The 55,192-nt window shown below is 68.2% G+C and carries 47 protein-coding genes and 1 pseudogene (1 of these 48 only partly in view); 31 read left to right on the forward strand and 17 right to left on the reverse strand.

Going from position 1 to position 55,192, the window contains the following annotated elements:
- From BFF94_RS29615 to BFF94_RS29635, 5 genes are all read right to left on the reverse strand, one after another.
- Positions 1-772, reverse strand: the 5' portion of a protein-coding gene (locus BFF94_RS29615) for a hydrolase (RefSeq protein WP_219140135.1). It extends 266 nt beyond the left edge of the window; the window shows 772 of its 1,038 coding nt (coding positions 1-772); it begins with the start codon at positions 770-772; its stop codon lies beyond the left edge, outside the window.
- A gap of 34 nt (positions 773-806) precedes the next feature.
- Positions 807-1,253 carry a nuclear transport factor 2 family protein gene (locus BFF94_RS29620; protein ID WP_128844595.1) on the reverse strand — a complete coding sequence of 149 codons (447 nt, stop codon included), beginning with the start codon at positions 1,251-1,253 and terminating at the stop codon, positions 807-809.
- Between the two features lie 115 nt (positions 1,254-1,368).
- Complete coding sequence (gene waaF / locus BFF94_RS29625; protein WP_128844593.1) at positions 1,369-2,406, reverse strand: lipopolysaccharide heptosyltransferase II; 1,038 nt, start codon at positions 2,404-2,406, stop codon at positions 1,369-1,371.
- A 144-nt stretch (positions 2,407-2,550) separates the two neighbouring features.
- Entirely contained in the window at positions 2,551-2,745 is a 195-nt protein-coding gene (locus BFF94_RS29630; protein WP_006749970.1) for a zinc-finger domain-containing protein, read from the reverse strand.
- 50 nt (positions 2,746-2,795) lie between these two features.
- Positions 2,796-3,719 carry a branched-chain amino acid transaminase gene (locus BFF94_RS29635; protein ID WP_128844591.1) on the reverse strand — a complete coding sequence of 308 codons (924 nt, stop codon included), beginning with the start codon at positions 3,717-3,719 and terminating at the stop codon, positions 2,796-2,798.
- 194 nt (positions 3,720-3,913) lie between these two features.
- Between BFF94_RS29635 and BFF94_RS29640 the strand changes: the two genes are divergently transcribed.
- The 3 genes from BFF94_RS29640 to BFF94_RS29650 all read left to right on the forward strand — a co-directional run bounded on the left by BFF94_RS29640 (position 3,914) and on the right by BFF94_RS29650 (position 6,466).
- Positions 3,914-4,669: an AzlC family ABC transporter permease gene (locus BFF94_RS29640; protein WP_128844589.1), complete on the forward strand. Its 756-nt coding sequence runs from the start codon at positions 3,914-3,916 to the stop codon at positions 4,667-4,669.
- Positions 4,666-4,989, forward strand: a complete 324-nt coding sequence (locus BFF94_RS29645) for an AzlD domain-containing protein (protein ID WP_006477942.1) — start codon at positions 4,666-4,668, stop codon at positions 4,987-4,989. Before BFF94_RS29640 ends, BFF94_RS29645 begins: the two co-directional genes overlap by 4 nt.
- Before the next feature lie 280 nt (positions 4,990-5,269).
- Positions 5,270-6,466, forward strand: a complete 1,197-nt coding sequence (locus BFF94_RS29650) for a phosphoglycerate kinase (RefSeq protein WP_128844587.1) — start codon at positions 5,270-5,272, stop codon at positions 6,464-6,466.
- 157 nt (positions 6,467-6,623) lie between these two features.
- Here BFF94_RS29650 and BFF94_RS38235 read toward each other — a convergent pair whose 3' ends face one another.
- A complete protein-coding gene (locus tag BFF94_RS38235) occupies positions 6,624-6,752 on the reverse strand; it encodes a hypothetical protein (protein WP_021164118.1) in 129 nt (42 codons plus the stop codon).
- On the opposite strand from BFF94_RS38235, the gene pyk reads away from it, so the two are divergent.
- The 6 genes from pyk to BFF94_RS29680 all read left to right on the forward strand — a co-directional run bounded on the left by pyk (position 6,739) and on the right by BFF94_RS29680 (position 13,545).
- The gene (gene pyk, locus BFF94_RS29655) at positions 6,739-8,187 is read left to right on the forward strand and encodes a pyruvate kinase (RefSeq protein ID WP_504740302.1); all 1,449 of its coding nucleotides are present in this window, start codon (positions 6,739-6,741) and stop codon (positions 8,185-8,187) included. The two genes, BFF94_RS38235 and pyk, sit on opposite strands and share 14 nt — an antisense overlap.
- Before the next feature lie 313 nt (positions 8,188-8,500).
- Entirely contained in the window at positions 8,501-9,565 is a 1,065-nt protein-coding gene (gene fba, locus BFF94_RS29660; protein WP_047898922.1) for a class II fructose-bisphosphate aldolase, read from the forward strand.
- A gap of 233 nt (positions 9,566-9,798) precedes the next feature.
- Positions 9,799-10,689: a phosphoribosylaminoimidazolesuccinocarboxamide synthase gene (locus BFF94_RS29665; protein ID WP_128847221.1), complete on the forward strand. Its 891-nt coding sequence runs from the start codon at positions 9,799-9,801 to the stop codon at positions 10,687-10,689.
- A 16-nt stretch (positions 10,690-10,705) separates the two neighbouring features.
- The gene (purE, locus tag BFF94_RS29670; RefSeq protein WP_006413303.1) at positions 10,706-11,227 is read left to right on the forward strand and encodes a 5-(carboxyamino)imidazole ribonucleotide mutase; all 522 of its coding nucleotides are present in this window, start codon (positions 10,706-10,708) and stop codon (positions 11,225-11,227) included.
- A gap of 81 nt (positions 11,228-11,308) precedes the next feature.
- Positions 11,309-12,505, forward strand: a complete 1,197-nt coding sequence (locus BFF94_RS29675) for a 5-(carboxyamino)imidazole ribonucleotide synthase (RefSeq protein WP_128849377.1) — start codon at positions 11,309-11,311, stop codon at positions 12,503-12,505.
- A gap of 11 nt (positions 12,506-12,516) precedes the next feature.
- Positions 12,517-13,545 carry an L-threonylcarbamoyladenylate synthase gene (locus tag BFF94_RS29680; protein ID WP_219140136.1) on the forward strand — a complete coding sequence of 343 codons (1,029 nt, stop codon included), beginning with the start codon at positions 12,517-12,519 and terminating at the stop codon, positions 13,543-13,545.
- 119 nt (positions 13,546-13,664) lie between these two features.
- On the opposite strand, the gene BFF94_RS29685 is transcribed toward BFF94_RS29680, so the two are convergent.
- From BFF94_RS29685 to dacB, 3 genes are all read right to left on the reverse strand, one after another.
- A complete protein-coding gene (locus BFF94_RS29685) occupies positions 13,665-14,801 on the reverse strand; it encodes an SGNH/GDSL hydrolase family protein (RefSeq protein ID WP_128846297.1) in 1,137 nt (378 codons plus the stop codon).
- A 95-nt stretch (positions 14,802-14,896) separates the two neighbouring features.
- Entirely contained in the window at positions 14,897-15,811 is a 915-nt protein-coding gene (locus BFF94_RS29690) for a sterol desaturase family protein (protein WP_128846294.1), read from the reverse strand.
- Positions 15,812-16,157: 346 nt separating this feature from the next.
- Positions 16,158-17,690, reverse strand: coding sequence for a D-alanyl-D-alanine carboxypeptidase/D-alanyl-D-alanine endopeptidase (gene dacB, locus BFF94_RS29695; protein WP_128846291.1), 1,533 nt, complete (start codon positions 17,688-17,690; stop codon positions 16,158-16,160).
- 211 nt (positions 17,691-17,901) lie between these two features.
- Between dacB and BFF94_RS29700 the strand changes: the two genes are divergently transcribed.
- The 6 genes from BFF94_RS29700 (at position 17,902) to BFF94_RS29725 (ending at position 23,268) form a co-directional block, all read left to right on the forward strand.
- Positions 17,902-18,564, forward strand: a complete 663-nt coding sequence (locus tag BFF94_RS29700) for a response regulator (RefSeq protein ID WP_128846289.1) — start codon at positions 17,902-17,904, stop codon at positions 18,562-18,564.
- 3 nt (positions 18,565-18,567) lie between these two features.
- Complete coding sequence (locus tag BFF94_RS29705; RefSeq protein ID WP_219140137.1) at positions 18,568-19,914, forward strand: ATP-binding protein; 1,347 nt, start codon at positions 18,568-18,570, stop codon at positions 19,912-19,914.
- A 101-nt stretch (positions 19,915-20,015) separates the two neighbouring features.
- Complete coding sequence (locus BFF94_RS29710) at positions 20,016-21,500, forward strand: DegQ family serine endoprotease (protein ID WP_219140138.1); 1,485 nt, start codon at positions 20,016-20,018, stop codon at positions 21,498-21,500.
- Between the two features lie 104 nt (positions 21,501-21,604).
- Complete coding sequence (locus tag BFF94_RS29715; RefSeq protein WP_128847549.1) at positions 21,605-22,042, forward strand: carboxypeptidase-like regulatory domain-containing protein; 438 nt, start codon at positions 21,605-21,607, stop codon at positions 22,040-22,042.
- A 130-nt stretch (positions 22,043-22,172) separates the two neighbouring features.
- Positions 22,173-22,532, forward strand: coding sequence for a DUF427 domain-containing protein (locus BFF94_RS29720; protein WP_128847551.1), 360 nt, complete (start codon positions 22,173-22,175; stop codon positions 22,530-22,532).
- A 28-nt stretch (positions 22,533-22,560) separates the two neighbouring features.
- On the forward strand, positions 22,561-23,268 hold the full coding sequence (locus BFF94_RS29725; protein ID WP_219140139.1) for an SRPBCC family protein: 708 nt from the start codon (positions 22,561-22,563) through the stop codon (positions 23,266-23,268).
- Positions 23,269-23,325: 57 nt separating this feature from the next.
- Here the strand turns inward: BFF94_RS29725 and BFF94_RS29730 are convergent, their stop codons facing one another.
- Positions 23,326-24,342 carry a helix-turn-helix domain-containing protein gene (locus BFF94_RS29730; RefSeq protein ID WP_219140140.1) on the reverse strand — a complete coding sequence of 339 codons (1,017 nt, stop codon included), beginning with the start codon at positions 24,340-24,342 and terminating at the stop codon, positions 23,326-23,328.
- 152 nt (positions 24,343-24,494) lie between these two features.
- Between BFF94_RS29730 and BFF94_RS29735 the strand changes: the two genes are divergently transcribed.
- Complete coding sequence (locus BFF94_RS29735) at positions 24,495-25,172, forward strand: cysteine hydrolase family protein (protein ID WP_219140141.1); 678 nt, start codon at positions 24,495-24,497, stop codon at positions 25,170-25,172.
- A 46-nt stretch (positions 25,173-25,218) separates the two neighbouring features.
- On the opposite strand, the gene BFF94_RS29740 is transcribed toward BFF94_RS29735, so the two are convergent.
- A complete protein-coding gene (locus BFF94_RS29740; protein ID WP_059233321.1) occupies positions 25,219-25,860 on the reverse strand; it encodes a TetR family transcriptional regulator in 642 nt (213 codons plus the stop codon).
- Positions 25,861-26,259: 399 nt separating this feature from the next.
- Here BFF94_RS29740 and BFF94_RS29745 point away from each other — a divergent pair, with 399 nt between their 5' ends.
- Genes BFF94_RS29745 through BFF94_RS29755 form a run of 3 tightly spaced genes read left to right on the forward strand, consistent with a single transcriptional unit; the run spans position 26,260 to position 32,276 of the window.
- Positions 26,260-27,537 (forward strand): efflux RND transporter periplasmic adaptor subunit, encoded by a 1,278-nt coding sequence (locus tag BFF94_RS29745; protein ID WP_219140142.1) that lies wholly within the window; start codon positions 26,260-26,262, stop codon positions 27,535-27,537.
- Between the two features lie 15 nt (positions 27,538-27,552).
- Complete coding sequence (locus BFF94_RS29750; protein ID WP_219140143.1) at positions 27,553-30,753, forward strand: efflux RND transporter permease subunit; 3,201 nt, start codon at positions 27,553-27,555, stop codon at positions 30,751-30,753.
- Positions 30,753-32,276, forward strand: coding sequence for an efflux transporter outer membrane subunit (locus BFF94_RS29755; RefSeq protein WP_219140144.1), 1,524 nt, complete (start codon positions 30,753-30,755; stop codon positions 32,274-32,276). Before BFF94_RS29750 ends, BFF94_RS29755 begins: the two co-directional genes overlap by 1 nt.
- 122 nt (positions 32,277-32,398) lie before the next feature.
- Here the strand turns inward: BFF94_RS29755 and BFF94_RS29760 are convergent, their stop codons facing one another.
- The 3 genes from BFF94_RS29760 to BFF94_RS29770 all read right to left on the reverse strand — a co-directional run bounded on the left by BFF94_RS29760 (position 32,399) and on the right by BFF94_RS29770 (position 39,052).
- Positions 32,399-33,106: a dienelactone hydrolase family protein gene (locus tag BFF94_RS29760; RefSeq protein WP_128850809.1), complete on the reverse strand. Its 708-nt coding sequence runs from the start codon at positions 33,104-33,106 to the stop codon at positions 32,399-32,401.
- A 290-nt stretch (positions 33,107-33,396) separates the two neighbouring features.
- Positions 33,397-33,708: a DUF4148 domain-containing protein gene (locus BFF94_RS29765; RefSeq protein WP_128850807.1), complete on the reverse strand. Its 312-nt coding sequence runs from the start codon at positions 33,706-33,708 to the stop codon at positions 33,397-33,399.
- Between the two features lie 379 nt (positions 33,709-34,087).
- A complete protein-coding gene (locus BFF94_RS29770) occupies positions 34,088-39,052 on the reverse strand; it encodes an LWXIA domain-containing protein (protein WP_246637453.1) in 4,965 nt (1,654 codons plus the stop codon).
- A 731-nt stretch (positions 39,053-39,783) separates the two neighbouring features.
- Between BFF94_RS29770 and BFF94_RS29775 the strand changes: the two genes are divergently transcribed.
- Complete coding sequence (locus tag BFF94_RS29775; protein WP_031403156.1) at positions 39,784-40,239, forward strand: Xre family toxin-antitoxin system antitoxin; 456 nt, start codon at positions 39,784-39,786, stop codon at positions 40,237-40,239.
- Positions 40,236-40,715 (forward strand): RES family NAD+ phosphorylase, encoded by a 480-nt coding sequence (locus tag BFF94_RS29780; protein WP_128850801.1) that lies wholly within the window; start codon positions 40,236-40,238, stop codon positions 40,713-40,715. The genes BFF94_RS29775 and BFF94_RS29780 overlap by 4 nt, the downstream gene beginning before the upstream one ends.
- 37 nt (positions 40,716-40,752) lie before the next feature.
- Here the strand turns inward: BFF94_RS29780 and BFF94_RS29785 are convergent, their stop codons facing one another.
- Positions 40,753-41,691 carry a site-specific integrase gene (locus BFF94_RS29785; protein WP_219140145.1) on the reverse strand — a complete coding sequence of 313 codons (939 nt, stop codon included), beginning with the start codon at positions 41,689-41,691 and terminating at the stop codon, positions 40,753-40,755.
- Between the two features lie 81 nt (positions 41,692-41,772).
- The gene (locus tag BFF94_RS29790; protein ID WP_128850798.1) at positions 41,773-42,279 is read right to left on the reverse strand and encodes a DUF2165 family protein; all 507 of its coding nucleotides are present in this window, start codon (positions 42,277-42,279) and stop codon (positions 41,773-41,775) included.
- A gap of 465 nt (positions 42,280-42,744) precedes the next feature.
- On the opposite strand from BFF94_RS29790, the gene BFF94_RS29795 reads away from it, so the two are divergent.
- The 10 genes and pseudogenes from BFF94_RS29795 (at position 42,745) to BFF94_RS29835 (ending at position 54,178) form a co-directional block, all read left to right on the forward strand.
- Positions 42,745-44,730 carry a gamma-glutamyltransferase family protein gene (locus tag BFF94_RS29795; protein ID WP_128850795.1) on the forward strand — a complete coding sequence of 662 codons (1,986 nt, stop codon included), beginning with the start codon at positions 42,745-42,747 and terminating at the stop codon, positions 44,728-44,730.
- A 69-nt stretch (positions 44,731-44,799) separates the two neighbouring features.
- The gene (locus BFF94_RS29800; RefSeq protein WP_128850792.1) at positions 44,800-45,168 is read left to right on the forward strand and encodes an immunity protein PIM1 family protein; all 369 of its coding nucleotides are present in this window, start codon (positions 44,800-44,802) and stop codon (positions 45,166-45,168) included.
- Between the two features lie 322 nt (positions 45,169-45,490).
- Positions 45,491-46,033, forward strand: coding sequence for a hypothetical protein (locus BFF94_RS29805; protein WP_219140146.1), 543 nt, complete (start codon positions 45,491-45,493; stop codon positions 46,031-46,033).
- A 376-nt stretch (positions 46,034-46,409) separates the two neighbouring features.
- Positions 46,410-47,180, forward strand: a complete 771-nt coding sequence (locus BFF94_RS29810) for a hypothetical protein (RefSeq protein ID WP_128850790.1) — start codon at positions 46,410-46,412, stop codon at positions 47,178-47,180.
- A 338-nt stretch (positions 47,181-47,518) separates the two neighbouring features.
- Positions 47,519-47,668: pseudogene (locus tag BFF94_RS38500) on the forward strand (CbrC family protein); the annotation flags it as partial.
- A gap of 43 nt (positions 47,669-47,711) precedes the next feature.
- On the forward strand, positions 47,712-48,059 hold the full coding sequence (locus BFF94_RS38035) for a CbrC family protein (RefSeq protein WP_201260492.1): 348 nt from the start codon (positions 47,712-47,714) through the stop codon (positions 48,057-48,059).
- A gap of 55 nt (positions 48,060-48,114) precedes the next feature.
- Positions 48,115-49,365: a metallophosphoesterase family protein gene (locus BFF94_RS29820; protein ID WP_128850787.1), complete on the forward strand. Its 1,251-nt coding sequence runs from the start codon at positions 48,115-48,117 to the stop codon at positions 49,363-49,365.
- A 3-nt stretch (positions 49,366-49,368) separates the two neighbouring features.
- Complete coding sequence (locus BFF94_RS29825; protein WP_219140147.1) at positions 49,369-52,839, forward strand: ATP-binding protein; 3,471 nt, start codon at positions 49,369-49,371, stop codon at positions 52,837-52,839.
- A gap of 121 nt (positions 52,840-52,960) precedes the next feature.
- Complete coding sequence (locus BFF94_RS29830) at positions 52,961-53,485, forward strand: HD domain-containing protein (protein WP_128850784.1); 525 nt, start codon at positions 52,961-52,963, stop codon at positions 53,483-53,485.
- Positions 53,486-53,491: 6 nt separating this feature from the next.
- Positions 53,492-54,178 (forward strand): DUF429 domain-containing protein, encoded by a 687-nt coding sequence (locus BFF94_RS29835; RefSeq protein ID WP_128850781.1) that lies wholly within the window; start codon positions 53,492-53,494, stop codon positions 54,176-54,178.
- Between the two features lie 189 nt (positions 54,179-54,367).
- On the opposite strand, the gene BFF94_RS29840 is transcribed toward BFF94_RS29835, so the two are convergent.
- A complete protein-coding gene (locus BFF94_RS29840) occupies positions 54,368-54,838 on the reverse strand; it encodes an ATPase (protein ID WP_128850779.1) in 471 nt (156 codons plus the stop codon).
- Positions 54,839-55,192: the final 354 nt, after the last annotated feature.

A 55,192-nucleotide genomic window follows, 5' to 3' on the forward strand; every position in this document is an offset into this window, starting at 1 on the left:
CCGCGAAACCGTGCAGCGGCGCGGTCACGATCTCGTCGAAGTCGCGCATCGTCACGGCATGCAGCATGGCGTCGCGGTCGAACAGCCCCGGGTACTGGTCGAGCTTGGCGAGCGCCTTGCACTTGAGCGTTTTCAGGAAGCTGCGCGTATAGACCATCGCGAACCCCTGCGACAGCGCGCGGCCGCCCGCGTGCACGTCGATCGGCGTCGAGATCGCGGCGGCCGCCCGCAGGATCGACGTGTCGCTGCGATGCTCGCCGAGCCAGCGCAGCAGCACGTTGCCGCCGAGCGACACGCCGGCCGCGACCAGCGGCCCGCGATGCTGCGCGGCGAGCCGGCGCAGGATCCAGTCGACCTCGGGGCTGTCGGCGAGATGGTAGAAGCGCGGCTGGCGGTTGATCTCGCCGCTGCAACTGCGAAAGTGCGGGACGACGGCGTGCCAGCCCTTCGCGCGCGCGGCGGCCATCATCGCGAGCGCGTAGTGCGAGCCGGAGCTGCCTTCGAGGCCGTGGAACAGCACGAACAGCGGTGCATCGGGCGGCGGCGCCGCGCTGTCGAGATGGGCGACCCAGTCGAGATCGATGAAGTCGTGGTCGGGTGTTTCCCATCGCTCGCGTCGGTACGCGACGGCCGGGCGCCGCGCGAACAGCGCGGGCACGATGGTTTGCGCATGGCTGTTGGGCAGCCAGCGCGGTGCGCGATAGCGCAGTGTGTCGTCGTCTGGGGCCGAGGCCCCGGTCAGCGGCGAGGTGGGCGGAGAAGCCGTACTCATGATCGCCCCGCGTATGCGTTGCTTCGTCTTTTCGTCAGTGCAGCGGGCCCTGACCGTGACGGATCTTGGCGGCGAATTGCCCGGCCGCCAGTTCGGGAATCGGGCTCGCGTGGATGTGCGCGATGCGCCACTCGCCGCGTTCGTGGATCATCACGTACGTGGCGAAAACCATGTCGGGTTCGGCCGTCAGGTCGGCCTGCTGATGCGCTTCGGCGATCGTATAGACGACCGTGCCGAGGCTGTCATACACGCGGATGTCGAGCGGTTCGATCGTCACCGGGCGCGTCGCGAGCCGGTTGGCGAGCCCGCTGCGAATCTGGTCGAGGCCGTGCATATGCTCGCCGTCCGCCCACACGCAGCTGGCGAAATCCTCGTCGATCCACAACGCCAGCAACGCGTCGAGATTGGCATCGGCGACGGCCTGGTAGTAGGCGTTCAGCGTATCGGCAGCGGCTTCGAAGAGGCGGGCAAAACGTGGCATCGGGGTTGTCTCTCGCGCGCGTCGCGCGCCGTATTCAGCACGGCGGCCCGGATGGGGCCGCCGCACACCGGTGAATCGGATTGCCCGGCGCGCCGTGCGACGCTGCCGGCCAGGGTCAGCGCTGCCCGACGAGCATGCCGCGCAAATCGCCGAATACCTGCTCGGGACCGAGTTCGCGCAGGCACTTCAGGTGGCCGAGCGGGCACTCGCGTTCGAAGCAGGGACTGCATTCGAGATGCAGCCATTGTACCTTCGCCAGGTCCGACAGCGGAGGGGTGTGGCGCGGATCGGTCGATCCGTACAGCGCGACGAGCGGCCGGCGCAGCGCGGCGGCGACGTGCATCAGCCCCGAATCGTTGGTGACGACCGCGTTCGCGCGCGCGATCAGCGCGCACGCCTCGGACAGCGACGTCTGTCCGCACAGGTTGCGCACGTTCGGCGCGTGGTCGGCGATCGCCTGCGCGGCTGCGGCGTCCTTCTGCGAGCCGAGCGCGACGATCTGCGTATACGGGAACGACTGGTGCACGATGGTCGCGAGCGACGCGAAGTGCTCGGGCGGCCAGCGCTTGGCCGGGCCGTATTCCGCGCCGGGGCAGAACACGACGAGCGGCTTGCGCGTGTCGAGATTGAAGCGCGCGGACACGCGCGCCGTCTCGTTCAGGTCGGCGTCGAGGCGCGGCGCGGGCAGCGTCCTCATCGACTCGGGCAGCTTCGCGCCCGGCGCGTACGCGAGCGCCGCGTAGTGGGTCGTCATCGGCGGCCGCTCGCCCGACTTGTCGGGGTTCGCGTGCCGCACGTTCAGCAGCCCGTAGCGGTGTTCGCCCGTGTAGCCGATCCGCAGCGGGATGTTCGCGAGCCACGGGATCACCGCGGATTTCAGCGAATTCGGCAGCACGTACGCCGCATCGTAGCCGACGTCGCGCAGGTCGCTCGCGAGCTGCCAGCGGCGCAGCAGCTGCAGCTTGCCGTGTGCGAGATCGGTCGCGTGGACATCGTGGATCTCGGGCATCCGCTCGAGCACGGGCGCGACCCACGAGGGCGCGACGGCATCGATCGCGATGCGGGGATGGAGTTTCTTCAGCAGCGCAAAGAGCGGCTGCGCCATCAATGCGTCACCGATCCAGTTCGGTGCGATAACCAGCGCTCGACGCATCAGGTGGACTTCCGATGTCGTAATGAAGCACGGCGCACGGGGGCGCCGCGTTCGGGTTGCCAGAATGGAGAATGGCGGCGCGCCGGGCCTCCGGCTGCGCCGCCTTGCGAGTCGGCGGGCCCGCGCGGGCCCGGCCGCCCGGGCTCAGTGACCCTTGACGACCTCGCCGTCGCGCAGCTTGTAGCGCGTGCCGCAGTACGGGCAGCGCGCCTCGCCGTGCGAGACGTCGATGAAGACGCGCGGGTGCGCGCTCCAGCGCGCCATGGCCGGGTTCGGGCAGTAGGCGGGAAGATCCTTGGCCGTCAGCTCGACCAGCGGCATTTCCTTGATTTCACTCATGAGACTTTCTCTTATCACTTTTTTGTGGGGCGGTCGGTGGCGCGGCGCGCTCAGACCTTCGTCAGCCAGTGCGTGTACTTCGCATTCTTGCCCGACACGATATCGAAAAACGCCGACTGGAGCTTTTCCGTGACGGGGCCGCGCGCGCCGCTGCCGATCGTGCGGTTGTCGAGCTCGCGGATCGGCGTGACTTCAGCGGCCGTGCCGGTGAAGAACGCTTCGTCGGCCGTGTAGACCTCGTCGCGCGTGATGCGCTTCTCGATGACCTCGATGCCGGCGTCCTTCGCGAGCGTGATGATCGTGTCGCGCGTGATGCCGTCGAGGCACGACGACAGGTCGGGCGTGTACAGCTTGCCGTTGTTCACGAGGAAGAAGTTCTCGCCGGAGCCTTCCGACACGTAGCCGTCGACGTCGAGCAGCAGCGCTTCGTCGTAGCCGTCGGCCGTCGCTTCCTGGTTCGCCAGGATCGAGTTCACGTACCAGCCCGACGCCTTCGCGCGCACCATCGACACGTTCACGTGGTGGCGCGTGAACGACGACGTCTTCACGCGGATGCCCTTCGCGAGGCCGTCCTCGCCGAGGTACGCGCCCCACGGCCACGCGGCGATCGCGACGTGGATCGTGTTGCCCTTCGCGGATACACCGAGCTTTTCCGAGCCGACCCAGATGATCGGGCGCAGGTAGCCCGATTCGAGCTTGTTCTCGCGCACGACTTCGAGTTGCGCGGCTTCGAGCGTTTCCCGGTCGAACGGCACGTCCATCTGGAAGATCTTCGCCGAATTCAGCAGACGTTTCGTGTGCTCGCGCAGGCGGAAGATCGCGGTGCTGCCGTCGGCCGCCTTGTACGCGCGCACGCCCTCGAAGACGCCCATGCCGTAGTGCAGCGTATGGGTCAGGACGTGGATCTTGGCGTCGCGCCAGTCGATCAGCTTGCCGTCCATCCAGATCTTGCCGTCGCGGTCGGCCATTGACATAGGATTCTCCTGGGATGCGGTTGTATGCAGCGTTGAGCCGGAAAGACGCTTATTTTAGCGTCATTTGGTGTCGATCCGGTCGGCCGGCCCGGGGCCGGCGCTATAATCATCCGGTACCGATTCCAATAACGATGGGTCGTACCGGCAGGAGGCGCCGGCGTCCCGACGAACCGCCCGCTGCGGCCCGCTTTCCCATGCTCGCTCGATTGTCCGCCACCGACCGCTTCGCGCTGATCCAGGGCGCACGCGACTATTCCCCGACACTGATGGCAATCCTGTCCTGGGGGCTCGTCACCGGCATCGCGATGAGCAAGTCGGTCATGACGCTCGGGCAGGCGAGCGCGATGTCGATCCTCGTCTACGCGGGCTCGTCGCAGCTCGCGGTGCTGCCGCTGCTCGCGGCGAAGCTGCCGATCTGGACCGTGCTGCTCACGGCCGCGATGGTCAACATGCGCTTCGTGATCTTCAGCGCCGGGCTTGCTCCCCATTTTTCCTACCTGCCGCTGTGGCGGCGCCTCGCGATCGGCTATTTCAACGGCGACGTGATCTACCTGCTGTTCCAGAAACAGGGCTTCGCGTACGGCAGCGTGCCGGGCAAGGAAGCGTATTTCTGGGGGATGGCGCTCGCGAGCTGGGCGTCGTGGCAGGTGTCGTCGCTCGCCGGCATCCTGCTCGCGAGCTTCTTTCCCGCGAGCTGGGGGCTGGAGCTGGCCGGCACGCTCGCGCTGATCCCGATCATGGTGTCGGCGGTCGCGAACCGCTCGACGCTCGCGGCCGTCGCGGTCGCGGGCATCGTGTCGCTCGTCGCGTTCGACCTGCCGTACCGGCTCGCGCTGCCGCTCGCGGTGCTCGCCGCGCTCGCGGCCGGCTCCACGGCCGATTTCTTCGTCGAACGGGCCGACTGGCGGCGCATCCGCACCGAAACCGTGCACGAAAAGGAGATCGAATGAGCGCGACGGAGATCTGGATCGTCATCGTCGGGATGACGATCGTCACCGCCGTCACGCGCGCGCTGTTCCTGATCGGCGGCGAGCGCACCGTGCTGCCCGAACGCGCGCAGCGCGCACTGCGCTACGCGCCGGCGGCCGCGCTCGTCGCCGTCGTGCTGCCCGACGTGCTCGAAACGCCGGCCGGGCTGTCGTTCGCGCTGTCCAACCATCCGTTCTACGCGGCACTCGCCGGCCTCGGCTGGTTTTTGTGGCGGCGCAGCATGCTCGGCACGATCGTCGTCGGAATGCTGGTGTTCACCGCGCTGCGCCTGATCTTCTGATGGCCCGCCGTTGCGGCCTGCCGGGCGCCGGGCGCACGCGCGGGTGTATTGCTGCGCTGCGGCAATGCGGCCGTGCCCGCGCGCGATCCCAAATAGGCGGAATTCGCCGCCGTACGGGTCAGTCTGCCGGGTGGATCGGCTAGAATGCCCGTTCGAGATTTTTTACCCGTGCGCGTCATGCGAACCGCCAGCCACGGCCGCATCCGGCGCCCTTTCGCGGCAGCCCGCGCACATCCAGCGTGAACCCCCTTTCCCCATCCACTACTTCAATCTGTTCAACATGAGCCAAGTCAAGCGCCTTACCGACCTGATCGCCGCCGGCCAGCTCGCCGGCAAGCGGGTATTCATCCGCGCCGACCTGAACGTCCCGCAGGACGATCAGGGCAACATCACCGAGGACACGCGCGTGCGTGCGTCCGTGCCGGCCATCCAGGCCGCGCTCGACGCCGGCGCGGCCGTGATGGTCACGTCGCACCTCGGTCGCCCGACCGAAGGCGAATTCAAGCCGGAAGACTCGCTCGCGCCGGTCGCGAAGCGCCTCGCCGAGCTGCTCGGCCGCGACGTGCCGCTCGTGTCGAACTGGGTCGAGAACGGCGTGAACGTCGCGCCGGGCCAGGTCGTGCTGCTCGAGAACTGCCGCGTGAACAAGGGCGAGAAGAAGAATTCGGACGAGCTCGCGCAAAAGATGGCGAAGCTCTGCGACGTGTACGTAAACGATGCGTTCGGCACCGCGCACCGCGCGGAAGCGACCACGCACGGGATCGCGAAATACGCGCCGGTCGCGTGCGCGGGCCCGCTGCTGGCCGCCGAACTCGATGCGCTCGGCAAGGCGCTCGGCAACCCGGCCCGCCCGCTGGTGGCGATCGTCGCCGGCTCGAAGGTGTCGACCAAGCTGACGATCCTGAAGTCGCTGGCCGAGAAGGTCGACCAGCTGATCGTCGGCGGCGGCATCGCGAACACGTTCATGCTCGCGGCCGGTCTGCCGATCGGCAAGTCGCTCGCGGAAACCGACCTCGTCGGCGACGCGAAGGCGATCATCGACGAAGCGCGCACGCGCGGCGCATCGGTGCCGATCCCGACCGACGTCGTGACGGCCAAGGAATTCTCGCCGACGGCCGCGGCCACGGTGAAGCAGGTCGCCGACATCGAAGCGGACGACATGATCCTCGACATCGGCCCCGATACGGCCAAGGCGCTCGCGAGCCAGCTCGAGAAGGCCGGCACGATCGTGTGGAACGGCCCGGTCGGCGTGTTCGAGTTCGACCAGTTCGGCAACGGCACCAAGACGCTCGCGGAAGCGATCGCCAAATCGTCCGCGTTCTCGATCGCGGGCGGCGGCGACACGCTCGCGGCCATCGCGAAGTACGGCATCCACGACCAGGTCAGCTACATCTCGACGGGCGGCGGCGCCTTCCTCGAGTTCCTCGAGGGGAAGAAGCTGCCGGCGGTGGAAGTGCTCGAAACGCGGGCGGCCTGAGCGTGGCGGCGCGCGCAGGGGTGACGAAGGCCGCGCGCTCCGCGAAAGCGGAGCAGCCGGCCGGCGCGGGCCAGCGCAAACGCGCGCCCGCGCGGGCGAACTCCGCCCCGCGCGCACCGGCGGCCGTCGGCGACGCGGCCGTGCAGCACCACGAGATTCAGAACAAAGCGATGCCGGGCGCAAGCACCGGCACGCCCCCCGGAACGGCGGCCGCTGGGCCTGCCGCTTCCGGCTCTCGCAGCGTTTCACCCAGCGCATCCACCTTGATCCAGATGAGGAGTTTCATGCAGCGCGCCACCAAGATAGTCGCCACGATCGGCCCGGCTTCCAGTTCGCCGGAGATTCTGCTGCAGATGATGCAGGCGGGCCTCGACGTCGTGCGGCTCAATTTTTCGCACGGCACGGCCGACGATCACCGCCAGCGCGCCGAGATGGTGCGCGAGGCCGCCCGCAAGGTGGGCCGCGAGATCGCGATCATGGCCGACCTCCAGGGCCCGAAGATCCGCGTCGGCAAGTTCGAGAACGGCAAGACCACGCTCGAGCCGGGCCAGGCCTTCATCCTCGACGCGGCCTGCGAGCTCGGCAACGACGAGCGCGTCGGCCTCGACTACAAGGAATTGCCGCGCGACCTGCGGCCGGGCGACCTGCTGCTGCTGAACGACGGCCTGATCGTGCTGACCGTCGAGCGCGTGCTCGGCGACGAGATCCACACGATCGTCAAGGTGGGCGGCGAGCTGTCGAACAACAAGGGGATCAACCGCCAGGGCGGCGGCCTGTCGGCACCGGCGCTGACCGCGAAGGACATGGAAGACATCCGCACCGCGATGTCGCTCGGCGCGGACCTCGTCGCGGTGTCGTTCCCGAAGAACGCGACCGACATGGAAATGGCGCGCCAGCTCGCGAACATCGCGGGCGCGCCGTACGGCATCAAGCCGAAGATGATCGCGAAGATCGAGCGCGCGGAGGCGATTCCGGCGCTGCAGAGCATCCTCGACGCGTCCGACGGCATCATGGTCGCGCGCGGCGATCTCGCGGTGGAAGTGGGCAACGCGGCCGTGCCGGCGCTGCAGAAGCGGATGATCCGGATGGCGCGCGAGTCGAACAAGCTCGTGATCACCGCGACGCAGATGATGGAATCGATGATCTACGCGCCCGTGCCGACCCGCGCGGAAGTGTCGGACGTCGCGAACGCGGTGCTCGACGGTACCGACGCGGTGATGCTGTCGGCCGAGACGGCCGCCGGCAAGTACCCGGTCGTCACGATCGAGACGATGGCGGCCGTGTGCGTCGAGGCGGAAAAGTCGGAGCACGTCGAGCTGGACAAGGATTTCCTCGACCGCACGTTCACGCGGATCGACCAGTCGATCGCGATGGGCGCGCTGTTTACCGCCTACCACCTGGGCGCGAAGGCGATCATCGCGCTGACCGAATCGGGCGCGACCGCGCTGTGGATGTCGCGTCACTACACGCACGTGCCGATCTTCGCGCTGACGCCGCGCGTCGGCAGCGAGCGCACGATGGCGCTGTACCGCAACGTGACGCCGCTGCACGTCGACTTCAACAGTGACCGCGACTCGGCGCTGCAGGCGGCGCTCGAGATCGTCGTCAAGCAGGGCTACGTGCAGCACGGCGACATGGTCGTGCTGACCGTCGGCGAGCCGATGGGGCAGGCGGGCGGCACCAACACGCTGAAGATCGTGCGGGTCGGCGAGCACTATTGAGCGAGCGCTGAACACCTGGCCGGCCTGCGGGCCGGCTGCCCGGTTCGATCCAATTCGATCGGGCACCGTTTTTCAGACGAAAGCCGCGCAGGGTCGAAGCCCCGCGCGGCTTTTTTTCTTTTTTTTGCCCGCATTGTGCCGTGCGAACGTAACAAATTGCGAGCGGGCGCCACCGGGCGGTCGGAATCGGAGGCGCTTCGCGATAAAATGCGGCTATTCGACGCTCAGCCGCGCCGCGCCACCCCGGTTCGAACGGGGGCGGGTGCCGCGCCGGCGTCAGGGCGCACCGGTTTTCATTCCAAGGAGTTCCACAATGCCTCTCGTATCAATGCGTCAATTGCTGGACCACGCAGCAGAGCACGGTTACGGCCTGCCGGCCTTCAATGTGAACAACCTGGAGCAGGTCCAGGCGATCATGGCGGCGGCTGATCAGGTCGGCGCGCCCGTGATCATGCAGGCATCGGCCGGCGCGCGTAAGTACGCGGGCGAGCCGTTCCTGCGCCACCTGATCGAAGCGGCAGTCGAGTCGTACCCGCACATCCCGGTCGTGATGCACCAGGATCACGGCCAGTCGCCGGCGGTCTGCATGGGCGCGATCCGCAGCGGCTTCACCAGCGTGATGATGGACGGTTCGCTGGAAGCCGACGGCAAGACGGTCGCGTCGTACGAATACAATGTCGACGTGTCGCGCAAGGTCGTCGAGATGGCGCACTCGATCGGCGTGACGGTCGAAGCCGAACTCGGCGTGCTCGGCTCGCTCGAGACGATGAAGGGCGACAAGGAAGACGGCCACGGCGCGGAAGGCACGATGACCCGCGAGCAGCTGCTGACCGATCCGGAGCAGGCGGCCGACTTCGTGAAGCTCACGCAGTGCGATGCGCTCGCGATCGCGATCGGCACGTCGCACGGCGCGTACAAGTTCTCGAAGAAGCCGACGGGCGACATCCTGTCGATCCAGCGCATCAAGGAAATCCACGCGCGCATCCCGAACACGCACCTCGTGATGCACGGTTCGTCGTCGGTGCCGCAGGAACTGCTGGCCGAGATCCGCGAATTCGGCGGCGACATGAAGGAAACCTACGGCGTGCCGGTCGAGGAAATCCAGGAAGGCATCAAGCACGGCGTGCGCAAGATCAACATCGACACCGATCTGCGTCTCGCGATCACCGGCGCGATCCGCCGCTACCTGTTCGAGAACCCGGGCAAGTTCGATCCGCGCGACTACCTGAAGCCCGCGCGCGAGGCGGCGAAGCAGGTCTGCGTCGACCGCTACCTCGCGTTCGGCTGCGAAGGCCAGGCCGGCAAGATCAAGCCGGTGTCGCTCGACAAGATCGCCGAGCAGTACAAGTCCGGCGCGCTCGCGCAGGTCGTGCGCTGAGACTGTAGTACGATTGCCCCGCCCGATTCTGCCGCTGGGCAGGGGCGGGCCGCCCGGTAGCCGGCTGATCCGGCCCCGGGCAGCCTTACCGTCCGGCCGAACGAGGGCCGGCCGGCAACCGCCCGGGCGCCGTCGCCCGGCCGGTTCGCCGACGTATTGCAAGACCGCCGTTCCCGCCTGCCGCGGGGAACGGCGTTTCCCTTTTTGTTTGGCTCCTTATCTGCGAAAAGACGATGTCTACCCTTTACGAATCCACGCTCCGCTCGCTGCCGCTCCTCGGTCGCGGCAAGGTCCGCGATAACTACGCGGTCGGCAACGACAAGCTCCTGATCGTCACGACCGACCGCCTGTCGGCATTCGACGTGGTGATGGGCGAGCCGATTCCGAACAAGGGCCGCGTGCTGAACCAGATGGCGAACTTCTGGTTCGACAAGCTCGCGCACATCGTGCCGAACCACCTGACGGGCGACGCGCCGGAAGCGGTCGTCGCGGCCGACGAGGTCGAGCAGGTGAAGGGCCGCGGCGTGGTCGTCAAGCGCCTCGAGCCGATCATGATCGAGGCCGTCGTGCGCGGCTACCTGGCCGGCAGCGGCTGGAAGGAATACCAGGCGTCGGGCGCCGTGTGCGGCGTGCAGCTGCCGGAAGGCCTGCAGAACGCGCAGAAGCTGCCCGAGCCGATCTTCACGCCCGCCGCGAAGGCCGAGATGGGCGAGCACGACGAGAACATCACGTTCGACGAAACCGAGCGCCGCATCGGCACCGAACTGGCCGCGACGATCCGCGACATCTCGATCAAGCTGTACAAGGAAGCGGCCGACTACGCGGCGACGCGCGGCATCATCATCGCCGATACGAAGTTCGAATTCGGCCTCGACAACCACGGCAAGCTGTACCTGATGGACGAAGTGCTGACGGCCGATTCGTCGCGCTTCTGGCCGGCCGACCAGTACGAAGTCGGCACGAACCCGCCGTCGTTCGACAAGCAGTTCGTGCGCGACTGGCTCGAGGCGCAGCCGTGGGGCAAGACGGCGCCGGCGCCGGTGCTGCCGGCCGACGTCGTCGAGAAGACGGCCGCGAAGTACCAGGAAGCGCTCGAGCGCATCACGGGCCAGTCGCTCGCCTGAGCAAGGACATACGGAAATGAGTGAAGTGCAGACCGCCCACACGCACAGCGCGCCGCTCGTCGGCGTGCTGATGGGTTCGAGTTCCGACTGGGACGTGATGAAGCATGCGGTAGCCATCCTGCAGGAATTCGGCGTGCCGTACGAAGCGAAGGTCGTGTCCGCGCACCGGATGCCCGACGAGATGTTCGACTATGCGGAGAAGGCGCGCGAGCGCGGGCTGCGCGCGATCATCGCGGGCGCCGGCGGCGCCGCGCACCTGCCCGGCATGCTGGCCGCGAAAACCACGGTGCCGGTGCTCGGCGTGCCGGTCGCGAGCAAGTACCTGAAGGGCGTCGATTCGCTGCACTCGATCGTGCAGATGCCGAAGGGCGTGCCCGTCGCGACATTCGCGATCGGCGAGGCCGGTGCCGCGAATGCCGCGCTGTTCGCGGTGTCGATCCTGTCCGGCACGTCGGTCGACTACGCGAACCGGCTCGCCGCGTTCCGCGTGCGCCAGAACGAAGCCGCGCACGCGATGGTGCTGCCGCCGCTGGAATGACGGCGCACCGGCGGCCGCGCGTCGCGGCTGCCCGACCCACCCCACTGCGGCGGGCAGCGCCCGCCGCGACCGACCACTGACATGACCGCAACTCCTGATTCCGTTTCCCCGATCCTGCCCGGCGCGTGGCTGGGCATGGTCGGCGGTGGCCAGCTCGGCCGCATGTTCTGCTTTGCCGCCCAGTCGATGGGCTATCGCGTCGCCGTGCTCGATCCCGATCCGACGAGCCCCGCCGGCGCGGTCGCCGACCGCCACCTGCGCGCGGCCTACGACGACCAGGCCGCGCTCGCCGAACTGGCCGACCTGTGCGACGCGGTGTCGACCGAGTTCGAGAACGTGCCGGCCGCGAGCCTCGATTTCCTCGCGCGCACGACGTTCGTCGCGCCGGCCGGCCGCTGCGTCGCGGTCGCGCAGGACCGGATCGCCGAGAAGCGCTTCATCGCGGCGTCGGGCGTACCCGTCGCGCCGCACGTCGTGTTCGAATCGTCGGCGGCGCTCGCCGCGCTCGACGATGCCGCGCTCGACGCGGTGCTGCCGGGCATCCTGAAGACGGCGCGCCTCGGCTACGACGGCAAGGGCCAGGTGCGCGTGAGCACCGCGCAGGAAGCGCGCGACGCGCATGCGGCGCTCGGCGGCGTGCCGTGCGTGCTCGAGAAGCGCCTGCCGCTGAAATACGAAGTGTCGGCGCTGATCGCGCGCGGCGCGGACGGTCGCTCGGCCGCGTTCCCGCTCGCGCAGAACGCACACCACAACGGCATCCTCGCGCTGACGGTCGTGCCGGCGCCGGCCGCCGATGCCGCGCGTGTCCAGGAGGCGCAGCAGGCGGCCGTGCGGATTGCCGATACGCTCGACTACGTCGGCGTGCTGTGCGTCGAGTTCTTCGTGCTGGAAGACGGTTCGTTCGTCGCGAACGAGATGGCGCCGCGCCCGCACAACTCCGGCCACTACACGGTCGATGCGTGCGCAACGAGCCAGTTCGAGCAGCAGGTGCGCGCGATGACGCGCATGCCGCTCGGCAACCCGCGCCAGCATTCGCCGGCCGCGATGCTGAACATCCTCGGCGACGTGTGGTTCCCGAACGGAGCGGCGGCCGATGCCGTCACGCCGCCGTGGGACACGGTCGCGGCGATGCCGACCGCGCACCTGCACCTGTACGGCAAGGAAGACGCGCGCGTCGGCCGCAAGATGGGCCACGTGAACTTCACGGCCCAGACGCGCGACGAAGCCGTCGCCGCCGCCACCGCGTGCGCGCAGCTGCTGCGCGTGCCGCTCGACTGAGGCGCCAGCCGATGTCCATCGATCTCCCGAAGCCCGTGACGCCCGCGCAGATCGACGCGGCCGCCGCGCTGCTCGATGCGGGCCAGCTCGTCGCGTTTCCGACCGAAACCGTCTACGGGCTCGGCGGCGACGCGGCGAATCCCGAGGCCGTCGCGCGCATCTACGCGGCGAAGGGGCGGCCCGCGAATCATCCGGTGATCGTGCACCTGCCGCCGGGCGGCGATCCGGGCTACTGGGCCGACGCGCTGCCGGCGGATGCGCAGGCGTTGATCGATGCATTCTGGCCGGGCCCGCTGACGCTGATCCTGAAGCGTCACGCGCGCATTCCGGACGCCGTGAGCGGCGGGCAGGATTCGGTCGGGCTGCGCTGCCCGTCGCATCCGGTCGCGCAGGCGCTGCTGGCCGCGTTCAGCGCGCGGCGCGGCGGGCACGGCGGCGTTGCCGCGCCGTCCGCGAACCGGTTCGGCCATGTGAGCCCGACGACCGCGCAACACGTGCGCGAAGAATTCGGCGACACCGTGCACGTGCTCGACGGCGGCGCATCCGAAGTCGGCATTGAATCGACGATTCTCGACCTGTCGCGCGGCTTCCCGGCGCTGCTGCGCCCGGGCCACGTGACGCCGCAGCAGATCGCCGACGTGCTTGGCCGCGCGCCGCGGCTGCCGGACGGCAGCGACGCGACCGCGCCGCGCGCGTCGGGCACGCTGAAAGCGCATTACGCGCCGCGCACGCCGCTCGCGCTGCTGCCGTTCGACGCGCTCGAGCCGCTGCTCGCGGCCGCGCAGGCCGATGGCGAGCGCGTCGCGCTCGTCGCACGCGCGTCGCGCGCGGGACGCTGGGCGCAGGCCGACGGCGTGCATTTCGTCGCGGCGCCGGAAGATCCGCAGGCCTATGCGCGCGACCTGTACGGCATGCTGCGTGCACTCGATCGTGCGGACGTCGCACGGATCCTCGTCGAGAAGCTGCCGGACACCGTCGAATGGATTGCGGTCAACGATCGCCTCGGCCGCGCGGCGGCCGCGTTCGAAGCGCAGCGCTAACGCGCAATCCGCGGCAAGCCGCGCACCGATATCCGCGCCGAAAGGACGAACGCCCGACCGGGAGCCGGTCGGGCGTTTTCGTTTGATGCGGTTCGCGGCGCGCCCCGGCTTCGGTGCGCTTACTTGCCGACGCCGGATGCCGCGATCTGCTTCTCGACGAACTGCGCGACCAGCACGCCCATGTGCGTCGACGGGTGGACCGTGTCGGCGAACATGTAGGTCTGGTCCGCATTCGCGGCCGTGTAGGTTTGCGGCGAGCAGAACAGCGACGAGCCGAATGCGGACGGCATCGGCGCGCCGAACGCCTTCGCCGCGTTGATCATCGCCTGCAGGTTGCACGCGGTGCCGGTGTTCGACACGGTGAAGCCGTTCGCCTGGTAGTTGGCCGTGATGCCGTCCTGCCACGAGAACGTGTCCATCAGCACGTACTTGGTCGTGTCGACCTTGAGCGCCTGCAGCGTTGCGACCAGCGCCTGGTTGAACAGCCCCGACAACTGCGTGAACGCGGCCTGCGTGCCGCTCGATACGGCCAATGGCGTGCCGCCGATGTCCGGCACGTTCGACACGAACACGTGCGTGCCGCCCGCCGCGACGATCTGCTGGACGATGCCGGCGTACTGCTGCGCGGCGAGACCGATCGCCTGGGCCGCCGCGAGTTGAGCGGCCGGCGTGTTGCCTTGCGCCTGCGCGACCTGCGCCTGGTAGAAAATGTCGTTCGCGCCGCCGTTGAGCAGCACGATCTGGCCTGCGTTGAAGCTGCCGTGCTGCGACAGGTACTGCTTCACCTGGTCGGCGATCGGGATCGTCGTCGCCTGTGCGAAGTCGGAATTCGGCACGCTTGCGTCCGCGTGGCCGATGCCCGGCTGCAGCGTGACGCGCGAGCCGCCCTGCGCATAGCCGAGGCCGCCCGTCGCCTGTAGCGGGATGCCGAAGCCGCCCTGGTTGGCGGGCTGCAGCGTGTCGCCGTAGTAGGTCGCGACGAGCTGCGTCCAGACCTGCCCCGGGTTGGTCGTGAAGCGGCCGCCGCCGAAGCCGAGCTTGATCTGCGAGTAGGTGCCGGCGTCGGACAGGCTGTCGCCGAACGATACGATCTGCATCTTCACGCCCGACGGCGGCGTGTTCGACGCGCTGCTGTTGTTGTCGTCACCGCCGCCGCAGGCGGCGAGCAGCGCGAGCGCGGCGCCGGCGATCGCGACCTGCGCGGTGCGCAGCATGCGCTGCCGGGTGCGGGAAGGCGCGTGTTGTTGTGACTGCATCGTTCGATCTCCTCGTAGATATGGCCTGATGTATTTCTCATCTGCCGCGTGCCTGCTCGGTTCCGGGCTGCGCGGCGGCCGTTGGCTGAAACGGTTTATCGGTCACGCGCAGCCGCAAGCGGCACGGTGCGTGGATCCTGGTTTGCGGCCTCGGCATTCTGCGCATGATAAGCGCTCGCCCATTCGGGCGGGCCGAAAATCGCGCGCAGCTTGTTGCGCCATCCGTCGACGCGCAACGCGTCGGCCGCCATCGACACCCACTCGTGGAACGTTGCGACGAGCGGGTTGTTCGAGCCGAGCCGCTCGACGATCCCGTACTGCGGCGGGTCGTCGGGCGTTTCCTCGACATAGCTGCCGAACAGGCGATCCCAGATCACAAGGACGCCTGCGTAATTGCGGTCGATGTAGCGCGGGTTGCGCGCATGGTGCGCGCGGTGGATCGACGGCGTGTTGAGCACGTATTCCAACCAGCCGAGCTTGCCGATCGCCTGCGTGTGCACGAAGAACTGGAACGCGAGGTTGATCAGCACGATGCCGACGACCTGTTGCGGCGGAAAGCCGGCGAACGCGAGCGGCAGCCAGAACACCCACATGCCCGCGACGGGGTACATCAGGCTCTGGCGGAACGCGGTCGAGAAATTCATCCGCTCGGACGAGTGGTGCACGACGTGCGCGGCCCACAGCCAGCGGACGCGATGGCTCGCGCGGTGGAACACGTAGTAGAGGAAGTCCTGCGCGACGAACAGCACCGCGAACGACAGCCAGCCGTCGTGCCACGTGAAAAGGCGGTAGTGCCGGTAGCAGTACGCGTAGACGGGGATCACGAACAGCCACGCGATCTTGTCGGCGCCCTGGTGCATCAGCGCGAGCGCCGCATTGCACAGCGTGTCGCGCCACGCATAGACGGCGTCCTGCGCACGTGTGCGGGCGAGGTGCCAGGCTTCCCACGCGATGCAGAGCAGGAAGACGGGCGCCAGCGCGAGCAGAAGCAATTCGACGTCGAATCGCATGGGCGTGTCTCCTTCTTTCCCCTGCTAGCCGTGAGGCCGGGCGGTTGGCCCGTTGTAGATATCGGTCAGGCCAACAGCCTACGCAATCGCCACGCGCTAGGCGAGGGGGGAGCGTAGAGGGTTCCCTCTGAGGACAGGGTTTCTACGGAAGCCGCGCGGCGCGGGGCCGGGCGGTGCGGCCCTGTTTGGCGCGCGCGATTTGTGCGGTACGTCGCACGCGGGTCACGGCGGCCGTTTCAAACCGCGAGGGGCGGGATTCCGCCTGCGGGGCGGCAGCAGGCCGCACGGGCCGCCCGCGAGGGCGGCCCGATGCGCGGTGCCGTGCCGCGTCGCGGCGCGCGGATCGTCAGTGCGCGCCCGCGTAGATCCATTCGAGCAGCGTGTCGTGCGCGGCGCGCGCGGCTTCCGCGTGATCGTTGTTGATGAAGCTGACGACGATGTAGCTCTGGCCATCGGCGCCGGCGACGTAGCCGGCGATCGCACGCACGTCGCGCAGCGTGCCGGTCTTGATGTGCGCGTTGCCGAGCACGCCGGCGCTGGTGAGGCGGTTCTTCATCGTGCCGTCGATGCCGGCGATCGGCAGCGAATCGACGAATGCCTGCGCGACGGGGCTTGCGTTCGCGGCCTGCAGCAGCGCGGCGAGCGACAGCGCGCTCACGTGCTCTTCGCGCGACAGGCCCGAGCCGTTTTCGAGCTCGAGGTCGGGCATCGCGATCCCGTTCTTCTGCAGGAACGCCTGGATCGCGCGGCTCGACTGCTCGGGCGTCGCGGGCGGCTTGCCGCTGACCGCGCCGATCGTCAGGAACAGGTTGCGCGCCATCACGTTGTTGCTGAACTTGTTGATGTCGTAGACGATGCTGCCGAGTACCGGGCTGTGATGCACGGCGACCGGCCGCGCGGTGGTCGGCACCTTGGCTTCGCTCACGGGCCCCGTGATCGTGCCGCCGTCCTGCTGCCACAGCGCGAGGAAGCCGCGCGCGAAGAACGTCGTGTGATCGAGGATCGCGAGGTTGGTCGTGTGCGCGCCGCAGCGCAGCGGATAGTCGCCGGCGAACGACGCGGTCATGATCCCGCCGCCGGCCGTCAGCGTCGGGCGCGCGGCCGAGGCCGCCGCGCTGCACGAGCCCGTGCCTTCGACGAGCTGGTTGTCGATCGCCAGGTTGGCGAGCGGCGGCAGCACGTCGACGGCCACCTTGCCGTCGTCGCCCGGCGTGACCGTGAACGACACGGCCTTGAACGCGTACAGCAGCGGGTCGGGGCCGACGTTGTACGGCGCGCTGGCGTCGTCGTCGAACGACGGCAGGTCGCGCGTCGATGCCGCGAAATAGCTCTTGTCGAGCACGAGGCCGCCGGCCACGCGCTTGATGCCGGCCTTGCGGATCTTGTCGACGAGGTCGATCAGCTCTTCGGGCACGAGCTTCGGATCGCCGGTGCCCTTGATGTACAGGTTGCCCTGCAGCGTGCCGTCGGGGTCGAGCGTGCCGTCCGTATAGGCGGTCGTGCGCCAGCGGAAGTCGGGGCCGAGGATCGACAGGCCCGAGAAGGTCGTCACGAGCTTCATCGTCGACGCCGGCAGCATCGGCCGGCTCGCATTCCACGCGATCAGCGGCTCCGGATCGCCGACGCGCTCGACGACGACGCTCATCGCCGATGCCGGCACCTTCGCCCGCTGCAGCGCGACGAGCACGGATGCCGGCAGGCCGGCCGCGCGCGCGGCGGGCGACACGACAGCGGTCTTGTGCGCTTCCTTGTGGGATTTCTTGCGGGCTTGCGCGGCCGGCGCGAAGGCGAGGGCCGTGCAGGTGGCGACGACGGCGGCTGCGCGCAGGCAGAGGCGGGCGCGGGGGGCGAACCGGGCGGAAAGAACGGAAATCGGCATGGGCGAATACGGCGGAAGCACGGGGTTCGGGCAGGGCGCGCGGGGCGCCGGAGCGCACATTGTAGAGACAAGTCCGGACAGGCCCCTTGCAATCCGCCTTTCGGTTGCATTGCACGGGCCACGCGCATCTTTGCCGCCTGCATGCCGCGCACGCGATTCGCGGCGCTACAATGGTCGGCGTGTCTGACTTGCCCCATGGATGTCTGTCCCGATGCGGATTCTGCTTGTCGAAGATGATCGAATGATTGCCGAGGGCGTGCGCAAGGCGCTGCGCTCGGACGGCTTTGCGGTCGACTGGGTGCAGGACGGCGACGCGGCGCTCACGGCGCTCGGCAGCGAGACGTACGACCTGCTGCTGCTCGATCTCGGCCTGCCGAAGCGCGACGGCATCGACGTGCTGCGCACGCTGCGCGCACGCGGACTGTCGCTGCCGGTGCTGATCGTCACCGCGCGCGACGCCGTTGCCGATCGCGTGAAGGGGCTCGACGCGGGCGCTGACGACTACCTCGTCAAGCCGTTCGACCTCGACGAACTGGGCGCGCGGATGCGCGCGCTGATCCGCCGTCAGGCCGGGCGCAGCGAATCGCTGATCCGCCACGGCGCGCTGACGCTCGATCCCGCTTCGCACCAGGTGGCGCTCGACGGCGTGCCCGTCGCGCTGTCCGCGCGCGAGTTCGCGCTGCTCGAGGCGTTGCTTGCGCGGCCCGGCGCGGTGCTGTCGAAGAGCCAGCTCGAGGAGAAGATGTACGGCTGGGGCGAGGAGATCGGCAGCAACACGGTCGAGGTCTACATCCACGCCCTGCGCAAGAAGCTCGGTTCGGACCTGATCCGCAACGTGCGCGGGCTCGGCTACATGGTCGTCAAGGAAAGCTGACGCGTGAGGTCGATTCGTCATCAATTGCTGATCTGGCTGCTCGCGATCGTCGTCGCGGGCGTGGGCCTCGCGGGCTGGCTCATCTATCGGCAGGCGCTCGCCGAGGCGAACGAGCTGTTCGACTACCAGTTGCAGGAAATTGCCGCGGCGCTGCCGTCGGAGCCGTTCTCGCAGGTGTTCGGCTCGCGGACCAACGGCGACGAAGGCATCGTGATCCAGATCTGGAACCGCAACGGCGTGCTGATGTACTTCTCGCATCCGCGGGCGCCGATCGCGCCGCGCGCGGAGCTCGGCTTCTCGACCGAGCGCACCGACCGCGGCGAATGGCGCGTGTACGGCGCGATCGTCGGCGACAACGTCGTGCAGCTCGCGCAGCCGGTGTCGGTGCGCAACCGGCTCGCGGCGAACGTCGCGCTGCGCACGCTGTGGCCGCTGATCGTGCTGCTGCCGTTTCTCGGCGCGGCCGTGTGGGTGATCGTCGGGCGCGGGCTCGCGCCGCTCGGCCGCGTGACGCGCGCGGTCGAGGCGCGCCGGCCGGAAGCGCTCGATCCGCTGCCCGACGCGCGCCTGCCGCTCGAGGTGCAGCCGCTCGTGCGGGCGCTGAACGGGCTGCTCGCGCGGCTGTCGGCCGCGCTCGACACGCAGAAGGCGTTCGTGGCCGACGCCGCGCACGAACTGCGCACGCCGCTCGCGGCCGTGCAGATCCAGGCGCAGCTCGTCGCCCGCGCGAAGGACGATGCGTCGCGCCGCGAGGCGGTCGCGGATCTCCAGGATGGCGTCTCGCGCGCGACGCGTCTCACGGAGCAACTGCTCGCGCTCGCACGCGCCGAGCCGGACGGCGCGACGATGCGCGAACCGGTCGACCTGCAGGCGCTGCTCACCGAATGCGTGGCCGCGCATGCGCCGCTCGCGCAGCGGCACGACATCGATCTCGGCTTCGAGGAGACGCGCGCGGCGAGCGTCGTCGCGGACGTCGGCGCGCTGCGCGTGATGTTCGGCAACCTGCTCGACAACGCGGTGAAGTACACGCCGGACGGCGGCCGCATCGACGTGTCGCTGACCTGCGACGCGGCCGGCCGCGCGTGTGTCCAGATCGGCGACAGCGGGCCCGGCATTCCGGCCGACGAGCGCGAGCGCGTGTTCGACCGCTTCTACCGCGACAGCTCCGCGCGCGCGCGCGCCGACGTGTCGGGCAGCGGGCTCGGGCTCGCGATCGTCAAGCGCGTGGCGGCGCAGCAGGGCGCGACGGTGTCGCTCGGCGACGCGGCCGCGGGCGGCCTGCTCGTCAGCGTCGTGTTCCGCGACGCCGAGATGCCGGCCCGGGCGCCGCGCCAGCCGGAATCCGCCTGACGAGGGCGCCGGGCGAGCCGCTTAAGCCCCGTTTAAGGCTGATTAAGCCTCCTTTAAGTCAGGGTCGTTACGCTGCGTCCTAACAAAGAGGAGGTCCTACGATGAACACCCGATTCCTTGCGCGCGGCGCCGTCGCGGTCGCCGTTGCGGCCGCCCTGTCAGCCGGCTATTTCGCCGGCACCCGCCGCGCCGATCCGCAGATCATCACGCCCGCGCAGGCTGCCGCGCTGATGCCGGCCGAAGCGGCCGCCAAGACCGGCATACCCGATTTCTCCGGGCTCGTCGAGACCTACGGCCCGGCGGTCGTGAACATCAGCGCGAAGCACGTCGTGAAGCAGGTGTCGCGGCGCGTGCCGCAGCCGCAACTGCCGATCGACCCGAGCGACCCGTTCTACCAGTTCTTCAAGCACTTCTACGGCCAGGTGCCGGGGATGGGCGGCGACGCGCAGCCGGACGACCAGCCGAGCGCGAGCCTCGGTTCCGGGTTCGTCATCAGCTCCGACGGGTACATCCTCACCAATGCGCATGTGATCGACGGCGCGAACGTCGTCACGGTCAAGCTGACCGACAAGCGCGAATACAGGGCGAAGGTCGTCGGCTCTGACAAGCAGTCCGACGTCGCCGTGCTGAAGATCGACGCGAGCGGCCTGCCGACCGTGAAGATCGGCGATCCGGCGCAGAGCAAGGTCGGCCAGTGGGTCGTTGCGATCGGTTCGCCGTACGGCTTCGACAACACGGTCACGTCGGGCATCATCAGCGCGAAGTCGCGCGCGCTGCCGGACGAGAACTACACGCCGTTCATCCAGACCGACGTGCCGGTGAACCCCGGCAACTCGGGCGGCCCGCTGTTCAACCTGCAGGGCGAGGTGATCGGCATCAACTCGATGATCTACTCGCAGACGGGCGGCTTCCAGGGCCTGTCGTTCGCGATCCCGATCAACGAGGCGATCAAGGTGAAGGACGAACTCGTGAAGACGGGCCACGTGAGCCGCGGCCGTCTCGGCGTCGCCGTGCAGGGGCTGAACCAGACGCTCGCGAGCTCGTTCGGGCTGCAGAAGCCGGACGGCGCGCTCGTCAGCTCGGTCGACCAGAACGGCCCGGCCGCGAAGGCGGGCCTGCAGCCGGGCGACGTGATCCTGTCGGTCAACGGCTCGCCGGTCGCCGATTCGACGTCGCTGCCCGCGCAGATCGCGAACCTGAAGCCGGGCGCGAAGGCCGACCTGCAGATCTGGCGCGACAAGTCGAAGAAGTCGATCAGCGTGACGCTCGGCGCGATGGCCGATGCGAAACTCGCGTCGAATGACGGCGGGCCGGTCGAGCAGGGGCGCCTCGGGGTCGCGGTGCGGCCGCTGTCGCCGCAGGAGCGCAGCGCCGCCAACCTGTCGCACGGGCTGATCGTGCAGCAGGCCGGCGGGCCGGCCGCCAACGCGGGCATCCAGCCCGGCGACGTGATCCTCGCGGTCAACGGCCGCCCGGTCACGAGCCCGGAGCAGTTGCGCGACGCGGTCAAGGGCGCGGGCAACAGTCTTGCTCTGCTGATCCAGCGCGATAATGCACAGATCTTCGTGCCGGTCGACCTGAGCTGACCGGCGACGGCCGACGGCCGGCCAGGCCGGCCGCGGCGGGCGCCGCCGCCGTTCGCCCCCATGACGCAGCGCCCCGTATGTGTTCCGACCCCAAGGAGAGAGCCATGCAATATCTACGCAACGTGTCCCGATTTGCCGTTGCCGCGGCGTTGGCCGCCGGCCTCGCAGCCGGTGCGACCGGCGCGTACGCGCAATCGGACGGCTTGCCCAACGCGATCCAGCAGGGCGACGTCACCTTTGTGTCAGGTGGCATCGGGAAGGATCAATCGACAGCGTTCGAGCGCAACGAGGCAGCGTGGCCGCTGGCACTGCGCTTCACCGGCAAGGGCGGCGAGTTCCTGGCCGACGTCCACGTGCGGATCGTCGACGGCAAGGGCGCCGAGGTGCTGAAGACCGACGCGCGCGGGCCATACATGCTCGTGAAGTTGCCGCCGGGGCGCTATACGGTGCACGCGTCGTACCAGGGCAACGATGAATCCCGCGCCGTCACGGTCGGCGCGAAGGGCGGCGCGAAAACCGCGTTCCAGTGGAGCGCGCAGTAGCCCGCCGCGCGCGGCTCCGGCACGGGCCGCGCAATCGGACGAAGTTTCGCCCATAATGAAAGCCACGGCCCCCATGCCGTGGCTTTTTCGTTTCCTGCCCCAGCCAGCCGGGCCGCCCGAAGGAGAAACGATGTCCGATGCAGCCGACCGCCGACTCGAAATCGTGCCGAACCGCCATCGCGTGCGCGTGATCCATCGCGGCATCACGTATGCCGACTCGCACGGCGCGCTGACCGTGCGCGAGACGGGGCTGCCGGACATCCATTACCTGCCGCGCGGCGACGTCAACATGCGCCGGCTCGTGAAATCAGGCGTGACGTCGGCCTGCCCGTTCAGGGGACAGGCCGTGCACTTCGACTTGCAGACGGAAGACGGCGTGATCGAGAACGCCGCCTGGAGTTACGAGGAACCGAAGGAGGCGGCGGCCGCGCTTGCGCACTACGTCGCGTTCGATGCCGCACGGATCGACAGTCTCGTCGAGACGTCCTGATGCGGCGCGTGTTCATCGGGGAGGCGTCATGGAACTGAACGACACGTTACGCGTACCGCTCGCGCCGCCTGTCGTGCGGGAGGCGTTCGAGGATCTCGCATTGCTGCGGGCGAGCTTCGACCACTGCGAATCGTTCGTGAAGCTCGCGCACGGCGAGTTCGCGCTGACGTTCACGGTGCCGCTCGGCCCGCTGCGCGCACACTACGACGTGCGTGTGCATGCGGCCGCCGAGCAGGGTGACGCGGAAGGGCAGCCGCGCCGCGTGCTCAACTTCAAGGCGCGGGCGGACGGCCTCGGCGCGCTGCGCGGCCAGGTCGAACTCGTACTGACGCCGGACGACGACGCGAACGCCACGCGTATCGAGTACGTGGTCTGGGCGACGGCGAGCGGGCCGCTCGCCGAGTTGCCCGGTCGGCAGATCGAGAATGCGCTGCGCGAATGGACCGACGATTTCTTCCGCGAGTTCTGCGCGGTCGTGCAGGCCAAGCACGGTCTCGCACCGAATCGCGCACGCTCGGCCGCGCAGCGGCGCCAGCATGTGTTCCTGCGGCCGGCGTCGCTGATGGCCGCGACGAAGCGTGCGCTGCCGCCGCACCTCGGCGGCGCGCTGACCGGGCGTGCCGCCGGCGCGCTCCCCCATCGCGGCTCCGGCACGGTGCCCGTGTGGGCATGGGCGGCGATGATCGTGTTCGTCGCGTTGCTGCTTTACGCGGCGCGCTGGATCAACGGCGGCTGAGCGGCTGCGCGTCGCCGGTTTCGCTTCACGGGGTGCCCGCTGCCCGCGCGGCGGGCGTTACTGTCCCGCATCGGCGCCGGCTCCGGCGCCGCGAAATTCCCTTCGATACGCAGACGGCGACGTGCCGAGCGCGCCCGAGAAATGCTGGCGCAGCGACACGCTCGACCCGTAGCCGGCCGCCTGCGCGATCGCGTCGATCGATTGTCCGGTGGTTTCCAGCAGATGCTGCGCGCGCGCGAGCCGCTCGGCCTGCAGCCACGCTGTGACGGTCGTGCCCGTCGCCTGACGGAAGTGGCGCGTGAACGTGCGCCGGCTCATCAGTACGCGTTCGGCAAGCGAATCGACGCCGTGCGCGGCGTCGAGATGCGCGCGCACCCAGTCGAGCAGGCCCGCGAGCCGTGCATCGCGCGGGTGCGCGGCGACCGGCTGCGGCACGTACTGAGCTTGGCCGCCCTGGCGGTGCGGCGGGATCACGAGGCGGCGCGCGATCTGGTTCGCGGCGTCCGAGCCGAAGCGGCGCCGAACGACGTGCAGGCAGCAGTCGAGCCCCGCGGCCGTGCCGGCCGACGTCATCAGGTTGCCGTCGTCGACATACAGCACGTCGGGATCGAGCTTCACGCGCGGAAAGCGCTGCGCGAAGTCGTCGGCCCACGCCCAGTGCGTGGTGGCCGGGCGGCCGTCGAGCAGGCCGGCCGCGGCGAGCACGTAAGCGCCGAGGCACAGCCCGACGAGCTGCGCGCCCCGTGCGGCGGCCGCGCGGACGGCGTCGAGCAGCACGTCGGGCGGTGCTTCGTCCGGATCGCGCCAGGCCGGCACGATGACGATGTCCGCGTCGTCGAGCCCGTCGAGCCCGTAAGGCGCGGTGATCGTGAAACCGCCCGTCGTCGCGAGCGGGCCGCGCTCGGCCGAGCAGACGCGGAACTCGAACGCGGGCGATGCGGCGGCGTTGCGCTCCTTGCCGAACACCACGGACGGCACCGACAGGTGGAACGGGCTGATGCCGTCGTAAGCGATCGCAGCGACGACGGTCGGGGCGGGCGAGGCGGGCCGGGCGGACGATGTGGCGGCGGTCATGGCGGGCTCCGGAATGGCGATGGCCCGATTCTATCGAAGAATGACTATCGGGCCACTGTCCGCGTGAACGACGCGGCGGGACAATGCATCGCATCGCGCCGCTGGCCGTCCCGTTCCGGGGCGGGGCTGCGCCCCAGGACCAGGAGCCCGCCATGTCGAACGCCGTCCCGCATTCCGCTTCACACTCCGTTTCCCGTGCCGCTTCCCGCCGTGCGCTGATCGTGATCGACGTCCAGAACGAATACGTGACGGGCAACCTGCCGATCGAGTATCCGCCGCTCGACGTGTCGCTCGCGAACATCGGCCGCGCGATCGACGCCGCGCATGCGGCCGGCGTGCCGGTGATCGTCGTGCAGCACGTCGCGCCGGCCGGCGCGCCGATCTTCGCGCCCGGCACCGACGGTGTCGCGCTGCACGCGGTCGTCGCCGGCCGGCCGTATGCGCACCTGATCGAGAAGACGCAGGCGAGCGCGTTTGCCGGGACCGATCTCGCCGCCTGGCTCGATGCGCACGGGATCGACACGCTCGCGGTGGCCGGCTACATGACGCACAACTGCAATGCGTCGACGGTTTATCACGCGGCGCACGCGGGGCTGAATGTCGAGTACCTGGACGACGCGACGGGCGCGTTGCCTTACGAGAATGAAGCGGGTGCGGTGAGCGCCGAAGAGATTTACCGCGCGTACACGGTGGTGTTCCAGTCGAATTTCGCGGCCGTGATGTCGACCGAAGCATGGATCGCGGGGCTGGCCGGCGCGCCGATGCCGAAGCGCGATTCGGTGGCGGCGTCGAACCGGCGGGCCCGCGCGCATCGCGCGAAGGCGGCCTGAACCGGCCGGAGAGACGGGGGAGGGCGTCGCGGCGACGGCCGCGCCGTCAGTCGCCGTCCTTCAGCATCGCCGGGCTGTAGCGCAGCATGTCGAAACAGCCGTCGACGAGCTTTTCCGCATGCTGCTCGGCGTCGATCTCGTCGGGCAGCATCAGCATGTCGCGCACGAAACCGCTGACGAGCGTGTGCAGCATCAGCGTCGCCCGCCACGTATCGAGCCGCTCGGGCAGCAGCTTGAGCCGCACGGCCACCGCGAGATCGGCGTCGATCGTGTGCAGCGCCTCGCTCATCCCCGCGCGGTTGCGCTGCAGCAGCGGCTCCATGTCCGCGACGTATTCGCACTTCATGAACAGGATGCTGAACACGCGGCGCAGCTGCGAATCGCGCTGCACGCCGAGCAGGCACCAGATCAGGATCTGGCGGACCTTCTCGAGCGGATTGCCGCCCGGCGCGTCGAGCGGCATCCGCTTCAGCTCGTCGATCGGCAGAAACACGCGGTCGAACATCGCGTCGAACAGTTCGCTCTTGTTCGCGAAATGCCAGTAGATCGCGCCGCGCGTCACGCCGGCGTGCTGGGCGATGTCCGCGAGCGACGTGTGCGACACGCCTTTCTCGAAGAACACGTGTTCGGCGGCGTCGAGAATGCGATTGCGTGTCTCGAGTGCCTCCTCCTTGGTACGTCTGACCATGTGCAGGCCTGATTGGATCGATCGTAGGTGAATTTAGGGTCTGCAACCCTCGTCGCCGTCATGCAGACGGGCTATGCTCGCGACTGGTAATAATTTGTAAGACCGAACAGTCGGCGCGGCACAATCGGGCTTTTTACATACATTCATGAATGTATATACAATACCACCCTACGATCGAATGACCCAAGTGGCAATCAGTTAATATCCCACTCTGCTGATTCCCGCCCAGTATCAGGTCCACGGTTCGCGGGCATCCCGTCGGCACGGAGGTTTCGTGCCGACGTGCTGTATCCAGCAGTCCGGTCATTCAGGTGTTCGATCTGCGCCGCGAGGCGCATCCGTGTTGCGCTCCCGGCGGGCGCGGCACTTATTCCATTGGTTATACACAGAGGTCGCTCCATGCGCGTCGAACGGGTTCCATACCGCTTAATCACTGTCGCGACGGCCGCCGTTTTCCTGGCCGCATGCGGAAAAAAAGAATCGGCGCCGCCGCCGCAAACGCCGGAAGTCGGCGTCGTCACCGTCCAGCCGCAATCCGTAGCGGTCTTCACCGAACTGCCGGGCCGCACCAGTGCATTCCTCGTTGCGCAGGTGCGCGCTCGGGTCGACGGCATCGTGCTGCGCCGTGAATTCACCGAAGGCAGCGACGTGAAGGCCGGCCAGCGTCTCTACAAGATCGACCCGGCGCCGTACGTCGCCGCGTTGAACAGCGCGAAGGCGACGCTTGCGAAGGCGCAGGCGAACCTCGTCACGCAGAACGCGCTGGTCGCGCGCTACAAGGTGCTGGTGGCCGCGAACGCGGTCAGCAAGCAGGACTACGACAACGCGGTGGCCACGCAAGGGCAGGCCGCGGCGGACGTCGCGGCCGGCAAGGCGGCGGTCGATACCGCGCAGATCAACCTCGGCTACACGGACGTGGTCTCGCCGATCACCGGCCGCGTCGGCATTTCGCAAGTGACGCCGGGCGCGTACGTGCAGGCGAGCCAGGCGACGCTGATGTCGACGGTGCAGCAGCTCGATCCCGTGTATGTCGACCTCACGCAATCGAGCCTCGACGGGCTGAAGCTGCGCCAGGACGTGCAGAGCGGCCGCCTGAAGACGAGCGGCCCGGGCGCGGCGAAGGTGTCGCTGGTGCTGGAAGACGGCAAGACGTATGCGGAGCCGGGCAAGCTGCAGTTCTCGGACGTGACGGTCGACCAGACCACCGGCTCGGTGACGATCCGCGCGGTCTTCCCGAACCCGGGCCGCGTGCTGCTGCCGGGGATGTTCGTGCGCGCACGGATCGAGGAAGGCGTGAACGAGAACGCGTTCCTGGTGCCGCAGATCGGCGTCACGCATGACCAGAAGGGCCAGGCGATCGCGATGGTGGTGAACGCCAGCAACAAGGTCGAGCCGCGTCCGCTGAAGACGACGGGCATGCAGGGCCAGAACTGGATCGTCGAAGGCGGCCTGGAAGCAGGCGATCACGTGATCGTGCAGGGCGTCGACAAGGTGCGCCCGGGCGCGACCGTGAAGACCGTCGCGGCACAGCTCGCACCGGCGGCCGGTGCCGCATCGGGCGTCGCTGCCGTATCCGCCGCGCCGGCTGCCGCCGGTTCCGGCGCCGCTGCCGCTTCCGGTGCTGCCGCATCGGGCGCCGCGCCGGCGAGCGCTGCCGCTGCTTCGAGCGCGCAATAACAGGGAGCCTGTTTCATGGCAAAGTTTTTTATCGATCGCCCGATCTTCGCGTGGGTGATCGCCATCATCCTGATGCTGGCCGGGATTGCGTCGATCTTCTCGCTGCCGATCTCGCAGTATCCGACGATCGCGCCGCCATCGATCCAGATCACCGCGAACTATCCGGGCGCTTCCGCGAAGACGGTGGAAGACACGGTGACGCAGGTGATCGAGCAGCAGATGAGCGGTCTCGACAACTTCCTGTACATGTCGTCGACGAGTGACGACTCGGGCAACGCGACGATCACGCTGACCTTCGCGCCGGGCACCAACGCCGACATCGCGCAGGTCCAGGTGCAGAACAAGCTGTCGCTCGCGACGCCGGTTCTGCCGCAGGTCGTGCAGCAGCTCGGTTTGTCGGTGACGAAGTCGAGCAGCAGCTTCCTGCTGGTGCTCGCCTTCAACTCCGAAGACGGCAGCATGAACAAGTACGACCTCGCGAACTTCGTGGCGTCGCACGTGAAGGATCCGATCAGCCGGTTGAACGGCGTCGGTACCGTCACGCTGTTCGGCTCGCAGTACGCGATGCGGATCTGGCTCGACCCGACCCGCCTGACGAACTACGGTCTCACGCCGGTCGACGTGTCGACCGCGATCGCCGCACAGAACGTGCAGATCGCGGGCGGCCAGATCGGCGGCACGCCGGCGAAGCCGGGCACCGTGCTGCAGGCGACGATCACCGAATCGACGCTGCTGCAGACGCCCGAGCAGTTCGGCAACATCCTGCTGAAGGTCAACCAGGACGGCTCGCAGGTTCGCCTGAAGGACGTCTCGAAGATCGAACTCGGCGGCGAAAACTACAACTTCGACACGAAGTACAACGGGCAGCCGACCGCGGCACTCGGCATCCAGCTCGCGACCAACGCGAACGCGCTCGCGACCGCGAAGGCCGTGCGCGCGAAGATCGACGAACTGGCGCCGTTCTTCCCGCACGGTCTCGTCGTGAAGTATCCGTACGACACGACGCCGTTCGTGAAGCTGTCGATCGAGGAAGTGGTCAAGACGCTGCTCGAAGGGATCGTGCTCGTGTTCCTCGTGATGTACCTGTTCCTGCAGAACCTGCGGGCGACGATCATCCCGACGATCGCGGTGCCGGTCGTGCTGCTCGGCACGTTCGCTGTGATGTCGCTGGTCGGCTTCTCGATCAACACGCTGTCGATGTTCGGCCTCGTGCTCGCAATCGGCTTGCTGGTCGACGATGCGATCGTGGTGGTCGAGAACGTCGAGCGCGTGATGGCGGAAGAGGGCTTGTCACCGAAGGAGGCGACCAAGAAGGCAATGGGACAGATCACCGGCGCGCTTGTCGGCATCGCGCTCGTACTGTCCGCCGTGTTCGTGCCGGTGGCGTTCTCCGGCGGGTCGGTCGGCGCGATCTATCGTCAGTTCTCGCTGACGATCGTGACGGCGATGGTGCTGTCGGTGCTGGTCGCGTTGATTCTGACGCCCGCGTTGTGCGCGACGATCCTGAAACCGATCCCGCAAGGGCATCACGAAGAGAAGAAGGGTTTCTTCGGCTGGTTCAACCGCACGTTCGACAACAGCCGCGACAAGTACCACGTCGGCGTGCACCACGTGATCAAGCGGTCGGGCCGCTGGCTCATCATCTACCTGGTCCTGATCGTCGCGGTCGGCCTGCTGTTCGTGCGCCTGCCGAAGTCGTTCCTGCCCGATGAAGACCAGGGCCTGATGTTCGTGATCGTGCAGACGCCGTCGGGTTCGACGCAGGAAACGACCGCGAAGACGCTCGCGAACATTTCCGACTACCTGCTGAAGGACGAGAAGGAAATCGTCGAATCCGCGTTCACGGTCAACGGCTTCAGCTTCGCGGGCCGCGGCCAGAACTCGGGTCTCGTGTTCGTGCGCCTGAAGGACTACTCGCAGCGTCAGCATGCGAACCAGAAGGTGCAGGCGCTGATCGGCCGGATGTTCGGGCGCTACGGCGGCTACAAGGACGCGATCGTGATCCCGTTCAACCCGCCGTCGATTCCTGAACTCGGCACGGCTGCCGGCTTCGACTTCGAGCTGACGGACAACGCCGGTCTCGGTCACGACGCGCTGATGGCCGCACGTAACCAGCTGCTCGGGATGGCCTCGAAGGATCCGACGCTGCAGGGCGTGCGCCCGAACGGCCTGAACGATACGCCGCAGTACAAGGTCGATATCGACCGCGAGAAGGCGAACGCGCTCGGCGTCACGGCGGATGCGATCGACCAGACATTCTCGATCGCGTGGGCGTCGAAGTACGTGAACAACTTCCTCGACGTTGACGGCCGGATCAAGAAGGTCTACGTGCAGTCCGATGCGCCGTTCCGGATGACGCCGGAAGACATGAACATCTGGTACGTGCGCAACGGGTCGGGCGGGATGGTGCCGTTCAGCGCGTTCTCGACCGGTCACTGGACGTACGGTTCGCCGAAGCTCGAGCGCTACAACGGTGTGTCGGCGATGGAAATCCAGGGTCAGGCCGCACCGGGCAAGTCGACCGGCCAGGCGATGACCGCGATGGAAGGAATCGCGAAGAAGCTGCCGGTCGGTATCGGCTATTCGTGGACGGGCCTGTCGTTCCAGGAAATCCAGTCCGGTTCGCAGGCGCCGATCCTGTACGCGATCTCGATCCTCGTCGTGTTCCTGTGTCTCGCGGCGCTGTATGAAAGCTGGTCGATCCCGTTCTCGGTGATCATGGTCGTGCCGCTCGGCGTGATCGGTGCGCTGCTCGCGGCGACGATGCGCGGCCTCGAGAACGACGTGTTCTTCCAGGTCGGCCTGCTGACCACCGTGGGCTTGTCCGCGAAGAACGCGATCCTGATCGTGGAGTTCGCGCGCGAACTGCAGCAGACGGAGAAGATGGGGCCGATCGAGGCCGCGCTGGAAGCGGCGCGACTGCGGCTGCGTCCGATCCTGATGACGTCGCTCGCGTTCATTCTCGGCGTGATGCCGCTCGCGATCAGCAACGGCGCGGGTTCGGCGAGCCAGCACGCGATCGGCACGGGCGTGATCGGCGGGATGATCACGGCGACGTTCCTCGCGATCTTCATGATCCCGATGTTCTTCGTGAAGATCCGCGGGATCTTCAGCGGCGAGAAGGAAGACGTCGACGAGGCGCTGCGCCTGGCTCAGGAGCACTCGCGCCACGAAGAGAAGCCGGGCAACGGCGACCAAGGCAACAAGGGACAGTGATGATGCAAAAACACGCTTTGACTGCAATCGCGGTCGCGCTCTTTGCCACGGGCTGCACGATGGCGCCGCACTACAAGCGGCCCGACGCACCTGTCGCGCAGGCGTACCCGGCCGGCGGCGTCTACGCGACGCAGCCGGGTTCGGCCGGCGCGCGCAGCGCGAACGGCCAGGCGGCCACCGTTATCGGCTGGCGCGAGTTCTTCGTCGATCCGCGCCTGCAGCGGCTGATCGAGATCGCGCTGAAGAACAACCGCGACCTGCGCGTGTCGGTGCTGAACATCGAGGCGGCGCGCGCGCAGTACCAGATCACGCGCGCGGGCCTGTTCCCGACGCTCGACGCGACCGGGACGGGCAACATCCAGCGCGTGCCGGCCGGCGTGTCGACGAGCGGGGCGCCGCTGATCTCGCGCACCTACAACGTCGGACTCTCGGCGTCATGGGAGCTCGACCTGTTCGGCCGCGTGCAGAGCCTGAAGGACCAGGCGCTCGCGCAGTACCTGTCGACCGCGTATGCGCGGCAGGCGTCGGAGATCTCGCTGGTGTCGCAGGTGGCCGATCAATACCTGACGCTGCTGTCGACCGACGATCTGCTGCAGGTCACGGAGAACACGCTGAAGTCCGCGCAGGACTCGTACAACCTGACGAAGCTGCAGTTCGACAACGGCACGGGCTCCGAGCTCGAGCTGCGTCAGTCGCAGACGGTGGTCGAGACGGCGCTCGCGAACCAGCAGGCGCAGGCACGCGCCCGCGCGCAGGCGCTGAATGCGCTGGTGCTGCTGGTCGGCGAGCCGCTGCCGGACGACCTGCCGGCGGGCATGCCGCTCGACGCGCAGAACCTGCTGACGGATGTGCCGCCCGGGTTGCCGTCGGACCTGCTGACGCGTCGTCCGGACGTGATGCAGGCCGAGCAGACGCTGCTGGCCGCGAACGCGAACATCGGCGCGGCGCGCGCGGCGTTCTTCCCGAAGATCTCGCTGACGGCGGCGTTCGGCACCGCGAGCCCGACGCTGGGCGGGCTGTTCAAGGCCGGCACGGCGGCGTGGTCGTTCGCGCCGAACATTGCGGTGCCGATCTTCGAGGGCGGGCAGAACATCGCGAACCTCGATCTCGCGCACGTGCAGAAGCGCATCGAGATCGCGAACTACGAGAAGGCGATCCAGTCGGCGTTCCGCGAAGTGTCGGACGGGTTGGCCGCACGCGGCACGTACGACCAGCAGATCGCGGCGCTGGAGCGCAACGAGCACGCGCAGCAGCGACGTTTCGACCTGTCGGACCTGCGCTACAAGAACGGTGTCGACAGCTACCTGTCGGTGCTGACCGCGCAGACGGACCTGTACTCGGCGCAGCAGTCGCTGATCAGCGCGCGCCTGGCACGCTGGACGAGCCTGGTCGACCTGTACCGTGCGCTCGGCGGCGGGTGGGTGCAGCGGGCCGGCGAGACGCCGCGCGCGCCGGACGCACCGGTCGACTACGACAAGGCGGCCGCCCCGGCTGCCGCGTCGGCAGCGGCAGAGAACGGGTAAGCACGACGAACGGCAGGCGCGGGCAGCCGCGCCTGTCCGCAAAAAACGAAACGCCACGGACGAAAGTCCGTGGCGTTTTCTTTTGTGCTGTCGTCCGCGTCGGAAGCGGCGCTACGTTACCCCTACTTCGCCCAAAGCGTGCGGCCGAAGAAGGTGAGCGTACGATCCCAGGCGATTTGCGACCACACCGGATCGAACTGCGTGCCGGCGATCCGGCCGGGGCCGACGGCCGTTTCATTTGCGAACGCATGATGCGCGAGATAGCGATGGAATTCGAAACCGACCTTCGCATCGGTCAGCTTCTTCTCCAGCGCATCGACCTGGTCGATCGTAAAGAACGCATCCTGCGTGCCCCAGTGACCCATCAGCGGCACCTTGAGCTTGGCCGGATCGATGTAGTCGAGCGGCGGCAGGCCGTACCACGTGACGCCCGCGTCCGCATCGGCGAACTGCAGCGACAGCAGCGTGAGGGCGCCGCCCATGCAGTAGCCCGTCACCGCGACTCGCGAAGCAAGCGTCTTCAGGTACGTGACGGCGCCGGGAATGTCCTGCGACGCGGCGTCGCCGAAATCGAGCCCGGTCATCAGGTGGTGTGCTTCTTCTTCCTCGACCGTCGACTTGCCGCGATACAGGTCCGGCACGAGCGCGAAGTAACCGCAGCGCGCGAGGCGATCCGCGACGCCGCGGATCTGGTCGTTCAGCCCCCACCATTCCTGGATGACGACGACCGCGGGTGCGCCTTCGGTCTGTGCCGGCGTGGCGAGATAGCCCTGCAGTTCCTGGCCGTCCGGGCGGCGAAACGTGATCATGGAACCGGATGTTTGAGACATGAAACCGCTCCTTTTCGAAAAATGCGCCGAGTGCGGCATCGGGCCGGCCAGCGGGCATCGTGGTTCCGCTCGCGTTCGTTTCGGCCGATGCCGATCACGCGGCCATTCTATGCGCAAACACCGGCGGCTTGCGTGAACGGCGCCGCGCGGCACGCGCTCGGCTCCGGGAGCGGACGACCGAAAAGCAAACACCCCAAAGGCCGGATCGAAATCCAGCCTTCGGGGTGCAGTTCAGAGCGGGGTGTTTCGTTTGCCGCGCGCGTATCGGAATACGCGGGCGCATGCCCGGCTTACTGGCCGAAATAGACGGAGTCGCGGCCAGCCTGCTTGACCGCGATCGTGCGGCCGGCACGCACGCCGGCGGCAGCTTGCGCGCCGTAACCGGTTTCATCGGCGTTCGTCACGCGGGCCTGTGCGGTCTGCAGCGCACGCGGGTAATACTGGTCGGAGACTTCGGGCTTGTAGCCGGCCTGTTCGAGCTGGACGAGTTCCGCACGTACCTGGGCACGCGTCAGCTGGCCCGACGGGTTCGATTGTGCGAATGCGCCGTACGAGGCGGACAGGGCGGTTGCGGCGACGGCAGCGTAGATGAACGACTTCATGATGACCTCCGGTTCTGTTGATTTCGCGCTTCGCTTGTTGCGTTCAGCGGTTGATTGCATCGTAACGATCGCGTTACCGGTCGGAAATACGTGCTGCAGCGAATCATTATTGCAACTGGGTAAACGATCCGCGTGGCAAGCGTTTTTGTCTGATGATTGTGGGCGTGCCGCAGGGTGGGTCTGGCCTTGGGGGAGAGATATTGCCGATCGGCCTGCGGACGCGGGATGAACGGTTGAATCGTATTCCGAAGTATTGCGGCAGGGCCGCCGGCGGCTCATTGGGCATCACGCGGTCAGGGTCGCCTGCCGCTTCCGGTATTCGGCCGGCGTGATCCGGTCGTTCGCGTGGGCCGGCTGAGCGCGGACGGCCGGCCGCGCATCAGCCGACATTGATCGATTGCCCCGCGTACAGCACATTCGGCGCCGACGCCATGCCCGGATTCAACTGCAGGATCTCGTTCAGCGCGCGCGCATCCTGCTGCTCGCGCGTCATCGTCTTCCGGTCGTCCGGCGATACATGGGCCGCGTCGAGCAGCGACTGGCGATGCGCGTCGGCGATCACCCACAGCGAATCCCCGGCCACGACGATGTACGGTTGCGCGGCCGGCGACGGCGGCGTGGAGGGCTGCGCGGGCGCCGTGCTGCCCGGCGCGCCGTTCGTATTGCCCGGCGTGCCGGTCCCGGGCGGTTGCGTAGCGGTGGCGCCCGGCGCGAGCCCGGTCGTCGGCTGCGACGGCTGATGCGATGACGACGGCGACGATGGCGTCGGCTGCGGCTTGTGCGTCGACGATCCCGAGCCGCCCGACGGCGAGCCGAAGAACAGGCTCTGCAATTGCGTGAAGCCCCAGATCCCGACCGGCACGAGGATGAGCGCGGTCGGGTATTTCTTGACCCAGCGCGTCGCGTTCGGGAAATGGGTGTTCAGGCGCGCGCCGAGCAGGATCGCCGTCGACGTCGCGGCCGTTGCCGCGAGGCCGTAGTGGCCCTTGTCGTACTGCGCGATCGTGCCGGCGATGCCGCTTGCGACACCGACGAAATCCGACGTCGAGTCGATCAGGCGCACGACGCGGCTGCGTTTGTCCGCGTTCACGCGATGCGCGCTGACCGCGTAGACGAGGCCCGAATACGTCGCGGCGAGCGCCGCGCTCGCGGTCGTCAGCGCACCTGCGACCGTCGGCGCGGTCATGAGCCCGTGCACGCCGACGGCGATCGTCCCCGAATAGCCGACGATCGCGCTGCCGCGCCCGACGAGGCCGAGCAGCCGGCGGGAATTGCCGCGATGCAGCTGCGTGAGCGACGTGCCGCCGACCATGCCCTGCATGTTCGCGAGCAGGTCGGCCGACAGTTCCTTGATCTGCGCGGTCGCATCGTCGAAGCCGATGAGCCCCTGGCGATGCATCTCGACTAAGTGACTCGCCTTTACGCGGGTCTCGTTCGTGAGCAGGTCGAGCTGTTCGAGCCGCGCCGGATTGTAGCCGTGCACCGACGCGCTCAGCTGCTGCGCGAGCGAGCGCTGCAGGCGGTCGAGCACGTCGTGCACCGCGCGCGGGTCGCCGCTCTGCAGGCTCTGCACCGCGCCCTGGTGCATCGCGCCGAACACGCGGCCCGCGCGCGCGCCGACGAAGAGCGCCGTGTTCGCGTGGGTCAGCGCGTTCGAACTCATCATGTTCATGCCGTTGAACACGTTCAGCGCAACGAGCGAGCTGGCGCCGGCTACCGTGCCGCCGAAGCCCAGCGACCAGGCCCAGTCGCGCTTGCCGAGCGACGGCCGGTGGACGCGCAGCGCGTTGAGCTGCGCGAGTGCGGCTTTCTGCGGGTCGCCGAGCTGGTGGCTCGGCTGTGCGGCGATGTCGCGGTTCACGATGACGGGCTTGGTCTCGTCGATCGCGAGCTTCGGATCGGCCGCCACTGCGCGCCAGAACGCGGTGCTCGATGCATTCGGGTTGGCGTGCGCGTCGATCTTGCGCTCGGTGTCAGGCTTGCCGTACTTGTCCAGCCAGCGGTTGCCGGCATTGCGTGCGCGGAGTTCGGCGCGGTTGGCGGGCGCGGCGGTATTCCAGTAGTTATCCTTCGCATAGTTGATCGTCGCCTGCCGCGCGCTGTCCATCAGTGCTGTCGTATGGCCTTCGTACAGGTCGGCGCGCAGCGCTGCGAGCTGGTCGGGTGTCATCCCGTTCGCGAGGCCGACGCGTTCGATTTCGGCGAACAATACCTGGTGCTGGTTCGCGAGCGTTTGCGCGCCGACCCGTTCGAACACGCGCGTGAGCGCGTCGGCGCCGTGCAGGCGCGCGAGCTTGTCGGGCGCGTGCAGCTTGTATTCGACGAGCTTGCGGGCGAGTGCGGCGGTCAGGTCCTGGTTCGCGATGAAGTCCGAGCCGTGCGTCGCATACGACAGCCCGAGGTGTACCCAGTCGAGCGCCTTGCGTTCGAGCACGGCCTCGACGAGCTTCAGGTGGCCGTCGCCCGGCACCGGTTCGAGCACGGCGTCCCAGCCGTGGAACGTCACCATCACATGGGGCGCGTCGTTGCCGGTGTTCTGTCGCGCCCAGGTTTCGAGCGCGTCGAACGTGCGCACGTAGTCGTGGTACGCATCGTTGGTGCCGGCGAGCGTGCGCTGGTCTTCGGCCGACACGAGCGCGCGCGACGGCGCGGTTTCGAGGCGCAGCACGAAGCCGCCCGTGGACGCCGCGTCGAGCCATTTGAACAGGTGGCCGAGATCATCGAGTTCGAGATGGCGACCCGTGCCGTCGATGTCGATCCGCGCGTTCGCTTCGTCGAACTGCGCGTTGTCGAGCTTGCCGAGTTCGCGCACGCGGCGGATGAATGCCGGGTCGTGTTTCTTGCCGAGCGCGGCGGCCAGCGAATGCGGATCGACCGCGACCGACACGACCGGCATCGCGCCGCCATAGCGTTTCACGAGCGCGAGCATGTCGTCGGGGTTGTCGCGCAGCGTGAAGCCGCGCGCCATCAGCGCGATGCGATCCTGGATCTCGACCTTCGCGCGTGCATAGGCCTGCAGCGCACGCCGGTCCGCAGCCCGCGCGACCGACAGATAGGTGATCGCGCCTTTCGCACGGCGGGACAGTCCGTTTGCCGCATGATCGGGCCGCGACAGCGGGCCGTGCCACGGCATGCTCGACGCATCGCGGGCGAGCCGCAACGGGATGCCGAGCGCCTTCATCATCACGCTGTCGGCCATCATGACCTGGCGTGTCGTGCCGAGATCGAGCGGCTCGCCGCGCCGGCCGGCGAACGCCTTGACGCGCTCGTGCTCGGGGAACCAGTTGTCGACTTTCGCGTTGCCGAAGCGAAGGATCCATTCGGCGATCGTCGCGCTCGACAGGCCGGGCTGATAGGTCTTGATGCTGAACGGCTTGCCGGCGGGGGGCGCCGGCGCAGCGGCCGGTGCCGGCACGGCCGGCGCGTTCTGGTTGCCTTTCTTGCCTTTGCCGCGCGCGTGTTTTTTCGGCTTCGCTTGCGGGCTGGCGGCGGAGGTGCCGGACGCGGGGTCGTCGGCGAGTCTGGCCTGCTGGTTCTTTGCGACCGTCAGTTCGGCCGTGATGCGGCTCTCCAGTTCGCCGAACGGCGCGGACGATTCCGCTGCGGCCTTCTGCAACTGCTTGTCGAGTTCCGCCTGTTTCAACGCATAGGCCGCGACCTGCGTCGGCTTCGTGCGTGCGTCGAACGCGGCCGGGTCGAGCCGCGTCACCAGGAAATGCCGGTTCGAGCCGTCCGGACCGCCGCCGATCCTGGTCTTGTCGAGATCGATGCCGGGCTTGCCCTGGTCGTTGAAATGCGCGGCATCGTCGAACCACTGCAGTGTGCCGTCGCGTGTCGCGAGGATGCCGTCGGGCTTGTGCAGCGTGTCGATCAGCGCGCCTTCCGTGCCATAGACGTAGATGAAGTATTCCGGGCCGACCTGGCCGAGATCGATGACGCGCCGCAGATGCAGCGTGTTCGCGCCGCTGAAGTCGTGCACGTCGTCGGCCGATTTCGGCAGCAGGTTCGGCGCGACCCATCGGTGGGCAAGCGGTGTCGCCCCGGCAGGCGGCTTGCCTGCCGACTGCATCCTGCCGAGCCGGCGTTGCACGCGGTCGCTCGTCTTCAGCGGCGGCGGCTTTTGCTCGGCGACCGGCAACGCCCGCTCGGCGGGCTCGAAGCCGCCATAGCGGGACACCGCCGTTTCCGGCAGCGAGGACGGCACGAACACGACGCCGCGCCGTCCGTCGGGCAGGCCGCGCGCGCCGCGGCGGAATGCGGTGCCGAGATCCTGCTCACCGATCGACGCGTCGCCGACCGAGGTTTTCTCGTGATAGGTCCAGCCGCCGCCGCCCTGTTTGGGCTCCGCGTAGCCGAGCACCTTGCCGGTCTTCTTGTCGACCGCGAAGATCGTCGCGCCGTCGTCCGCGGCCTTCGCGGCCGCTTTGGGCCGCTTGTATTGCGGCGCCTTGGCGAGTTCGCCGATCTGTTCGACGATCTCCTGGGCGGGTGCGTTGCCCGAAGGCTCGGCATGCCACACGCGCTTCGTGTCGATGGCCTCGACCTTCGCCGTGCCGCCGAATTGCTGCAGCTCGTCGAGCGACACCGGCGACAGGTAGAAGTCGAATTTCGCCCGCGCTTCATGCGGCGTTTCGCTGTCGTTGCGCTTGCGCGCACGCGTACCCGGATATACCGCGTCGCGAACGTCGTGCGACGGCGTGCCGCCGGGATCGGCCGATTCGACCTGACCGGGCTGGCCGTGCGCATCGGTCTTCAGGCTCGCGACGAAATCGGGTTGCGGATGCGTGCCGTCGTCCGCCGGCCGGTCGACGTGCTTCGCGATCAGCACGTGCGCGTTGGGCCCCGCGTATTGCGCGAGGTCGCGGATGTCGGCCAGTTGCGTCCCGTCGATCCGCTTCAGGTCGCGTTTGCCGTGCGCATCGAGCCAGTCGGCCGCGCGCGCCTCGGGCGTGAGCGCGGGCGTGGCCGGCATGAAGGACGACGGGTCCGGCATGGGCCACATCATCATCGACGGCATCGTCCGTGGCGTCGCGCCGGCCCGCCCGGCTTCGCCGTCGCGCAGCGCCTGCTCGGCCTGCGCGCGGTACAGCGCACGATAGACGGGGTTGCCGGGCAGCGACGTCGGTGCGTTGCCGAACGCGTCGGCGAGGCGGGCCAGGCCCGCTGCGTCGCCGGGCATCACATGATCGGCTTCGCGCGCGATCTCGTCGGGGAGCACCGCATGCTCGGCGATGTCGATGCCGGTCGATTCGAGGATCCCGTCAGGCGCGGCCGTACGCGGGATGCGCGCCGCCAGCGCCGCATGGCGCGAATTCGAGTGTACGGAAGCGGTTGGAACGGGCACGGGGGTGATTCGTAGCGGGCGACGAGGGGGAGCCGACCGGTCCGGGCATCGCTACGAGAAGCGGTCATGTCGGGACCGTGCGCGGCGCCGACGACGGCGCGGCGCGGGGGTTTGCGCATCGCTTCGCGCGGGTTCGTGCGGGTTCGTGTGTTAAAGCTTCCTTTCGGGTGCCGGGTGTGGTCTTACTGTTTGCTTTCGTTTCATATGATAAGGTATGCGAAGCAATTTGCGACGGTGGAAGCGCCGTGGACGAGCGATGCGGCATGCCCCAGGTCGGGCGAAGGACCTGGGCGGCACGCGTGCGAGTAGCCGATCTGGACGACGGAGGAACAGGATCGGATTGCAGCGGACGATTCGCGCTCGCGGCCGGGAGGTGTCCGACTGGATCGTTCCGGTGTCCGGTGAGCGGCAGGCTTGCCGGATCGGGCGGTCGACGTGTGATCGGACGCAACCGGTGTGCTGTTGCGGGATCGCGTGGATCCGGCGCGGAAAGGGATGTGGTCCGCTTCAACCCGTGTTTAGCCGTCAGGAAATTGTTACGTGACAACTTCAAGTCATGGTCGATGACTTTATATACTGAATTGATGTAACGCGTCAGCGAGGCGAATCTCCGATTCGTGAACATCCTCGATAACCGGTCTTCCAGCCTGGTCGGCAGGCTCGTCCCTTTGCTATCCGCACGTCTTCGGCAAAACGCCTATAATGATTGGGCAAATTGCCGGAGAGAGGTCATGAGCACCATCGCTTTTCATCCTTCGGGCGTCGCGCATCCGCGTCAGGCCGAATTCACGATTCTCGAGCAGCTGCTGGCGATCCGCGTCCGGTCGGGCGCCGATCTTGCCGAGCTGGCAAGCGCGCGCGTCGACGTGTCGGTGATCGACCGGCTGTCGGAGCGCGGGCTGAAATCGGACGAGCTGGCCTTCATCATTCCGCGCCGCACGCTGAGCCATCGTCGCCAGGCGCACGAACGCCTGTCGCCGGAGGAATCCGACAAGGCGATCCGCCTCGCGCGCATCGTCGCTCAGGCGACGGCCACGTTCGGCGACCAGGACAAGGCGATGGCGTGGCTGCGCAACGGGCTCCAGCGCTTCGGCGGCCGCACGTCGCTCGACATGGCGAGCACCGAGCATGGCGCGCGGCTCGTCGAAGAGGTCCTCACGCAGATCGACGAAGGGTACTTCGCTTGACGACGCTGTGGCGGATCAGCAATTACGCCGACCTGAAAGGCATCGGCGGGTTGCGGGCCGGCGGGCGCTGGCATTTTGCCGGGCAGCCCGTCGTGTATCTCGCCGAGCATCCGGCGCTCGCACTGCTTGAGACGCTGGTTCATTTCGAAATCGCCACCGTCGCGCAATTGCCGAGCGGATACCAGTTGCTGCGCATCGAGGTGCCCGAATCGGTGGACGTCGCCGAAATCGCGGAAGGCGATGCGCCGGACGACTGGCGAACGAACGTCGACTGGACCCGCAGCGCCGGCACGGAGTGGCTGCAAACGCAGCCGAGCGCGCTGCTGCGCGTGCCGAGCGTCGTCGTGCCGCACGCGCACAACTTCCTGCTGAATCCGTTGCATCCGGCCGCGTCCGAGGCTCGCGTCGCGGAAGTCATGCAGTCGCCGTACGACACCCGGATTCTGCGGCTGATCCAGTCGAAGCCGGTCGAATAGCGAACAGGAAGGAACAGGGCCTGCGTCGGGCGCGGGGTCAGTGCTCGTGCGCGGCGCGATCCGCGGCCGCATCGGGCGGCAGCGTCTGCCGGATGCGCGTGACCGTTCGGGAGCTGACGAGACCGAGCATTGCACTGACATCGGCATGCGCGTGGCCGGCGAGCAACTGGCGGCGCGCATACGTGTTGCGCAGCACGCGCGGGCTCATGTCCGCCGCGCGGAAGCCGATCGCGGTCAGCGCGTCGCGTACCACGAGCAGCAGGAACATGTCGTTCATCGCGCCACCGCCGCGCGGCGCGGGAAACAGCAGCGCCGATGCCGGTGCGTGTGCCGAGCACGCGCGCCATGCGGCGAGCGGCGCCAGTGCAAATTCGGCGAGCGCGATCCGGCGCGCCGGCCGCGCGCGATCGCGCGGCACGGACAGCGACGGCGGCCGCGCATCGAGATCGGGCGCGTCGTGCGTCGTCGCGCGAATCTCGGCCGACGTGATGCCGCTCGCGAGCAGCAGCGCGACGATCGCGCGATTCCGGCAGTCGGCCGGCGTGTCCGCCGGTCGAGGCTGGACGTGGAGCTGCAGCGCTGCATCGGCGTCGGGCGGCAGGTAGCACGGCTCAGGCTCGCCGTCCGGCCAGGCGAGATCGCGTGTCGTCCGGCCAGCCGGATGGATCGTGCGCACGCCGGTGTCGACCAGATGCCGGCCAAGCCGGTCGATCAGCTTCGCATAACGCACGCGCGTCGACGTGCCGGGCGCGCAGGTACGGTCGAGTTCCGCGAGGAACGCCGCGACATGGTCGGGCCCGAACGTGGCCAGCGACACGCGCTGTGCGTTCAGGTGGCGCAGGAATCGCTCGAACATCGCGACGTGCTGCACGACCGAACGCGGCGCGAACGGCCGGCGGCCGGCGCCGGTCGCGGCGGTTTCCTGCCACGCGCGAAATGCGCCGACGGGGTCGTGAATCCAGCGATTCGTGTCCATCCACGATTTATAGCCGGACACGGTGATGCCGGCAATCGTCCCGATGTCCTTCCAGCTGGCCGGCGCGACGCAACCGGCGCGTCAGTGCGCGAGACGCGTGTCGTCGCTGCCGTCGTTGCGCATCGTCAGGTAAACGAGCCGCAGCGTGATGACGAAGCGGAACGCGTCCGGCACGCCGTTCCATTGCTTCGACATCCACATCCCGAACCATTCGCCGCCGACCGACATGAACGCGACCTGCCACGTGAGGAAGCCGGGCGTCAGGCCGGCGATCGCGTATGCCGTGGCCGCGCGGAACACCGCATCGCCGGCGCGCCGCGCTCGCAGCAACCGGATCCCGCCGATCCAGCACAGCATGGCCGTCAGTGTTTCCATCGAGATGGTGCCGATGTAGCCGGCGTGATGGATCCACGTCGTGCCGATCGCGCGATACATGATCCCGTTGCCGGGGAAGGTGGTATCCATCGGGAACACGTGGTGCACGAACGCGAAATTCGTCGCGTAGCCGGTGATGTTGCCGAATGCGACGGGCGATGCGAAAAAAGCCATGGCAAGCACCGCGGTTGTCTTGGAAAGGCGAACCATCATCATGGACTCCGAAATTAATGGGCGGACAAAAGCGCGACCGCGCGGCAATGAACCGGCGTTCGGGGGTGATACCTGCGCAAGCGTGTCCGGTGGATTTGCGTGCGTGTGCACGGCAGCGCGGAGATCGGGACTGGAAAACCTGAAGCCGGTGCGGCGTCGAGGAGACGCACGCGCCGTGTTGGATCGAGTGCCCGCGCCGGGAGGGCGCGGCGGTTGTCGGTCGAACCGCAGGCGTCGTCAAGCCGGGGGCAGCGCTTGCGGGTCGCGACGCAATGCAACGCAATGCAGCAAACGAGCCCGCATGCCGGTTCGGCGGCATTGCACCCGCAACGGCCGGCCGCATTACGTCATTCCCTTATTGCGAAAAAAATTTTGTTCATGGGACTATCGAACGCGCCAGCCGCGCACCGAGGGGGTCGCAGGCCGCGTGATGTCCATCGCAACGACCAAGAACATCCATAGACAATGAACAGAACAGCGATTTTTCCGTATGCGTCCGTGTTGCTCACGGCCGCCCTGCTGACGGCATGCGGCGGCGACGTCGAGAACGACGCGGGCCGCACGACGACGCCTTCAACCGATGCGAGCTGTCTCGCGGTCGACAACAGCGGCGCGACGGTCGTGGTGGGCTCGAACCAGCCGGGCGATCCGTCGCTGCCGGAAGCGTCGTCAGGTTATCGCACCGGCATGAAGCCCGTCTATGCGAAGACCTATCTGGTGGCCACGTCGAACGCCTACGCGAGCGCGGCCGGCTGCGCGGTGCTGAAGAAAGGCGGCACGGCCGCCGATGCGGCGGTCGCCGTGCAGGCCGTGCTCGGCCTGACGGTGCCCGAGGCGACGGGCCTCGGGTCGGGCGGCGTGCTGCTCTACTACGATGCGCGCGGCAAGACGCTGCAGGCATACGACGGCCGCGAAACCGCGCCGGCTGCCGCGACGGAGAACTACCTGCGCTACGTCGACGATGCGACCGACCATTCGGTGCCGCTGCCGAACGCGCGCGCGAGCGGCCGCTCGATCGGCACGATCGGCGTGCCGCGGCTCATCGAGACGCTGCAGCAGGATCACGGCCGCTTGCCGTGGCAGAACCTGTTCGGCGACGCGATCACGCTCGCGACCAACGGCTTCCCGATCGGCGGCCGGCTCGCCGACGCGATCGCTGCAAACGCCGCGAACCTGAAGCGTGACCCCGAGGCCGCCGCGTATTTCCTGAACGCCGACGGTTCGCCGAAGACGCTCGGCACCGTACTGAAGAATCCCGCCTACGCGCACACGCTGACGCTGATGGCGCAGTCGGGCGCGAATGCGCTGTACACGGGGCAGATCGCGCAGGACATCGTCGCGAAGATCGCGGTGACGAAGGGCGCGGACGGCTCGACGCTCACGCCGGGCAAGACGACCGTCGCGGATCTGGCCGCGTATCAGGCGAAGCGCCGCGAACCCGTGTGCACGACCTATCGCAGCTACTGGGTCTGCGGGATGCCGCCGCCGTCGTCGGGCGGTATCGCGGTCGCATCGGCGCTCGGCATTCTCGAGAATTACGACCTGAAGTCGCTGAAGCCGACGGCGATCGATCTCGAAGGCGGCAAGCCGACCGTCGCGGGCGTGCACCTCGTCACCGAGGCCGAACGGCTCGCGTATGCCGACCGCGACAAGTACGTGGCCGATACGGATTTCGTGCCGCTGCCGGGCGGTACGTGGGACACGCTGCTGAACAAGCCGTACCTGAAATCGCGCGCGGCGCTGATCGACACGACCAAGAGCATGGGCACGGCGCAGCCCGGCAATTTCGGTGCGGTGCCGCTCGGCGTCGACACGACGCTGATCGAACACGGCACGAACCAGTTCACGATCGTCGACGGCGACGGCAACGTGCTGAGCGCGACGACGACGGTCGAGTCGAGCATGGGCTCGTTCCACATGACCAACGGCTTCCTGCTGAACAACCAGTTGACCGACTTTTCGGCGAACCCGGTCGACAGCGCGGGCAATCCGGTGGCCAACCGCCTGCAGCCGGGCAAGCGGCCGCGCAGCTCGATGGCGCCGACAATCGTGTTCGGGCAGGCCGCAAACGGCTCGCGCGGCGATTTCGTGATGGCAACCGGTTCGCCGGGCGGCGGCACGATTCCGCAGTACGTGGTCAAGACGCTCGTCGGCGCGCTCGACTGGGGGCTCGATGCGCAGCAGTCCGCGGGGCTCGTCGATTTCGGCGCGAGCAACAGCCCGACGACCACGATCGGCGGCGAGCATCCGAACGTCAACGCGGCGAATAACGGTGCGAACGATCCGCTGATCACGGGGCTGCTCGCGCTTGGGCACAAGGTGTCGACGTCCGCGCAGGCGAGCGGCGTCAACACGGTGATGCGCGTGACGGTCGGTCTGTCGCCCGCGTTGCAGGGCGGCACCGATCCGCGGCGCGAAGGCGTTGTACTCGGCGATACGTTTCGGCCGTAACCGGGTGGAACGCACGCGGCCCCGATCTGCCAGTCGGCGCTCGGGGCCGTGCATCGTGAAGGAGCCGCGATGACGAACGCGCATCTGCTTGAAATGGACGCAATCCTGGCGGCGCCGGGCTTTTTCGATTTCCTCGGAGATCTGGATTGCGGCCGCGCGCTGGACAGTCGCGATGCCGAGCCGTTCGATGCGCGATGGATGGCGGCGTTCGACGAAATCGACGGCGCTCCGGGAGGGGCGATCGACCGGCAGGCAGTGGATGCGCTGCGGGAAAAGGCGTTCAAGCTGGCCTTCGGCGCATCGGGAAGCGCCGCCGTGGCGGCGTGCGTATCCGCCGACATCGACCTGATCGCGAGGAGCCGGTTGTCGGGCCGTACCGACGGCTGGCCGATACGTATCCTTTGGGATGCTTATAAAAACGGCCGGTTTCCCTGCTAGGTGTTTCGCCTGCCCGGTTTCCCGATGCGTGACGATCGCGCGCCCCGCCATCGCGGAGTGACCCGCGCCGCACGTTTCCGGGTTCGCTCCCGTCCCCCGGGCGAGTACCCATTCCTTCCCATTCCATCCCGCCACAAGCCCCGATTGTCAAACAGTGTGAGTCAATCGTCAGCATTTGCAACGGAAGTAACAGTCCCCGCAATTCGATCGTTTTGCGCGTCGGCGCCGCTACATTAGCTCCACCTGCCGCACGTCGCGGCAAGGCATGCGACAAGCCGCACGGACGCGGCCCGCAGCAACAACGTCTTTTGGGAGAATGACCATGAACAAGATTCGTACGATTCTGCTGGGTGCTGCACTGACGGCGATGGCGACTTCGGCTGCATTCGCACAGACGGCCCAGACCGGCGCGCAGGGTTCCGCAGGCGTCGGCGCGCAGGTTCAGACGCCGCTGCTCGGCGGCGGCGTGGGCGTGCAGGCTGGCGCCGGCGCGAACGCGGCAGGCTCGGGTTCGGGCGCGGGCGACGTCGTTGGCGGCGCGCTGAACGGCGTCGGCAAGACGGTCGGCGGCGTGGGCTCGGCAGCCGGCAATGCGGTGGGCGGCGCGACGCAGGCGGTCGGTTCGGCGGCCGGCACGGCGAAGGATGCGGCGACCTCGGCCGTCCACTCGACGAAGTCGCACGTGAAGCACGTCGCAGGCTCGGCGAAGAGCCATGCGCAAGGCGCGATGTCGACGGCAGGCGACGTCGCGGGCGGCGCGAAGGCGAAGGCCGGCGAAGCGCTCGAAGGCGCGACGAACCCGGTGCAGGGCGGCGCATCGGTCGGCTTGAAGGGTTCGGCGTCGGCGCAAGGCGGCGCGCTGTAAGCAGCACGCATCCCGTCACGGCCCGGCCCGCTTCGATGCGGGCCGGGCCGTTTTTTTATCGGCGCGCGCCGCGCGTCGTTCAGCGCATTCTCGATACAGTGATGCATCGGCGTACACCGCGAATCCGGCGGCGCGATGTGCACGGACGCCTTGCCCGATGCCCTCGGCCCGGGCTGCAGCGGGCGCTGCGCGCGGCCCCTGCCCATTGCCCGTTCGCCATGCTTAAATAGCGGGGCTCCCGGTTGCCGGGCCGCCGCGATGGCAGCGTCGGCCGGCACGGGCAAGCATGTCCGATCGACATCGTGACGACAGACGACACGAAAGTACCGTTCCGGCCAGCCCGGCGCGGTCCGATAACATTCCGAGGCATCACGTCATGACCATCCTGTTCCGTCTTCTCGCGCTTGCCTGCGCGCTCTGGCTGGCCGCCTGTGCAGCGCCGCCGCCGCCGTCCGCCAGCACCGGCGCGTTGGCCGCCGCGCCGGACGCCAGCGAACGCCGCGGGCTTGGCACCGCGTGGGGCGAGTCGGTGCGATCCGAAACCCGCAATGTCGACTTCGAACGCGCGGATCCGGCGAAGCCGACGGATCTCGCGTCGGTCTACTACAACGATGCGCTGCCCGGACATCCTCCCGCCTCGCAGGTTCGCCGGCTGCCGACTCGCGTCGCGCTCGCGAACGGCGACATCGCACTGTCGTTTACGGACGAAAAAGGCGCGCCGCTGCGTCTTGCGCGCAGCAACGGCCGCTGGCACATGGCGGGCGTCGAGGGCTCGCGCTACATGATCGTGCTGCGCAACCAGGGGCGCCGCACGTTCGAAATCGTGTCGACGGTCGACGGGCTCGACGTGCTGTCGGGGCGGCCGGGCAGCTATACGAACGGCGGCTACGTGCTGTATCCGGGCCGCACGCTGACGATCGAGGGCTTCCGCAAGAGCCGCGACGAAGTCGCCGCGTTCCGCTTTGCGGCGGTACCCGACAGCTATGTCGCGAACTCGAAGTACGGCGATGCCGCGAACGTCGGCGTGATCGGTGTCGCGCTGTTCGCGCAGAAGGAGAACGAAGAGGAAGCGCTGCGCCGCAACGCGAATCCGTTCCCCGGCAACGACAACGGTTTTGCACCGCCGCCCGTACCGCGCGGCGAGTGACGGCAGGTAGCCGGGCGCCCGCGTGCGTCGCGACGCACGCGGGGCAATCCTGCGCGTTTCCCGCTGCCCGTTCGACGCTACCTCGACTCCGTTTCACTCGAACCGGATCCGGAGCGCAATCGCCGTATCTGGCGATCGCGTGGCGCGACGCACCGGCCGGCATCGACATTCGCTGGGAATATCTCGCGCACGGCGGCGCAACGCATCGCGTCTATCGTTTCGTGAACGGTACATTTGCCGAGGGCGAGGTTCCGCGGTAACACGGTCGCGCTGCGGCACAATGGCCGTTCGAATTCGCATCGCGTGCTTCCCCGCCATCCGGACCGACGGAGAATCCCATGTCGTTACCCGCTTTCAGGTACCATCCCGACCCGCTTGCAACGGGCAGCGTGATCCCGTCCGGCGCACGCTGCGTGTGCTGCGGCGACGCGCGCGGCTACGTGTACGCCGGCCCTGTGTATGCAGTTGACGAGTACGAGCAAAGCATCTGCCCGTGGTGCATCGCCGACGGCTCGGCGCACGCGCGGCTCGATGCAAGCTTTAGACACGGACGGCATCGGCGGCGGCGAATGGGACGAGGTGCCCGAAGCGGTCGTCGACGAGATCGCGTATCGCACGCCGGGCTTCCAGGGCTGGCAGCAGGAACGATGGTGGACGCATTGCGGCGATGGCGCGCAGTTCATCGGCCGCGCGGGCGCCGACGAACTGACGGCGCTCGGCCCGCAGGCCGTCGAAGCGATCCGCGCCTCGACCGGGCTCGACGAGGGTGCCGGCTGGGAACGCTTTTTCGCCGCGCTCGACAAGGACGGCTCGCCGACCGCTTATGTGTTTCGCTGCATTCGTTGCGGCGAGCTTGGCGGCTACCAGGATTGCGATTGACCGGCGGGCCCGTGCAAGCGGCGTCGCCCCTTCGCCATGAAACAGAGGAATCTTCGTGAAGTTCATCCACGCGGCAGACATTCACCTTGACAGCCCGTTGCACGGCCTGAGCGCGTATCCCGACGCGCCGGCCGCGCAGTTGCGCAACGCGTCGCGCGAGGCGCTGCGGCAACTCGTGGATCGTGCGATCGAAGAGGAAGTCGCGTTCCTCGTCATCGCCGGCGACCTGTACGACGGCGACTGGAAGGATCACAACACGGGCATCTTCTTCGGCCAGCAGATGGGGCGCCTGCGCAAGGCCGGCATTCGTGCGTTCGTCCTCGGCGGCAACCACGATGCCGAAAGCGAGATGACGAAGAAGCTGACGCTGCCCGACAACGTCACCGTGTTCGGCCACCGCAAGCCGGAAACCCACACGCTGCCGGAATTCGACGTCGCGCTGCACGGGCAGAGCTTCAAGGACAAGGCCGTCGTCGACAATCTCGCGATCGGCTATCCGGACCCGGTGCCCGGGTACTACAACCTCGGCGTGCTGCACACGGCGCTCGAAGGCTACGCGGCCCATGCGAACTATGCGCCGTGCACGCTGGCCGAACTGCACGCGAAAGGCTACGACTACTGGGCGCTCGGGCACGTGCACGAATTCCAGCAATGGTCGGGGCCGTCCACCGTCGTGTTTCCCGGCAACCTGCAGGGGCGCCATATCCGCGAGACGGGCCGTCGCGGCGCGGTGCTCGTGACGGTCGAGCAAGGCCGCACGCAGGTCGAGCGCCTGTATCTCGACGTGCTGCGCTGGGAAGCCGTATCGGTCGATGCGTCCGATTGCTTCTCGGTCGCCGATCTGTCGAGAAAGATCGGCCAGTCGCTGGAAGCATTGCTGACCGTCGACGGCCACGTGCCGCGCGCGGTGCGCGTGACGGTCACGGGGCGCACGCCCGCGCACGGCCTCTTTTTCGGCCGCGCGCCGCAGTTGCGCGCCGAGGTGCTGAACCAGATCGGCATCATCGGCAACGAGCGGCTGTGGCTCGAGAAGGTCCGGCTCGCGACGTCCGCGGCCGATCAGCAGCCGGGCGAGAGCGAGCAGCTTGAAGCGCTGGAGGACCTGAAGCAGATCCTGGCCGACGCCGCGCACGATCCGGATTTCCTCGCGCTGCTCGAACGCGACCTGAAGCCGTTCGTCGGCAAGGTGCGCAGCGACGTGAAGGAGGACGTGCCGTTGTTGACGATGACGCGCGCGGGTGACCTCACGGCGCTGGTCGAGCAAGTCGGGCCCGCGCTGCTCGCGCGGCTGGCGAGGGGGGAGTAAGCGATGCGCATCAGCCAGCTCGATCTGATCAAGTACGGCAAGTTCACCGACGAGACGCTGCGCTTCCCGTCGGCCGGCGAGGATTTCCATATGATCGTGGGGCCGAACGAGGCCGGCAAGTCGACGATCCGCACGGCCGTGTCGGAGTTGCTGTTCGGGATGAAGCTGCAGACGCCGCTCGATTTCCTGCACAGCACGCCCGAACTGCGGATCGGCGGCGTGCTGGAGAACGGCTCGGGCGAACTCGCGTTTCACCGCGCGCGTGGCCGCAGTCCGTTGCGCACGCCCGCCGACGACAAGCTGCCCGACGACTACCTGGCCGCCATCCTCGACGGCGCGACGCGCGAATTCTTCGAGCAGATGTTCGGGCTCGATCACGGGCGGCTGGTCGACGGCGGCCGGAGCATTCTCGACGCATCCGACAAGCTCGGCCAGGTGCTGTTCGAATCGGCCGCCGGGGTCGGCAGTCTCGGGCCGGTGCGCGAGGAGCTCGATGCGCGTTCTGTCGAGCTCTGGGCGCCGCGCCGTAGCGGCAGCGCGTTTGCGCTCGCCGAAACGTCGTTCAACGAAGCCGTGACCGAACTGAAGACGGTCCAGGTGCGCACGCGCGACTGGGTCGATCGCAAGGACGCGCGCGAAGCGGTCGAACAGCAGATCGAGCAGGCGCGCGCGGAACAGCGCCGGCTTGAAGCGCTGCGCTCGAAGCTCGAACGCGTGCGGCGGCTGGCGCCATACCTGAAGGAGCTGACGGTCAAGGACGCCGCGCTGGCCGAACTAGGCATGGTCGTCGAGTTGCCGCCCACCGCGTATGCGGATCTGTTGAAGGCGCAGGGCGATCTCGCGGCCGAGCAGAAAGTGCTCGAGGAGCGGCGTGCCGACCTGCTCGCGAAACGGCAGGCGCGCGATGCGATCGACGCGGACGCCGATACGCTGGCGCTCGAAGCCGATATCGAAGCGCTCGAGCGGCTGCGCGGCGCCTGCATGAATCACGCGCAGGATCTGCTGCTGCTCGGCGCGGACGTCGAGCGGCACCTGTCCGCCGCGTTCTCGGCGGCCGCCCAGCTCGACTGGCCGACGGACGAAGCGGCGCTGCGCGCGTCGCTGCCGACGGCGCTGTCGCTGAAGACCGTCGCGAACCTGCTGCGCGAACACGGCGCGCTGCACCAGGCGCTCGCCGGCGCACGCGAGTCGCTCGACGAACGCACGCGTGAGCTTGCGCAGGCACGGGAACAACAGGCACGCGTGTCGACCGTCGACGTGCCGGAAGCGCTGCGCGCGGCGCTGGCCGATGCACAAGGCTTTCGCAACAGCGGCCAGCGCGAGCAGGCGCTGGAACGTGAAATCGCTGCGGCCGAACGCACGCTGTCCGGCGCGCTCGATACGCTCGGCCAATGGCGCATGCCGGTCGAGACGCTGCGTGCGCTCGACGTGCCGTCGGCGGCGCGGCTCGGCGCGCTGCTCAAGGAAGACAGCGAACGCACGAGCGCGGCGGCCGCCGCGCGTGACGCGCGTGACGGCGCGCTCGAAGAACTCGAGCGGCTTGAGCTGCAGGAGAAGCATTTCGCGGAGAACCACAAGGTCGTCACGACCGCCGACGTGCTGGCGGCGCGCGCGCGGCGCGACGGCGCATGGGGCGACATCCGCAGTGGCGCCGTCGATCTGGAAACGGGTGCCCCGGCGGTCGACGACGCGATTCGCCTTGCCGACGAACTCGTCGATGCGCAGCTTGGCGCCACGCAGGCGGCGGCGACGCTGCAATCGCTGCGTCAGCAGGTCGAATCCGCGCGTGCCGGCGTGACGCGCAGGCAGGCCGCGTCGGACGAGCGTGAACGCGAGCTGGCCGCGCATCGCGACGCATGGGCCGCGCTTGCGACGACGGCCGCGGTGCCCGGCATGCCGCTGGCGGCGATGGGCGACTGGCTCGCGAAGCGCGACACGGTGTTCGCCGCGCAGGCCGATCTCGACCGCCTGCGCCGCGAATTCGACACGATTCGTGCCGCGCGGGCCGGCGCCGAAGCCGCGCTGCGTGCGGCGCTGCTGACGGTATCGCGAGGCGGCGAGTCGGACGGGCTGGCCACGCTCGTCGCGGTCGCCGAGACTTTCGTCCAGTCGGCCGAGAAAGCGGCCGCACAGAAGGACAGCCTCGACGATCGCGCGCGGGAAGCCGAACGCGGCTGCGCGACGGCGCAGTCCCGGGTCGGCCATGCACAGACGGCCTACGATGCGTGGCAAGCACAATGGCGTGACGCGCTGGCCGACGCGAAACTGTCCGCGAGCGCGACGACGCTGGCCGCGGCCGAAGGTGCGCTCGGGCTCGCGAATGCGGTGACGGCCGAACTGGCCGATGCCGATGCGCCGCGCAACCGGATCGCCGCGATCCGCGCGGAGCTGGCCGCGCTCGAGGCCGGTGCGCGGCGACTTGCCGAAGCGCTCGCCCCGGAATGGGTGACGAGCGGCGACTGGCCGGACATTGCGCGCCGGCTGACGATGCGCCTCGCGGCCGCCAGGGAAATCGCGCGTGCGATCGGTCGTGCCGACGAGGCCGTGCGGCAGGCCGACGGCAAGGTTGCGGATGCGGCTGCCGCGGTGGCGGGCGCCGATGCGCGCATCCAGCCGCTGCTTCAACTGGCCGGCGTCGCGTCGATCGACGCGGCGCTGCCGCTGGCCGAACGCTCGGATCGCCGGCGCCAGCTTCGGCAGGCGGTCGATGCCGCGCACGAGGCACTGGTGCGCGATGGCGACGGTCTTTCCCGGTCCGCCGTCGAGGCCGAAGTCGCGGAGCAGGACATTGTCGACGTGCCGGCGCACCTCGAAGCGGTGAAGCAGTCGCTCGGCGATGTCGGCAGGCGGCTGAACGAGCTTTCGCAGCAACAGGTCGTGGCCGACCAGGCGTTCGGCGCGATCGACGGCCAGGCGAACGCGGCCGTCGCCGAGTCGAAGCGGCAGGAAGCGCTGGCGGCGATGGGCGACGCAGCCGAACAGTATCTGGAGGCGGCCACGGCGAGCCGGTTGCTGAAGTGGGCGACGGATCGCTATCGCGACCAGAAGCAGGGGCCGATGCTCAGGCGGGCGGGCGAGATCTTCGCCGGGCTCACGCTGGGTGAATTCGCGAAGCTGACCGTCGATACCGAACGGACGCCGCCCGCGCTGTATGCACGGCGGACGAAGGGAGCATCGGTCGAGGTCGCCGGGTTGAGCGAAGGGACGCGCGACCAGCTGTTCCTCGCGCTGCGGATCGCGGCGCTGGAGTTGCAGCTCGGCAGCCGGACCGCGCTGCCGTTCGTGGCCGACGACCTGTTCATCAACTTCGATGACGCGCGCGCGAAGGCCGGGCTCGATGCGCTGCGCGACCTGTCGACGCGAACCCAGGTGCTGTTTCTGACGCACCACGACCACCTGTTGCCGCTTGTGAGGGACGTATTCGGCGCGCGGGTCAACGTGGTCGAGTTGCAGCGCGGGCCGGTCGGCGCGTGATGCGAGGCGCGCCGGGATGCCGGCGCACGGGAAGGGTCATCGGGTACAGGTAGTATGTGCGGTTCCGAAACGCACGCGGCCGGTTCTGCCGGTCGCGGGACTGGCCACACGAGGGGGGAATATGAAAAAACTGGTAGCCGCCATCGCGTTCGCGGCGGACAAGCATCGCAATCAGCGGCGCAAGGACGAAGACGCATCGCCGTACATCAATCATCCGATCGCACTCGCCGACGTGCTGGCCAACGAGGCTGGCGTCGAGGACGAGCGCGTGATCGTCGCGGCCGTGCTGCACGACACGGTCGAGGATACGGAGACGACCGAGCAGGAGTTGTTGCGGCTGTTCGGCAAGGACGTGGCGGACATCGTGATGGAAGTCACCGACGACAAGTCGTTGCCGAAGGACGAGCGCAAGCGTCTGCAGGTCGAGCATGCGGCCACCATCAGCCGGCGCGCGAAGCTCGTGAAGCTGGCCGACAAGATCTGCAACCTGCGCGACATCGCGCGGCATCCGCCCGCGGACTGGCCGCTCGAGCGCAAGCAGGCGTACTTCGACTGGGCGAAGTCGGTCGTCGATCCGATGCGCGGCGTGCATCCCGGTCTCGAGGCGATCTTCGACACCGCGTACGGCGCACGGCCGGCGGACTGAGCCCGCATGCGATCGGCCCGAGCCGTCGGATCCGCTGCGCGGCAATCGCCGGCCGTGGCGGGTGTCGATGTGGGCGGCGACAGGAAGCAATGCGATCTCGTGATCCTGCGCGGGTCGGCGGTTGTCTGCCGCGAAGCGCGGGTCGCACCCGAGGCCGTGCCCGCGCTGTGTCTCGCTCATGACGTCGTGGCCGTCGGCGTCGACGCACCGAGCCTGTGGTGGACGGGGGGCGGGCGCCGGGCGGCCGAACAGGCGCTCGCGCGCGAACGGATCTCGTGCTTTCCGACGCCGTCGCGGGAGCAGGCCGTGGCGAGCACATCGGGCTTCTTCGACTGGATGTTCATGGGGGAGCGCGTCTACCGTGCGCTCGAGGACACTTACCCGTTGCTGACCGGAGCGCGCTATGCGGGCGGGCGCACGAGCTTCGAAACCTATCCTTATGCGATTACCTGCGCGATGCTGGGCAAGGCCGTTGCGTCGGCGAAGCAGAAGCGCAACCAGCGCCGGCAGCTGCTGGAGAGAGTGGGGGTCGACGTGTCGACGCTGCGCTCCGTCGATGCGCGAGACGCGACCCTTTGCGCGTTGACGGCGCAATACGTGATCGACGGGAACGCGCACGCGTATGGCGATGCGGAGGGCGGATATATCCGTGTGCCGATCGTCAGCGAGACGATTGTCCTTGACCCGCTGTAGTTGCGACGCGTGGCCCCCGGGCGGGCGGCGCGTCGCAGGATGGTCGTCAGGATAGGGTGAGCTTTTGCGGGAGGCGTGCGGTCGATCTGACGACGAAGATGTCGGTAGCGCCGGCCAGCCGGCAAGCATCGGGATTGCCCGCGCACACGACATGAAGCTGGTGCACCGCGCGATCCCGAACGGCGCTGCTCAATCCTCGAGGATGGCTTTCGGCACGCTGGACAGATCGCAGGCTTGCGCGTGCTCGAAGTAGCCTTGCGCGTCGTCGATCATCACGACGGCGACGTCGATCAACTCGTCTAGCCGTTGCAGCAGCGATTCACGCCACTCGATGTCTTCGTCGCGCTCGGGCGTCTTGTCCAGTTGCTCGATGATCGAGTCGGCCGTCTGCAGGAACGGAATCGCCTGCTGATAGTTTTCGATCGAGACCATCGCCGCGTTGCGCGCACCGACGAGCCGCTCGCGGTGCTCGTCCGCCAGTTCGGATTCGCCGCTGATCCGCGGCAGCAAGTCCGAGATGCGTTGCAGAAGCGGCGGGACCCGGTCTTCCAGCAGGATGGCGCGCTCGCGCAGCGCTGCATATTCGTCGCGAAGATCGGTGTCGCCGGGTTGAGTCGTGCTGTCCATCGTCAATATGAGTGCGTGGTTCGGTCGCGGCATGATACTCGACAGCGCCAGGTTCCTTGTCCGCTCCGCGCCCTCCTGTAGAGGAGGAAGGAGAAGTCTTCTTCATATGTATAGAAGGCGGCTCGCGTTGCGATGCATGGCCTGTCGAGCCCAAAGCCTCCGTGCGCGCCAGCGCACGGAGGCTTTTTCAAAATATTTTCACAAAGAGGCTTGCGCGAACGGCGGGGGCTGCATAGAATCACGCCTCTTTCGCGCTAACGGAAACGCGGCGCGGAAGGGGAAGCGGAGCTGGCGGTGTGCTGCGGTCTGGAGCACGCTACTGGCAAAGGAAGATGGGCCCCGCAGTCGCAACGATGTCGTGTAAAAAGTTGTTGACGAGCTGCGAAA

The sequence above is a fragment of the Burkholderia catarinensis genome (genome assembly GCF_001883705.2).
Taxonomy (GTDB): Bacteria; Pseudomonadota; Gammaproteobacteria; order Burkholderiales; family Burkholderiaceae; genus Burkholderia; species Burkholderia catarinensis.

Bases quoted from the DNA above. Each gene is read 5' to 3' on its own strand.
- BFF94_RS29710 (WP_219140138.1), top strand. From the start codon at position 20,016: ATGAACACCCGATTCCTTGCGCGCGGCGCCGTCGCGGTCGCCGTTGCG.
- BFF94_RS29745 (WP_219140142.1), top strand. From the start codon at position 26,260: ATGCGCGTCGAACGGGTTCCATACCGCTTAATCACTGTCGCGACGGCC.
- BFF94_RS29830 (WP_128850784.1), top strand. From the start codon at position 52,961: ATGAAAAAACTGGTAGCCGCCATCGCGTTCGCGGCGGACAAGCATCGC.
- BFF94_RS29750 (WP_219140143.1), top strand. From the start codon at position 27,553: ATGGCAAAGTTTTTTATCGATCGCCCGATCTTCGCGTGGGTGATCGCC.
- BFF94_RS29840 (WP_128850779.1), bottom strand. From the start codon at position 54,838: ATGCCGCGACCGAACCACGCACTCATATTGACGATGGACAGCACGACT.
- BFF94_RS29775 (WP_031403156.1), top strand. From the start codon at position 39,784: ATGAGCACCATCGCTTTTCATCCTTCGGGCGTCGCGCATCCGCGTCAG.
- BFF94_RS29620 (WP_128844595.1), bottom strand. From the start codon at position 1,253: ATGCCACGTTTTGCCCGCCTCTTCGAAGCCGCTGCCGATACGCTGAAC.
- BFF94_RS29690 (WP_128846294.1), bottom strand. From the start codon at position 15,811: ATGCGATTCGACGTCGAATTGCTTCTGCTCGCGCTGGCGCCCGTCTTC.
- BFF94_RS29835 (WP_128850781.1), top strand. From the start codon at position 53,492: ATGCGATCGGCCCGAGCCGTCGGATCCGCTGCGCGGCAATCGCCGGCC.
- BFF94_RS29675 (WP_128849377.1), top strand. From the start codon at position 11,309: ATGACCGCAACTCCTGATTCCGTTTCCCCGATCCTGCCCGGCGCGTGG.
- BFF94_RS29730 (WP_219140140.1), bottom strand. From the start codon at position 24,342: ATGACCGCCGCCACATCGTCCGCCCGGCCCGCCTCGCCCGCCCCGACC.
- BFF94_RS29790 (WP_128850798.1), bottom strand. From the start codon at position 42,279: ATGATGGTTCGCCTTTCCAAGACAACCGCGGTGCTTGCCATGGCTTTT.
- BFF94_RS29740 (WP_059233321.1), bottom strand. From the start codon at position 25,860: ATGGTCAGACGTACCAAGGAGGAGGCACTCGAGACACGCAATCGCATT.
- BFF94_RS29630 (WP_006749970.1), bottom strand. From the start codon at position 2,745: ATGAGTGAAATCAAGGAAATGCCGCTGGTCGAGCTGACGGCCAAGGAT.
- waaF (WP_128844593.1), bottom strand. From the start codon at position 2,406: ATGCGTCGAGCGCTGGTTATCGCACCGAACTGGATCGGTGACGCATTG.
- BFF94_RS29755 (WP_219140144.1), top strand. From the start codon at position 30,753: ATGATGCAAAAACACGCTTTGACTGCAATCGCGGTCGCGCTCTTTGCC.
- BFF94_RS29760 (WP_128850809.1), bottom strand. From the start codon at position 33,106: ATGTCTCAAACATCCGGTTCCATGATCACGTTTCGCCGCCCGGACGGC.
- BFF94_RS29700 (WP_128846289.1), top strand. From the start codon at position 17,902: ATGCGGATTCTGCTTGTCGAAGATGATCGAATGATTGCCGAGGGCGTG.
- BFF94_RS29715 (WP_128847549.1), top strand. From the start codon at position 21,605: ATGCAATATCTACGCAACGTGTCCCGATTTGCCGTTGCCGCGGCGTTG.
- BFF94_RS29725 (WP_219140139.1), top strand. From the start codon at position 22,561: ATGGAACTGAACGACACGTTACGCGTACCGCTCGCGCCGCCTGTCGTG.
- BFF94_RS38035 (WP_201260492.1), top strand. From the start codon at position 47,712: ATGCAAGCTTTAGACACGGACGGCATCGGCGGCGGCGAATGGGACGAG.
- BFF94_RS29825 (WP_219140147.1), top strand. From the start codon at position 49,369: ATGCGCATCAGCCAGCTCGATCTGATCAAGTACGGCAAGTTCACCGAC.
- BFF94_RS38235 (WP_021164118.1), bottom strand. From the start codon at position 6,752: ATGAAACTCCTCATCTGGATCAAGGTGGATGCGCTGGGTGAAACGCTG.
- pyk (WP_504740302.1), top strand. From the start codon at position 6,739: ATGAGGAGTTTCATGCAGCGCGCCACCAAGATAGTCGCCACGATCGGC.
- BFF94_RS29810 (WP_128850790.1), top strand. From the start codon at position 46,410: ATGACCATCCTGTTCCGTCTTCTCGCGCTTGCCTGCGCGCTCTGGCTG.
- BFF94_RS29635 (WP_128844591.1), bottom strand. From the start codon at position 3,719: ATGTCAATGGCCGACCGCGACGGCAAGATCTGGATGGACGGCAAGCTG.
- BFF94_RS29685 (WP_128846297.1), bottom strand. From the start codon at position 14,801: ATGCAGTCACAACAACACGCGCCTTCCCGCACCCGGCAGCGCATGCTG.
- BFF94_RS29645 (WP_006477942.1), top strand. From the start codon at position 4,666: ATGAGCGCGACGGAGATCTGGATCGTCATCGTCGGGATGACGATCGTC.
- BFF94_RS29720 (WP_128847551.1), top strand. From the start codon at position 22,173: ATGTCCGATGCAGCCGACCGCCGACTCGAAATCGTGCCGAACCGCCAT.
- BFF94_RS29765 (WP_128850807.1), bottom strand. From the start codon at position 33,708: ATGAAGTCGTTCATCTACGCTGCCGTCGCCGCAACCGCCCTGTCCGCC.
- purE (WP_006413303.1), top strand. From the start codon at position 10,706: ATGAGTGAAGTGCAGACCGCCCACACGCACAGCGCGCCGCTCGTCGGC.
- BFF94_RS29650 (WP_128844587.1), top strand. From the start codon at position 5,270: ATGAGCCAAGTCAAGCGCCTTACCGACCTGATCGCCGCCGGCCAGCTC.
- BFF94_RS29680 (WP_219140136.1), top strand. From the start codon at position 12,517: ATGTCCATCGATCTCCCGAAGCCCGTGACGCCCGCGCAGATCGACGCG.
- BFF94_RS29795 (WP_128850795.1), top strand. From the start codon at position 42,745: ATGAACAGAACAGCGATTTTTCCGTATGCGTCCGTGTTGCTCACGGCC.
- fba (WP_047898922.1), top strand. From the start codon at position 8,501: ATGCCTCTCGTATCAATGCGTCAATTGCTGGACCACGCAGCAGAGCAC.
- BFF94_RS29640 (WP_128844589.1), top strand. From the start codon at position 3,914: ATGCTCGCTCGATTGTCCGCCACCGACCGCTTCGCGCTGATCCAGGGC.
- BFF94_RS29800 (WP_128850792.1), top strand. From the start codon at position 44,800: ATGACGAACGCGCATCTGCTTGAAATGGACGCAATCCTGGCGGCGCCG.
- dacB (WP_128846291.1), bottom strand. From the start codon at position 17,690: ATGCCGATTTCCGTTCTTTCCGCCCGGTTCGCCCCCCGCGCCCGCCTC.
- BFF94_RS29735 (WP_219140141.1), top strand. From the start codon at position 24,495: ATGTCGAACGCCGTCCCGCATTCCGCTTCACACTCCGTTTCCCGTGCC.
- BFF94_RS29805 (WP_219140146.1), top strand. From the start codon at position 45,491: ATGAACAAGATTCGTACGATTCTGCTGGGTGCTGCACTGACGGCGATG.
- BFF94_RS29665 (WP_128847221.1), top strand. From the start codon at position 9,799: ATGTCTACCCTTTACGAATCCACGCTCCGCTCGCTGCCGCTCCTCGGT.
- BFF94_RS29785 (WP_219140145.1), bottom strand. From the start codon at position 41,691: ATGGACACGAATCGCTGGATTCACGACCCCGTCGGCGCATTTCGCGCG.